At 71.0% G+C, this 53,997-nt stretch carries 59 protein-coding genes and 5 pseudogenes (1 of these 64 only partly in view); 27 read left to right on the top strand and 37 right to left on the bottom strand.

All coding sequences use genetic code 11. From position 1 onward, the window contains the following. Together ACWDAS_RS34940 and ACWDAS_RS34945 are read left to right on the top strand one after the other, a co-directional pair. A pseudogene (locus ACWDAS_RS34940) lies at positions 1 to 171 on the top strand (ketol-acid reductoisomerase); the annotation flags it as partial. Next, positions 164 to 676 (top strand): MEKHLA domain-containing protein, encoded by a 513-nt coding sequence (locus ACWDAS_RS34945; RefSeq protein WP_450398881.1) that lies wholly within the window; start codon positions 164 to 166, stop codon positions 674 to 676. The pseudogene ACWDAS_RS34940 and the gene ACWDAS_RS34945, both read left to right, overlap by 8 nt. A gap of 92 nt (positions 677 to 768) precedes the next feature. On the opposite strand, the gene ACWDAS_RS34950 is transcribed toward ACWDAS_RS34945, so the two are convergent. Beyond that, positions 769 to 2,091: an epoxide hydrolase family protein gene (locus ACWDAS_RS34950; protein ID WP_450398882.1), complete on the bottom strand. Its 1,323-nt coding sequence runs from the start codon at positions 2,089 to 2,091 to the stop codon at positions 769 to 771. Between the two features lie 573 nt (positions 2,092 to 2,664). Between ACWDAS_RS34950 and ACWDAS_RS34955 the strand changes: the two genes are divergently transcribed. Next, positions 2,665 to 3,162 (top strand): SRPBCC family protein, encoded by a 498-nt coding sequence (locus ACWDAS_RS34955; protein WP_450398884.1) that lies wholly within the window; start codon positions 2,665 to 2,667, stop codon positions 3,160 to 3,162. Next, entirely contained in the window at positions 3,159 to 3,668 is a 510-nt protein-coding gene (locus ACWDAS_RS34960; protein WP_450398886.1) for a DinB family protein, read from the top strand. The genes ACWDAS_RS34955 and ACWDAS_RS34960 overlap by 4 nt, the downstream gene beginning before the upstream one ends. Before the next feature lie 31 nt (positions 3,669 to 3,699). Here the strand turns inward: ACWDAS_RS34960 and ACWDAS_RS34965 are convergent. The 4 genes and pseudogenes from ACWDAS_RS34965 to ACWDAS_RS34980 all read right to left on the bottom strand — a co-directional run. Then, positions 3,700 to 3,855, bottom strand: a pseudogene (locus tag ACWDAS_RS34965) (IS630 family transposase); the annotation flags it as partial. A 105-nt stretch (positions 3,856 to 3,960) separates the two neighbouring features. Continuing rightward, a complete protein-coding gene (locus ACWDAS_RS34970) occupies positions 3,961 to 5,835 on the bottom strand; it encodes a TerD family protein (protein ID WP_450398887.1) in 1,875 nt (624 codons plus the stop codon). Between the two features lie 49 nt (positions 5,836 to 5,884). Then, positions 5,885 to 6,328, bottom strand: a complete 444-nt coding sequence (locus ACWDAS_RS34975; protein ID WP_450398889.1) for a DUF3761 domain-containing protein — start codon at positions 6,326 to 6,328, stop codon at positions 5,885 to 5,887. 313 nt (positions 6,329 to 6,641) lie between these two features. Further along, positions 6,642 to 6,785, bottom strand: coding sequence for a hypothetical protein (locus ACWDAS_RS34980; protein ID WP_450398891.1), 144 nt, complete (start codon positions 6,783 to 6,785; stop codon positions 6,642 to 6,644). 385 nt (positions 6,786 to 7,170) lie between these two features. Between ACWDAS_RS34980 and ACWDAS_RS34985 the strand changes: the two genes are divergently transcribed. Continuing rightward, a complete protein-coding gene (locus ACWDAS_RS34985) occupies positions 7,171 to 7,560 on the top strand; it encodes a winged helix-turn-helix transcriptional regulator (protein WP_450398892.1) in 390 nt (129 codons plus the stop codon). Between the two features lie 15 nt (positions 7,561 to 7,575). Here ACWDAS_RS34985 and ACWDAS_RS34990 read toward each other — a convergent pair whose 3' ends face one another. Continuing rightward, on the bottom strand, positions 7,576 to 8,679 hold the full coding sequence (locus ACWDAS_RS34990) for an NAD(P)-dependent alcohol dehydrogenase (protein ID WP_450398893.1): 1,104 nt from the start codon (positions 8,677 to 8,679) through the stop codon (positions 7,576 to 7,578). Between the two features lie 166 nt (positions 8,680 to 8,845). Here ACWDAS_RS34990 and ACWDAS_RS34995 point away from each other — a divergent pair, with 166 nt between their 5' ends. After that, positions 8,846 to 9,715, top strand: a complete 870-nt coding sequence (locus tag ACWDAS_RS34995) for a helix-turn-helix transcriptional regulator (RefSeq protein WP_450398894.1) — start codon at positions 8,846 to 8,848, stop codon at positions 9,713 to 9,715. A 35-nt stretch (positions 9,716 to 9,750) separates the two neighbouring features. On the opposite strand, the gene ACWDAS_RS35000 is transcribed toward ACWDAS_RS34995, so the two are convergent. The 5 genes from ACWDAS_RS35000 to ACWDAS_RS35020 all read right to left on the bottom strand — a co-directional run bounded on the left by ACWDAS_RS35000 (position 9,751) and on the right by ACWDAS_RS35020 (position 13,282). Continuing rightward, entirely contained in the window at positions 9,751 to 10,830 is a 1,080-nt protein-coding gene (locus tag ACWDAS_RS35000; protein ID WP_450398896.1) for a sensor histidine kinase, read from the bottom strand. Beyond that, complete coding sequence (locus ACWDAS_RS35005) at positions 10,823 to 11,518, bottom strand: response regulator transcription factor (RefSeq protein ID WP_450398898.1); 696 nt, start codon at positions 11,516 to 11,518, stop codon at positions 10,823 to 10,825. The genes ACWDAS_RS35000 and ACWDAS_RS35005 overlap by 8 nt, the downstream gene beginning before the upstream one ends. A 45-nt stretch (positions 11,519 to 11,563) precedes the next feature. Further along, positions 11,564 to 12,274 carry a VanZ family protein gene (locus ACWDAS_RS35010; RefSeq protein ID WP_450398899.1) on the bottom strand — a complete coding sequence of 237 codons (711 nt, stop codon included), beginning with the start codon at positions 12,272 to 12,274 and terminating at the stop codon, positions 11,564 to 11,566. A 101-nt stretch (positions 12,275 to 12,375) separates the two neighbouring features. Then, positions 12,376 to 12,615, bottom strand: a complete 240-nt coding sequence (locus ACWDAS_RS35015; RefSeq protein ID WP_450398901.1) for a hypothetical protein — start codon at positions 12,613 to 12,615, stop codon at positions 12,376 to 12,378. A 43-nt stretch (positions 12,616 to 12,658) separates the two neighbouring features. Then, positions 12,659 to 13,282: a TetR/AcrR family transcriptional regulator gene (locus ACWDAS_RS35020; RefSeq protein WP_450398902.1), complete on the bottom strand. Its 624-nt coding sequence runs from the start codon at positions 13,280 to 13,282 to the stop codon at positions 12,659 to 12,661. Between the two features lie 96 nt (positions 13,283 to 13,378). Here ACWDAS_RS35020 and ACWDAS_RS35025 point away from each other — a divergent pair, with 96 nt between their 5' ends. After that, positions 13,379 to 13,999: a hemerythrin domain-containing protein gene (locus tag ACWDAS_RS35025; RefSeq protein ID WP_450398903.1), complete on the top strand. Its 621-nt coding sequence runs from the start codon at positions 13,379 to 13,381 to the stop codon at positions 13,997 to 13,999. A 164-nt stretch (positions 14,000 to 14,163) separates the two neighbouring features. Here ACWDAS_RS35025 and ACWDAS_RS35030 read toward each other — a convergent pair. From ACWDAS_RS35030 to ACWDAS_RS35040, 3 genes and pseudogenes are all read right to left on the bottom strand, one after another. Continuing rightward, a pseudogene (locus ACWDAS_RS35030) lies at positions 14,164 to 15,287 on the bottom strand (enolase C-terminal domain-like protein). After that, positions 15,284 to 17,098, bottom strand: a complete 1,815-nt coding sequence (locus tag ACWDAS_RS35035; protein WP_450398905.1) for a thiamine pyrophosphate-requiring protein — start codon at positions 17,096 to 17,098, stop codon at positions 15,284 to 15,286. The pseudogene ACWDAS_RS35030 and the gene ACWDAS_RS35035 overlap by 4 nt, the downstream one beginning before the upstream one ends. A gap of 270 nt (positions 17,099 to 17,368) precedes the next feature. Continuing rightward, positions 17,369 to 18,193: pseudogene (locus tag ACWDAS_RS35040) on the bottom strand (FAD-binding oxidoreductase); the annotation flags it as partial. Between the two features lie 194 nt (positions 18,194 to 18,387). Here ACWDAS_RS35040 and ACWDAS_RS35045 point away from each other — a divergent pair. Beyond that, on the top strand, positions 18,388 to 19,578 hold the full coding sequence (locus ACWDAS_RS35045) for a zinc-dependent alcohol dehydrogenase (protein ID WP_450398906.1): 1,191 nt from the start codon (positions 18,388 to 18,390) through the stop codon (positions 19,576 to 19,578). A gap of 50 nt (positions 19,579 to 19,628) precedes the next feature. On the opposite strand, the gene ACWDAS_RS35050 is transcribed toward ACWDAS_RS35045, so the two are convergent. The 3 genes from ACWDAS_RS35050 to ACWDAS_RS35060 are packed head-to-tail and all read right to left on the bottom strand — an operon-like array spanning position 19,629 to position 21,241. Beyond that, entirely contained in the window at positions 19,629 to 19,877 is a 249-nt protein-coding gene (locus ACWDAS_RS35050; protein ID WP_450398907.1) for a CDGSH iron-sulfur domain-containing protein, read from the bottom strand. Beyond that, positions 19,861 to 20,514 (bottom strand): HemK2/MTQ2 family protein methyltransferase, encoded by a 654-nt coding sequence (locus ACWDAS_RS35055; RefSeq protein ID WP_450398909.1) that lies wholly within the window; start codon positions 20,512 to 20,514, stop codon positions 19,861 to 19,863. The genes ACWDAS_RS35050 and ACWDAS_RS35055 overlap by 17 nt, the downstream gene beginning before the upstream one ends. Before the next feature lie 55 nt (positions 20,515 to 20,569). After that, positions 20,570 to 21,241 carry an HAD family hydrolase gene (locus tag ACWDAS_RS35060; RefSeq protein ID WP_450398910.1) on the bottom strand — a complete coding sequence of 224 codons (672 nt, stop codon included), beginning with the start codon at positions 21,239 to 21,241 and terminating at the stop codon, positions 20,570 to 20,572. Positions 21,242 to 21,417: 176 nt separating this feature from the next. On the opposite strand from ACWDAS_RS35060, the gene ACWDAS_RS35065 reads away from it, so the two are divergent. From ACWDAS_RS35065 to ACWDAS_RS35085, 5 genes are all read left to right on the top strand, one after another. Then, positions 21,418 to 22,488, top strand: a complete 1,071-nt coding sequence (locus tag ACWDAS_RS35065; protein ID WP_450398912.1) for an iron-containing redox enzyme family protein — start codon at positions 21,418 to 21,420, stop codon at positions 22,486 to 22,488. Next, positions 22,485 to 23,384, top strand: a complete 900-nt coding sequence (locus ACWDAS_RS35070) for a Rieske 2Fe-2S domain-containing protein (protein ID WP_450398914.1) — start codon at positions 22,485 to 22,487, stop codon at positions 23,382 to 23,384. The genes ACWDAS_RS35065 and ACWDAS_RS35070 overlap by 4 nt, the downstream gene beginning before the upstream one ends. Before the next feature lie 19 nt (positions 23,385 to 23,403). After that, entirely contained in the window at positions 23,404 to 23,880 is a 477-nt protein-coding gene (locus ACWDAS_RS35075) for a hypothetical protein (protein WP_450398916.1), read from the top strand. 286 nt (positions 23,881 to 24,166) lie between these two features. After that, complete coding sequence (locus tag ACWDAS_RS35080) at positions 24,167 to 24,493, top strand: plasmid stabilization protein (RefSeq protein WP_450398918.1); 327 nt, start codon at positions 24,167 to 24,169, stop codon at positions 24,491 to 24,493. Positions 24,494 to 24,602: 109 nt separating this feature from the next. Further along, positions 24,603 to 24,758, top strand: coding sequence for a DUF6131 family protein (locus ACWDAS_RS35085; protein ID WP_450398919.1), 156 nt, complete (start codon positions 24,603 to 24,605; stop codon positions 24,756 to 24,758). A 32-nt stretch (positions 24,759 to 24,790) separates the two neighbouring features. Here ACWDAS_RS35085 and ACWDAS_RS35090 read toward each other — a convergent pair whose 3' ends face one another. Then, positions 24,791 to 24,973, bottom strand: a complete 183-nt coding sequence (locus ACWDAS_RS35090) for an SDR family NAD(P)-dependent oxidoreductase (protein ID WP_450398921.1) — start codon at positions 24,971 to 24,973, stop codon at positions 24,791 to 24,793. 58 nt (positions 24,974 to 25,031) lie between these two features. Between ACWDAS_RS35090 and ACWDAS_RS35095 the strand changes: the two genes are divergently transcribed. Continuing rightward, positions 25,032 to 25,664 carry a UdgX family uracil-DNA binding protein gene (locus tag ACWDAS_RS35095; protein WP_450398923.1) on the top strand — a complete coding sequence of 211 codons (633 nt, stop codon included), beginning with the start codon at positions 25,032 to 25,034 and terminating at the stop codon, positions 25,662 to 25,664. A 379-nt stretch (positions 25,665 to 26,043) separates the two neighbouring features. Here the strand turns inward: ACWDAS_RS35095 and ACWDAS_RS35100 are convergent, their stop codons facing one another. After that, positions 26,044 to 26,604: a hemerythrin domain-containing protein gene (locus ACWDAS_RS35100; RefSeq protein WP_450398925.1), complete on the bottom strand. Its 561-nt coding sequence runs from the start codon at positions 26,602 to 26,604 to the stop codon at positions 26,044 to 26,046. A gap of 298 nt (positions 26,605 to 26,902) precedes the next feature. Then, a complete protein-coding gene (locus ACWDAS_RS35105; protein WP_450398926.1) occupies positions 26,903 to 27,808 on the bottom strand; it encodes a short-chain dehydrogenase/reductase in 906 nt (301 codons plus the stop codon). Positions 27,809 to 27,928: 120 nt separating this feature from the next. On the opposite strand from ACWDAS_RS35105, the gene ACWDAS_RS35110 reads away from it, so the two are divergent. Both ACWDAS_RS35110 and ACWDAS_RS35115 read left to right on the top strand, forming a co-directional pair. Then, positions 27,929 to 28,384, top strand: coding sequence for an SRPBCC family protein (locus tag ACWDAS_RS35110; protein ID WP_450398928.1), 456 nt, complete (start codon positions 27,929 to 27,931; stop codon positions 28,382 to 28,384). A 27-nt stretch (positions 28,385 to 28,411) separates the two neighbouring features. Then, positions 28,412 to 30,034 carry a phytoene desaturase family protein gene (locus tag ACWDAS_RS35115; protein ID WP_450398929.1) on the top strand — a complete coding sequence of 541 codons (1,623 nt, stop codon included), beginning with the start codon at positions 28,412 to 28,414 and terminating at the stop codon, positions 30,032 to 30,034. 40 nt (positions 30,035 to 30,074) lie between these two features. Here ACWDAS_RS35115 and ACWDAS_RS35120 read toward each other — a convergent pair whose 3' ends face one another. Both ACWDAS_RS35120 and ACWDAS_RS35125 read right to left on the bottom strand, forming a co-directional pair. After that, positions 30,075 to 30,626: a cysteine hydrolase family protein gene (locus ACWDAS_RS35120; protein WP_450398931.1), complete on the bottom strand. Its 552-nt coding sequence runs from the start codon at positions 30,624 to 30,626 to the stop codon at positions 30,075 to 30,077. A gap of 37 nt (positions 30,627 to 30,663) precedes the next feature. Further along, on the bottom strand, positions 30,664 to 31,158 hold the full coding sequence (locus tag ACWDAS_RS35125) for a DUF6328 family protein (protein ID WP_450398932.1): 495 nt from the start codon (positions 31,156 to 31,158) through the stop codon (positions 30,664 to 30,666). Positions 31,159 to 31,416: 258 nt separating this feature from the next. On the opposite strand from ACWDAS_RS35125, the gene ACWDAS_RS35130 reads away from it, so the two are divergent. Continuing rightward, a complete protein-coding gene (locus ACWDAS_RS35130; protein ID WP_450398934.1) occupies positions 31,417 to 32,382 on the top strand; it encodes an LLM class F420-dependent oxidoreductase in 966 nt (321 codons plus the stop codon). Positions 32,383 to 32,711: 329 nt separating this feature from the next. Here the strand turns inward: ACWDAS_RS35130 and ACWDAS_RS35135 are convergent, their stop codons facing one another. The 7 genes from ACWDAS_RS35135 to ACWDAS_RS35165 all read right to left on the bottom strand — a co-directional run bounded on the left by ACWDAS_RS35135 (position 32,712) and on the right by ACWDAS_RS35165 (position 39,256). Then, positions 32,712 to 33,182 (bottom strand): SPW repeat protein, encoded by a 471-nt coding sequence (locus tag ACWDAS_RS35135; protein ID WP_450398936.1) that lies wholly within the window; start codon positions 33,180 to 33,182, stop codon positions 32,712 to 32,714. A gap of 804 nt (positions 33,183 to 33,986) precedes the next feature. After that, the gene (locus tag ACWDAS_RS35140; RefSeq protein ID WP_450398938.1) at positions 33,987 to 34,700 is read right to left on the bottom strand and encodes a hypothetical protein; all 714 of its coding nucleotides are present in this window, start codon (positions 34,698 to 34,700) and stop codon (positions 33,987 to 33,989) included. A 1,334-nt stretch (positions 34,701 to 36,034) separates the two neighbouring features. Continuing rightward, complete coding sequence (locus ACWDAS_RS35145; RefSeq protein WP_450398939.1) at positions 36,035 to 36,508, bottom strand: hypothetical protein; 474 nt, start codon at positions 36,506 to 36,508, stop codon at positions 36,035 to 36,037. Between the two features lie 42 nt (positions 36,509 to 36,550). Then, positions 36,551 to 37,108, bottom strand: coding sequence for a hypothetical protein (locus tag ACWDAS_RS35150; RefSeq protein WP_450398940.1), 558 nt, complete (start codon positions 37,106 to 37,108; stop codon positions 36,551 to 36,553). A 137-nt stretch (positions 37,109 to 37,245) separates the two neighbouring features. Then, on the bottom strand, positions 37,246 to 37,722 hold the full coding sequence (locus ACWDAS_RS35155; protein ID WP_450398942.1) for a MarR family winged helix-turn-helix transcriptional regulator: 477 nt from the start codon (positions 37,720 to 37,722) through the stop codon (positions 37,246 to 37,248). Between the two features lie 371 nt (positions 37,723 to 38,093). After that, positions 38,094 to 38,294 carry a hypothetical protein gene (locus ACWDAS_RS35160; RefSeq protein ID WP_450398943.1) on the bottom strand — a complete coding sequence of 67 codons (201 nt, stop codon included), beginning with the start codon at positions 38,292 to 38,294 and terminating at the stop codon, positions 38,094 to 38,096. 212 nt (positions 38,295 to 38,506) lie between these two features. Continuing rightward, a complete protein-coding gene (locus ACWDAS_RS35165; protein WP_450398944.1) occupies positions 38,507 to 39,256 on the bottom strand; it encodes a hypothetical protein in 750 nt (249 codons plus the stop codon). Between the two features lie 207 nt (positions 39,257 to 39,463). Here ACWDAS_RS35165 and ACWDAS_RS35170 point away from each other — a divergent pair, with 207 nt between their 5' ends. From ACWDAS_RS35170 to ACWDAS_RS35185, 4 genes are all read left to right on the top strand, one after another. After that, a complete protein-coding gene (locus ACWDAS_RS35170) occupies positions 39,464 to 39,727 on the top strand; it encodes a hypothetical protein (protein ID WP_450398946.1) in 264 nt (87 codons plus the stop codon). A gap of 27 nt (positions 39,728 to 39,754) precedes the next feature. After that, entirely contained in the window at positions 39,755 to 40,642 is an 888-nt protein-coding gene (locus ACWDAS_RS35175) for a DUF3626 domain-containing protein (protein WP_450398948.1), read from the top strand. Between the two features lie 582 nt (positions 40,643 to 41,224). Next, positions 41,225 to 41,446 carry a hypothetical protein gene (locus ACWDAS_RS35180; protein WP_450398949.1) on the top strand — a complete coding sequence of 74 codons (222 nt, stop codon included), beginning with the start codon at positions 41,225 to 41,227 and terminating at the stop codon, positions 41,444 to 41,446. A 120-nt stretch (positions 41,447 to 41,566) separates the two neighbouring features. After that, on the top strand, positions 41,567 to 41,956 hold the full coding sequence (locus ACWDAS_RS35185; RefSeq protein ID WP_450398951.1) for a hypothetical protein: 390 nt from the start codon (positions 41,567 to 41,569) through the stop codon (positions 41,954 to 41,956). 1 nt (position 41,957) lies between these two features. On the opposite strand, the gene ACWDAS_RS35190 is transcribed toward ACWDAS_RS35185, so the two are convergent. The 3 genes and pseudogenes from ACWDAS_RS35190 to ACWDAS_RS35200 all read right to left on the bottom strand — a co-directional run bounded on the left by ACWDAS_RS35190 (position 41,958) and on the right by ACWDAS_RS35200 (position 44,238). Then, positions 41,958 to 42,146 (bottom strand): hypothetical protein, encoded by a 189-nt coding sequence (locus tag ACWDAS_RS35190; protein ID WP_450398953.1) that lies wholly within the window; start codon positions 42,144 to 42,146, stop codon positions 41,958 to 41,960. Positions 42,147 to 42,508: 362 nt separating this feature from the next. Beyond that, positions 42,509 to 43,138: pseudogene (locus ACWDAS_RS35195) on the bottom strand (right-handed parallel beta-helix repeat-containing protein); the annotation flags it as partial. Further along, entirely contained in the window at positions 43,093 to 44,238 is a 1,146-nt protein-coding gene (locus tag ACWDAS_RS35200; protein ID WP_450399006.1) for a discoidin domain-containing protein, read from the bottom strand. The gene ACWDAS_RS35200 and the pseudogene ACWDAS_RS35195, both read right to left, overlap by 46 nt. Between ACWDAS_RS35200 and ACWDAS_RS35205 the strand changes: the two genes are divergently transcribed. Then, positions 44,237 to 45,361, top strand: a complete 1,125-nt coding sequence (locus ACWDAS_RS35205; protein ID WP_450398954.1) for an MFS transporter — start codon at positions 44,237 to 44,239, stop codon at positions 45,359 to 45,361. The genes ACWDAS_RS35200 and ACWDAS_RS35205 overlap by 2 nt on opposite strands. Positions 45,362 to 45,409: 48 nt before the next feature. Here ACWDAS_RS35205 and ACWDAS_RS35210 read toward each other — a convergent pair whose 3' ends face one another. From ACWDAS_RS35210 to ACWDAS_RS35230, 5 genes are all read right to left on the bottom strand, one after another. Further along, entirely contained in the window at positions 45,410 to 45,916 is a 507-nt protein-coding gene (locus ACWDAS_RS35210; protein WP_450398956.1) for a signal peptidase II, read from the bottom strand. 198 nt (positions 45,917 to 46,114) lie between these two features. Beyond that, a complete protein-coding gene (locus tag ACWDAS_RS35215) occupies positions 46,115 to 46,600 on the bottom strand; it encodes a winged helix-turn-helix transcriptional regulator (protein ID WP_450399008.1) in 486 nt (161 codons plus the stop codon). A 60-nt stretch (positions 46,601 to 46,660) separates the two neighbouring features. Beyond that, the gene (locus tag ACWDAS_RS35220; RefSeq protein ID WP_450398958.1) at positions 46,661 to 47,359 is read right to left on the bottom strand and encodes an NADPH-dependent F420 reductase; all 699 of its coding nucleotides are present in this window, start codon (positions 47,357 to 47,359) and stop codon (positions 46,661 to 46,663) included. Positions 47,360 to 47,402: 43 nt separating this feature from the next. Next, positions 47,403 to 48,434 (bottom strand): LLM class flavin-dependent oxidoreductase, encoded by a 1,032-nt coding sequence (locus tag ACWDAS_RS35225; protein WP_450398959.1) that lies wholly within the window; start codon positions 48,432 to 48,434, stop codon positions 47,403 to 47,405. Continuing rightward, the gene (locus ACWDAS_RS35230) at positions 48,427 to 49,476 is read right to left on the bottom strand and encodes an LLM class flavin-dependent oxidoreductase (protein ID WP_450398961.1); all 1,050 of its coding nucleotides are present in this window, start codon (positions 49,474 to 49,476) and stop codon (positions 48,427 to 48,429) included. The genes ACWDAS_RS35225 and ACWDAS_RS35230 overlap by 8 nt, the downstream gene beginning before the upstream one ends. Positions 49,477 to 49,581: 105 nt before the next feature. Here ACWDAS_RS35230 and ACWDAS_RS35235 point away from each other — a divergent pair, with 105 nt between their 5' ends. From ACWDAS_RS35235 to ACWDAS_RS35255, 5 genes are all read left to right on the top strand, one after another. Next, entirely contained in the window at positions 49,582 to 50,055 is a 474-nt protein-coding gene (locus ACWDAS_RS35235; RefSeq protein WP_450398963.1) for a MarR family winged helix-turn-helix transcriptional regulator, read from the top strand. A gap of 328 nt (positions 50,056 to 50,383) precedes the next feature. Continuing rightward, positions 50,384 to 51,070, top strand: a complete 687-nt coding sequence (locus tag ACWDAS_RS35240; protein ID WP_450399010.1) for a response regulator transcription factor — start codon at positions 50,384 to 50,386, stop codon at positions 51,068 to 51,070. A gap of 1 nt (position 51,071) precedes the next feature. Beyond that, on the top strand, positions 51,072 to 52,325 hold the full coding sequence (locus ACWDAS_RS35245; protein ID WP_450398965.1) for an ATP-binding protein: 1,254 nt from the start codon (positions 51,072 to 51,074) through the stop codon (positions 52,323 to 52,325). Between the two features lie 205 nt (positions 52,326 to 52,530). Further along, positions 52,531 to 53,595, top strand: coding sequence for a D-alanyl-D-alanine carboxypeptidase family protein (locus tag ACWDAS_RS35250; RefSeq protein WP_450398967.1), 1,065 nt, complete (start codon positions 52,531 to 52,533; stop codon positions 53,593 to 53,595). Between the two features lie 7 nt (positions 53,596 to 53,602). Continuing rightward, positions 53,603 to 53,997, top strand: partial view of an endonuclease/exonuclease/phosphatase family protein gene (locus tag ACWDAS_RS35255; RefSeq protein WP_450398969.1) — the 5' portion only. 595 nt of this gene lie beyond the right edge of the window; 395 of the gene's 990 nt are visible here — the first part of the coding sequence; its start codon is at positions 53,603 to 53,605; its stop codon lies off the right edge, out of view.

A 53,997-nucleotide genomic window follows, 5' to 3' on the forward strand; every position in this document is an offset into this window, starting at 1 on the left:
AAGGTCCTCGCGGAGATCCAGGACGGCTCCTTCGCCAACAACTGGATCGCCGAGTACAACGCCGGCCTGCCGAAGTACAACGAGTACAAGAAGGCTGACGAGAACCACCTGCTGGAGACCACCGGCAAGAAGCTGCGCAAGCTCATGAGCTGGGTCGAGACCGGTGACTGACGTCCCGTCCGGCCAGCCGCCGTACGCAGCCGCCGGGCAGGCCGATCCCCGCAGGGACCCCTGGTTCTCCGCACTCCTCCTCGACAGCTACCGACGCCTGGTCGGGGTCAGCCTGTGCCCGCCGGTGTGGGCGTCGCCCTCCGAAGCCGCCACATGGCTCTACGAGGACGCGCCGTTCGGACTGCTGGCCCACGACACCTCGGCCGACCCGCTGTTCGTCTACGCCAACCGCACCGCACAACGGTGCTTCGGCTACACGTGGGAGGAGTTCATCGGCCTCCCGTCACGGCTGTCCGCCGGGCCGGACGCCCAGCACGACCGCGAGACGCTGCTGGCGGCGGTGAACGAGCGCGGCTACGCCGACGGGTACCAGGGTCTGCGGCGGCGCAAGGACGGACGGATCTTCCGCATCGAGGACGTCTGCATGTGGAATCTCACGGACACCGGTGGAGCACACCACGGGCAAGCCGCCGTGTTCCGCACGTGTTCATCCGCCGATGCGTGAGAGGTCCGTCGGATCCGGACTGCCCGTCAGATGACCGGGCGCGGCGTACGACTGTGCCCATCGGGGCCGCCCGGTGGGCACAGTCCCGACCGTCACTTACCGGGGGTTCCGGGGTGGCGCAGCATCGAGAACGCGGCCCGGAGTTCCCTGGTGAAGATGTCCGGCACCTCCCAGGCCGCGAAGTGACCGCCGCGAGGAGCCTTGTTGTAGTAGATGAGGTCGTGGTAGGCGCGTTCGGCCCAGCTGAGCGGCGCCTGGTAGATCTCGCCGGGGAACACCGTGATGGCGGCGGGGATGGAAACCGACACGGCGTTGAAGTTGTTGGCGTTGTTCTCCCAGTAGAGGCGGGAGGAGGAGACGGCGGTGTTGGTGAGCCAGTAGAGGCTGATGTCGTTGAGGATCTCGTCCTTGGTGAGCACCCGCTGCGGGTCGCCGTCGCTGTCGGTCCAGGCGGCGATCTTGTCGTACATCCAGGCGGCCAGCCCGGCGGGGGAGTCCGTCAGCCCGTATCCCTCGGTCTGCGGGCGGGTGACCATCATCGCGGAGTAGCCGGAGCCGGTCTTGTAGAAGGCGTTCAGCTTGTCGTAGGCGGCCTTCTCGTCGGGGGACAGGCCGGGCGGGGTCGGGTCGCCGCAGGCGAGCTTCTTCGCGATGTCCGGCGGCACGGTGGCCGGCATGTTGACGTGGATGCCGATCAGCCCGGGGGGCTTCTGCGCCGCCATCTTGTCCGACACGACCGCTCCCCAGTCGCCGCCCTGTGAGACATAGCGCGTGTACCCCAGACGCTGCATCAGCACGGCCCAGGCGCGCGCGATGCGGCTGGGGTTCCAGCCGGTGGTCGTCGGCCTCTCCGAGAAGCCGTAACCGGGCATCGAGGGGATGACGAGGTGGAACGCGTCCTGGGCGCGGCCGCCGTGCGCCGTGGGGTTGGTGAGCGGGTCGATCACCTTGAGGAATTCCAGGACCGAGCCCGGCCAGCCGTGGGTCAGGATCATCGGCAGCGCGTCCGCGTGGCGGGAGCGGACATGGATGAAGTGGATGTCGAGCCCGTCGATCCTGGTCTTGAACTGCGGCAGGGAATTGAGCTTCGTCTCGATCTTCCGCCAGTCGTAGTCGCTCCCCCAGTAGCGGGTGAGCGCCTGCATCGTCGCCAGTTGGACGCCCTGGGACTGGTCGGGGACGGTCTCTCGGTCGGGCCACCGCGTCGCGTTGACGCGTCGGCGGAGTTCGGCGAGATCCCCTTCCGGGATGTCGACACGGAAGGGCCGGATGCCCGTGGCCTCCTGCGCCCCCGTCTTCGGCGACTCCGGCTTCCGGGAGATCATGCTGAAGGCCCCCGTGGTCGCCGCGGTCATCGCGGCGGCGGAGGTGAGGAGGAGCTTTCGCCGAGAAAGCAGACTGGAAATGTCGGGCATGGCAGATCTCCGGTCGTCCCGTGTTTCCCGGTAGGGAAGCCTCGTTCGCGTACGCGCCCCTCATCGGCGACGTCCCGAAATGCAGCACGAGATTTCCGCGGCCCAGGGGTGCGGGGCGACACAGCGGAGCCGATGTCCATTGCGAGGGCTTTGTGACGATACGAGACGCTATGTGCGGTCCTGTCACCCTGCAACCCGGGATCCGGGCCCGGGACTCAGTCCGGGTTCACGAGACCTTCCGAATCACGGACAGGGCGAGGTAGAGGAAGGTCCCGTCACCGAAGAACGACGTGGCGCTGACCGGCTTCGAGGACTCGCGGTTCGTGCGGCCACCACTCCGCCACTGACCGGCCGAGGGCGGCAGACGCTGGAGATGTGCCGCACGCCGGCGTGTGCACCGTTCGAAGGAGATCGCCGCGCACCCGACGGCATGTGGTGCCGGCGGCAGAACTGATTCGGTGGGACTGTGCGCAGGGCGAGCCTCGTACGGGCTCGGCCGGGCGATGTCGTACCCCCGGTGTAGCGTCCGGGCCGTAGTCAGGTTCATGTTCTGCGGTTGACGGAGGCGCGTGGATGGTGATTACCACAGGCGAACCCGTGGTGGCGGTGTCCCGGCGCATCAAGGCCCCGGCGGGGGACATCTTCCGGATCCTGGCCGACCCTGGACGGCACCCGCACCTCGACGGCTCGGGGATGCTGCGAGGCTGCGTCCGCGACGCCGTGATCTCGGGCGTCGGGGACGTCTTCGTGATGCGGATGCACTATGAGCGCTACGGCGACTACGAGATGAACAACCACGTCGTCGAGTACGAGCCGGACCGCCGCATCGGCTGGGAGCCGAGGCCCGGCCGCGGGCACCCGGACGCCACCGCGCCCGGGGCCGCATGGGGCCACCGGTGGATCTTCGACCTGCTCCCGGACGGGGCCGGGGCGACGGTCGTGACCGAGATCTTCGACGGTTCGCGCATGCCGGAGGGCAAACGCGCGGAAGTGGACAGCGGGCGCGCCTGGTGGCAGACGCAGATGGCGAGCACCCTGGAACGCCTCGCCGAATCGTGCGCCGCCCGGTGAGCGCCGAACTCGGCGTCCTCAAGGGCGCTTTGGACCGCCAGCGCGAGCACGTCGTCGGGATCCTCGAAGGGCTCTCGGATGAGGATTTGCGGCAGCCGGTGCTGTCCAGCGGCTGGAGCTGTCTGGCATTGGTGCGCCATCTCACCGTGGATGTCGAACGCTTCTGGTTCCCGGGGGTGATCGCGGGTGAGCCGGATGTGGCGGGACAGCTCGCGGCGGGCGCGGAGGCGCACTGGTACGTACCCGAGGGGATGAGCGCCGAGGAGGTCTTCGCCGACTACCGGGCGGCCATAGCGCGCTCGAACGCTGTACTCGACGCCGCCGCGCCCGAACAGGAGCCCGCCGCCTGGCCCGTGGAGATCTGGCCGACCTGGCGGCTGCCTGACGTGCGGCACATCCTGATCCACGTGCTTACCGAAGTCGCCTGCCACAGCGGCCACTTGGACGCGGCGCGCGAACTGATCGACGGCACCACCTGGCTCGGCGGCAACCCCTACGCCGGCTGATTCTGTGACCGGATGAGTTTCGCCGGGTTCCTCAGGCCCCGGTGGCGAGGGGGCGTCCGCCGCAGCGGATGCCTTTCTCGCTGCGGATGCGGGCGCGTTCGCGGCGCCGGGCGGCGAGGACGCCGGGGTGGCGGCCGTTGGCCTTGCGCCGGCGCAGGTAGGCGTGCAGAGCGCGGGTCTGTGTGGTCACGGACAGGCCCAGCCACCACACCCCCAGCAGTCGGATCGGACGACACGCCATATCCAACAACCGCTCCGACCACCAACTCGGTTGGCCTTCCTGGTCAGAGCACTATTCGACGGCGACTCCATGGGCACGGGCCAGCGCGTCGAGGCCGTCGGCCCAGCCCTGGCCGATGGCGCGCAGCTTCCAGACAGGCCGGCCGCCGCTGGTGTGCCGGTACAGTTCGGCGACGACCATGGCCCGGATGCCGGGGTCGGCGGGTGGCTGGAAGGTCCAGGCTTGGCCGGTCGCGCAGTCCATGTACAGGGCGGCGTGGGTGAGGGCGCCGCAGGTGAGGCCGGTGTCGACGTCCATGTTGACGGCGATGGTGACGCGCTGGATGTGCGGGGGCAGGGCGGCGGGGTGGAGGGCCGCGCGCTCCACCGTGTGGGGGCCTTCGGCCTGCTTGCCCAGGAGGCGGGCCGCGCCCTGCGCGCCGGATGGCTGGTTGTAGAAGACGAAGTCGTCATCGCGGGTGACCCGGCCGTCCGCGTCGGTGAGGAAGAGGGTGAGATCGGCGTCGGCCCCCGCGAAGCTGAACGCGATGAGCATTCCCTGCCAGGCCTCTTCGGGCAGGACCAGGTTCTGTCCCGGGGTGAGCGCGGTCGCCGGGGCGTGGACCGGCGCGGCGGGAGCATGGGCGGGTGTCGGGGGAGCGGTGGCCGGCGCCAGGGGTGTGGTGGTCTGGTTCCTCCACTCGGCGAAGGGCCGGATCCGGTAGGGGTCCGGCGGGGGAGCGGCGTGCCCGCCGGGCACGTTGGCGCGGAGGTCTGTGTCCAGGTCGGCCAGGGTCGCGTCAGCGGAGGCGGCGTCGTCCTGGGCGTGGTCGAGAAGGCTCTGCAGGCCGGGCAGCCGACTGGTGTCCAGCGGCTTGATGCTGCTGGACAGGTTGCCGGAGGCGGTGGTGGTGACCGAGCAGGCGACGTCCTGGCCGATGTCGAGGAACCGCAGAGCGTCGTTCGTCTCCCGCCAGGGGCCGGCTTCGACGGCCTGGCGGGTCCAGCGGCCGTAGGCCACGAACCCGAGCCGCTGGGTGTCCGGCAGGCGGGTGAGGACGGCCAGGTCGACGGCGGTGATCCCGGGTGCGGTGGCGAAGGCTTCCTTGAGTGTGGCGACGATGTTCGACCCCATGGAGGTGAGCCACCACAGGGTGCGTTCCCGCTTGCCGAGCGCCTTGAGGGTGGGGCGCCCGCCGGAGGTGACGCCGGCCGTCTGGTCCGGCAGCGAGTCGATGTCCTGCTGCCGGATCACCACGGACAGGACCGACCCGTCGACGCCCACCGCGCAGCCCGCGGCGGGGTTGTCGGCGAAGGCGTAGTTGACCACCTCGCACACGGTCTCCTCGTCGTTGCCGGTCAGGGCCCGCCACCACTGATCCGCCTCGGCGATCAGCCGGCCGTGGACGGCGTGCAGGCGAGCCTCCTCCGCGGCGAGGTAGCACGGGGCGTCCTCCTCGGCCTTGCGCTTGGCCACCGCCCGTTCGGCGCGGGCGAAGACCCCCAGTCCGGCAAGGTGGTGGGCCTGGGCTTCGGCGAGGGCCCAGGCCAGTCCCAGCTGCGGCGGCCCCGGCACCACCGGCGGCTGCACCGGCGTGAAGGACTGCAGGTGGACACTGGTCGTCTGCCGCCGTAGCTCCCGCAACTGTGCGATCGCCGCGTCACGTTCCGCCTCCTGCTGCGCCCGCTCGGCCTGCCGGCGGGCACGGTCCAGCTGCGCCGGCGAGGGGGCGACAGCCCGCGAGCGGGTCGTGCGGCTCGTACTGGTGCGCCGGCGTCCCCCGCCGAGCGAGCTGGAGGCGTAGAACGGGCCGACCCCGGAGGAGAGCCGCGTGCCCCCGCCGCCCACTGTGATGCGCGCCGCCCGGGGCCCCACGGACGTGCGCACGCCCCGGGTCGAGACCCGTACGCTCATCCCCGGCACGCCCACACGAAAGCCGAAAGCCATGGTTCCATTCCGTCCTTGATGCGACCGGGGTCCGCCGGCTCCGCTCCTGCTACCGGTAGAAGACCGCGACGCCGTGGTGGTGGGAGCACGCGCCCTGATGGTGGGCGGCGTAGCTGTACGTGCCGTCGTTGCACAGAGCGGTGGCCCCGGCAGGGTGGGACGTACCGCCGCCGGAACTCGAGGAGCCGCCTGAAGACGAGCCGCCGCTGCTACCACCCGCGGAGCCGGAACCCGATGTATGGCTCGCCTTCGAGACGGGCTTGGCCTTCTTGGTCACGGTGACCGTCGGATGCGGCGTGGCCGTCCTGGTCACGGTTACGGTGGGAGCCGGAGCGGCCGTCTTCGTCGCGGTCGCCGTCACGGTGACCGCAGGGCGCGGAGGGGAACCGGCGGCGCTGGAACCCCCGCTGCCGAACGCGGCGCCCACCACAAGCAGCGCGACACCGCCGGCCCACACGCGCTTGCGCTGGTACAGCGGGCGGATATCGGGCATGCGGACAGGCTCGGGCGGACGGACCGACCACTGCGGTCCCGGCTGGTACTGGCTCACGTGACGACCCCCACGACGTACACCGGACCCCCTTGTCCGGACAGTTGAGGACTTTACAATTTCTCCCCACCTAGCACGCAACTCCGTTACGAAATCGGGATCGCTCATCGGCTTGGACAGCGGCCTGCCTGACGAGTTCGGCCGGCGCAGCGAGCCGCGTCAGCTCCGCCGTGTTCCTGACGACGGCGCGCCAAGGTGCGCGCGCGATCGAGTGCCGCCGGGTGCACGTCCCGCACCCCGGTCCCGCGCGTCAACGTCACGCCCGACGACGGGAGTCGCGAGCCGTGACCGTCACCGCGACCACGGCGGTCGGCGCCACGAAGACCCCGAAGGCGGTGAACGCCCCTCTCGGGCCGAGCCACGACTGCGCCGCGCCGACCGCCACGATGGGAACGCTCACCGCGACATAGGCGGGGGCATCGCTCCTGGTAGAGGCCGTAGAGCAGGGAGGGTGGGCTGCTCGCCGCCATGGCCGCGAACACGATCGTGGTGATCGTCGCGAACCCCCGTGCGCTCCCCGGAGCCACCGCCTGCCCCGTCTGCGCCGTCTGCGGCGGCTTCAGGTCCTCCGTTGTCCGTGTCGTGTCTCGGGAGGCGTTTGTACACGTGGTCCTCGGTGATCGTGGTGTGCCGTCGGGCGCGCCGTACGGCGTCGGGCCGGGGCGCCGGGTCTGCTCCCAGGCCGCGGCGCCCCGGGGGCTGCTTCCAGGGCAGGCTCTTCCTGGTACCGGCGTTACCAGGTACGACGCACTCCCGGGCGGGCGCCCCGGGCTACGCTCCGAGGGGTGACAACCGGATCCGGTGAGATGAACAGCCCCCAGCGACTGCAGCCACTGCGCCTTGAGCGCGCCTCGGTCCACGACGACGCGTGCCCGAGTTTCCAGGGTGCCCTCGAACTGGTCGGACGCCGATGGACGGGGTCGATCCTCTTCGCGGCGTCCCAGGGCGCGCGCCGCTTCGGTGAGTACCGCGCCGTCATCATCGGCATCTCCGACCGGTTGCTGGCCCAGCGGCTGAAGGAGCTCGAGGCCGAGGGCCTCATGGAGCGCTCCGTCATTCCGAGCACCCCCGTGCAGATCCGCTACGGGCTCGCCCCGGACGGCCAGGCGCTCCTGGCCGCCCTGCAGCCGCTGGTGCACTGGAGCGCCCGGCGCTCAACCCGCCGCGCCGGATAGCGGGCGGGCGGCCGCTCAGGCGGCCGCGGCCCGCTCGTGCCCCTCCCGCTCCGTGGACGGGTCCGGGTCGGAGGGGCCGAGAGTCGAGACGTCGATGACGAACCGGTAGCGCACGTCGCCCCGGTCCAGGCGCTCGAGAGCGTTGTTGACCTGATCCGCGGGCACGGTCTCGATGTCCGCGACGATGCCGTGCCGAGCGCAGAAGTCGAGCATCTCCTGGCTCTCGCGGATGCTGCCGTTCTTCGTGGAGGTGATGATCCGCCGCGGGTTTCCGAGCAGTATGCCCTGGAAGCCGGCGGGCTCCGCGGTGACGCCCGCGTTGACCAGCACGCCGTCCAGGCCCAGGAGCGTCAGGAAGGCGTTGGTGTCGATGCCGCCCGACACCGTGTTGACGATCAGGTCGAAGCTCTGCTCGTGAGCCCGGATGTAGGAACCGTCCTTGGTGGAGACGTAGTTGTCGGCTCCGAACCGCAGTCCGTCCTCACGCTTGGACAGGCTCCGGCTGAGCACGGTGACCTCCGCGCCCATCGCGTGTGCCATCTTGACGCCTATGTGCCCCAGACCGCCCATGCCGACGACGGCGACCTTCCTGCCCGGTCCCGCGCCCCACCGGCGCAGTGGCGCGTACATGGTCACCCCCGCGCAGAGCAGCGGCGCGGCGACGTCCAGTGCGAGCCCGTCGGGAATGCGCAGGACGTAGTTCTCGTCCACGACGATCCTGCGGCTGTAGCCGCCGAAGGTGGGCTGCTTGTCGTAGTCGAGCCCGCCGAACGTGAGGACCTCGCCCTTCAGGCAGTGCTGCTCCTCGCCCGCGAGGCAGTTCACGCACTCGCGGCAGGAGTCGACGTAGCAGCCGACACCCACCCGGTCGCCGACCGTGTGCCGGGTGACCTCGGGGCCGGTCGCGCTGACCGTCCCGGTGATCTCGTGGCCCGGCACCATGGGGAAGACACCCTCCATCCAGTGGTTGCGCAGGAGGGCGATGTCGGTGTGGCAGATGCCGGTGTAGGCGATGTCGATGACGACGTCGTGAGGTCCCGGCTCACGGCGCTCGATGGTGGCGGGCGCCAGGGGCGCGTCGGGTCCGGCCGCGGCGAGGGCGGGAACGAGGAAGGGCATGGGGGTCTCCTGGTGGGGGGAAATCGCGGATCGACGGGAACTTCCGTCTCCGACTCCACCAGGCGCGGGGCCGCCGGCGAAGAGGCATCGTGGCCGCGCTGAGGGTGCTACTCGCAGAGCCACCTTCGGCGCCCCGGGGCGGCGGGTCTGGGCTATACCTGGGGGTATGGACGCTGAGAGGGCCTTGCGGGACTTCCTCGTCTCCCGCCGGGCGGCCGTCGACCCCGGGCAGACGGGGCTGCCCGTCGGCTACGGCAGCCGCAGGGTGCCGGGGCTCAGGCGTGAGGAGGTCGCGGCACTCGCGGGCGTGAGCGTGGCCTACTACACGAAGCTGGAACAGGGGCGGATCGGCCGTATATCCGAGGAGGTCCTCGCCGCGGTGGAGAGGGCCCTGCAGCTCGACCAACTCGAGTCCGCACATCTTCGAACGCTGGTTCGAAACGCCGGGAGCCGGCCCACCCCCTCGACACCGCCCCCGGTGAAGGCCAGGCCGGGCGTCGTCGCCATGGTGCACGCCCTCGATCTGCCGGCGATGGTCTACGGGCCGCGTCTGGAAGTGCTGGCGGTGAACCACACGGCCAAGCTCCTCGTCGACGACTTCGACGCCATGCCGGTCCAGGAGCGCAACCTCGCCCGGTGGACGTTCCTCAATCCCCGGGCCAGGACCGTCTACCCCGAGTGGTCCAAGATCGCGCCGCAGGTCGCCGCGGCGCTGCGCCAGGTCGCCGCCGACCGGGCGGCGGACCCCGTCCTGGAGCAGCTCGTGGGGGAAATCGCGGTGGCGTCACCGGACTTCGCGCGGTTCTGGGCGGAGTACCGGCTGTACGAGCACTCGTACGGGGTGAAGCGGTTCTTCAACGAGACCGTCGGTGAGATGACCTTGCACTACGAGACGATGGCCTTGCCCGGGGGAAAAGGTCAGAGCGTCGTCGTCTTCAGAGCCGACCGCGGCTCCCCGTCGGAGGAGAAGCTGCGCATCCTGGCCAGCTGGAACGTGCCCTCGGACGAGGACGCCGATCGTCACGTCCGCCCGTAGCCGACGATCCGGTGGCCCCCGCTCGGGGAGGACGCCTACGGCGTGCCGGGAAGCCTGACCGTGACGAGTAGACCGCCGGCGGGGCGGGGGACGAGGTCGAGGGTCCCGCCGTGGGCGCGGACCACGCTGTGCACGATGGCCAGGCCGAGACCGACGCCGGCGTGCTCGTCGGTGCGTACGCGTTCCGTTCCGCGCCGGAAGGGTTCGGTGAGGGTCGGTACCAGTTCCGGTGGGAGCCGACGACCCGTGTTCTCGACCCGCAGCACGCCCGTGTCGCCGTGCGCCTCGGTGTGGACCGTCACAGTGCCGCCGGCGGGGAGGTTGTGGACGACGGCGTTCTGGACGAGGTTCGTCACCATCCGCAGCAGGAGCTCCGTCGAGCCGCTGGTCCGGGCCGCCCCGCCGGTGACGTCGAGCGTGATCCGGCGCTGTTCGGCGAGGGGCAGCAGCGTTTCGGCGGCTTCTTCGGCGATGAGGGAGAGGTCGACGCTCTCGCGGGTGAAGGTACCGCTGTCGCCGCGGCTGAGCAGCAGGAGGGCCTCGGTGAGGTCGATCGCCCGGGTGTTGACAGCGTGCAGGCGCTCGACGAGTTCACCCCGGTCCCGCGTGGGGTCCTTGCGGGCGACGTCGAGGAGCGTCCGCGAGATCGCCAGCGGGGTGCGCAGTTCGTGGGAGGCGTTCGCGGCGAACCGCTGCTGCTCGGCGACGTGGGACTCGAGTTGTTCCAGCATCGAGTCGAACGCGTCGGAGAGTTCGCGGAATTCGTCCCGGCGGCCCTTCATGCGGATCCGGTGGGACAGCGACCCGTTCCCGGCCGTCCGTGCCGCATCCGTGATCTGTGTGAGTGGTGCGAGCATCCGGCCGGCGAGGATCCATCCCCCCAGGAGGCCGAACACGAGCAGGAAGACCATCGCCACGGCCGCGGCGGGGGCGAAGGTGTGCACCAGGAGGTAGCGGTTGGGCGAGATCCCGAGAAGGCCCCGCGAGTTGTCGGGCACGTAGCGCAGCAGGAAGCCCCACACCACGGCCAGCAGGAGAGCGCCGGCGACGGCGAGGAATCCGGCATAGCTGAGGGTGAGTTTCAGCCGGGCGCTGAGCCCGGGGCGTCTACGCATGCGTACCGCCGGGGGTGCTGGTGCCCGTACCGGTGTCGATCCGGTAGCCGACGCCGGGCACCGTGGCGATGACCCATGGTTCGCCGAGCCGTTTGCGCAGTGCGGAGACGGTGATCCGCACGGCGTTGGTGAGGGGGTCGGCGTTCTCGTCCCAGGCCCGTTGCAGCAGCTCTTCGGCGCTGACGACCCCGCCCTCGGCGGCGACGAGGACTTCCAGCACGGCGAACTGTTTGCGGGTGAGCGCGACGTGGCGTCCGTCGCGGAAGACCTCCCGTCGGAACGGGTCGAGCCGCAGGCCCGCGATCTCGCGGACCGGGGGCCGGGCGTACGCGCGTCTGCGGTCGAGCGCCCTCAGCCGCAGGACGAGCTCCCGCAGCTCGAACGGTTTGGTGAGGTAGTCGTCGGCGCCGAGCCCGAACCCGGAAGCCTTGTCGTCGATCCGGTCGGCAGCGGTGAGCATGAGGATCGGGATGCCGCTGCCGGAGGCGACGATGCGCCGGGCGACCTCGTCGCCGGAAGGGCCGGGGATGTCGCGGTCGAGGACCGCGAGGTCGTAGGAGTTGACGCTGAGCAGTTCCAGGGCGGAGTCACCGTCGCCGGCGATGTCGGCGGCGATCGCCTCCAGCCGCAGACCGTCACGGACGGCTTCGGCCAGGTAGGGCTCGTCCTCCACGATCAGTACGCGCATGCCGGAAGCCTAGGCAGCGCAACATATCGTCCGCGTATGCGCGGCTCAGCCTACCGGTGCCGGCGCGGGGTGAGGCCGGTCCGACGGCGCTTCCGCCGTAGTGCGCCACCAGCGGCGGGACGCCAGCCCGGCCAGCACGGCGCCTGCGGCGTTGACCAGTACGTCGTCCACGGACGACACCCGGTCCAGCCGCAGGACGTACTGCGCGGTTTCGACCAGGACCGAGCAGCCCGCCCCGAGCGCCAGGATCCGCGGCACGGACGCCAGCGCCGGGAACCGCACCGGGGCGAAGAACCCCAGCGCCGCGAAAACCAGCAGGTTGCCGACGATCCCGAGCGGCCCCATCGTGACCAGGTCCCGCAGCGGTACCAGGCTCACCCGGGCTGGGACGGTGCCGGCCCCGCCGCCCGGCATCATGGTCATCCACAGGAACGGCAGCGTCCCGTGGACCATGCCCACCTCGGCCAGCGACTTGCGCCACGCCCACGCCGATGTGACGCCGGCGGCACGCCGACGGCGCGCCAGAGCCCACACCACCAGCGCGGCCAACGGCAGCGCGACCAGCGTCATGAGCACCACACCGTTGAACGTGTCGAAGCAGCCGTGCCACCGCCCCGCCATGCACATCGGAGCGGACATCATCAGCGGCCCCCGCGCGACGAACGCGGCGCTCGCCACGCCGAGGATCACCAGACCGAGGAGCACGATCCTGCGCGTGCGGCGGGGCGGTGCCGCCAGGGATGCGTCGTGGTTCATGCCCCCATTGGAGACGCAGGGCCGTTGCCGTGGCGTATGCGATTTTCGATACGCCCGCGATACGCGGATCCCCGGAATCGAGGAACCGGCTCAGCCGGCAGTCAGATGGTCCCGCCGCCGGTGATCGCGCCGGCCCGGTCACCGCAGGTGCTGGACGACTCGTCCGTGAACATCGCGCTGCCCAGCATCCGGGACGAGCTCGCCGTCACGCCCGCACCTCTGCCCTGGACCGTGAACGCCTCAAGGCTGACAGGCTGTACGCCCACGTCGAAGCGGAAGCGGCGGGACGGCAGTATCGAGGCCGGTGCGGCGCTGAGCACCTGCGCCGCGGAGTCGCGCACCCCACATCGCGGACGCGCTGCTGGAGCGCCTGCCGAAACCGTCTCAGGACTCCTTCAACAGCGCCTGGCTGGCGGAGCGGGTGATCCAGGTCTGGGTGCGGTCGAACGGCCAGCCGCGCTCGCCGACGAGCGTCATCCAGGCGTGCGGGCCGAGGTGGAACCAGAGCAGGTCGACGGCCTCGGCGCGACTCACATCGGCGCGGAGCGCGTCCAGCGCCACGAGGCGGTCGGCCACCCGGGTCAGCGCCTGGACGTAGTCGTCCGCCCCCTTGTCCAGCACGGCCTTGACGGCCGGTTCCCCGGGCGGGTTGCGGTAGAAGAGCCCGTACACGAGCTCCCAGTGGCGTTCGTGCGTGAGCCGTGTGCCCTCGGCGGTCAGCTCGATCACGGCCCGTGGGTCGTCCCGGGACTCGACCGCGGCAAGGGACTCGGCGATGGCGGGGTCCGTCAGGGCCGGCTCCAGCAGGGCCGTCAGGATCTTCGGCTTGTTCCCCACGCTGCTGTACACCGTGGGCACGGCGACCTTCGCCGCGTCCGCGATCTCCCCGATGGTCACCCCGGCGTACCCGTGGGCCAGGAAGAGCGCGTGGGCGCTGCTCAGGATGGAGTCGCGAGTGGCGGCCGCCGAGGTGGCGCGGAGGGGTGAGTGGTATTTCCGGCTGGTCACGGGCGCAGTGTACCCCTTCACGGTAAGTCATTATATTGACAATAAGTGCTTCTAATGAATATGTTGCGATGCATGAACCATTTCGACCATGAGCCAGTGGCAGTCATCGAGACCCGTCTTGCCCATGAGGTCCACCGCGTGGCCACCGCCCTGCTGGCAGAGGCGGCCGTCAGCCCCTCCGCGCCCCTGAGCGCGCTGGCGCAGCTGCGTGACTTCCTCGTGGTGAACCTGCGCCACCACCACGAGACCGAGGACGAGGACCTGTGGCCGCAGATCGTCGCGGCGGCGCCGGCCACCGCGGACGCGCTCAAGGAGCTGAGCAAGGAGCACGAGCGACTGGACGAGGCACTCGACCGGCTCGCCGCCGTCGAGCTGGGAGACGGCGGGACCGACGGAGTCCGGGGCACGCTCCACGATGCGGCGGTCGCGGTACGCGACACGGTCCACAGCCATCTGGCCCACGAAGAGCCCGTCCTTTTCCCCGCACTGCGCGAGCACATCAGCCCCGAGTACTGGGCGGCCTTCTCGCAGCGCGTGATCACCACCACGCCGCCCGTGGCCGGACACCTCATGATCGGTTTCCTGGACGAGGTGGGCACGGCCGAGGAGGTCCAGCTCATGCTCGCTGTCCTGCCCGAGCCCGTGCAGGCGGTCCTGCCCGCCATGCGCCGGCAGGCCGCGGACGATCTCTGGAGCCTGCGCGGCGTCGGGGCGTGACCTCGCTCCCGCCGGATCGGGCCGGGTGGCCGTACGCCGCGTGAGCCTTCGCGCAGGCGGGCGGCCTGGCCGCCGGGCTTCTCCAGGAGGGGTGCGCCGGGTGTCCCGGTGGCGCTCGGCGACCGCGCGCCCGGGACGTGAGCCGCGGCCGCCCGGCCGCGGTCTCAGCCCACCCGGTACGGCTCCGCCCGCTCGTCTCGGAACACCAACCCCAGGCCGGGTGCCCCGTCGGTGCCGGGAGCGATGGTGCCGCCGCCGGGGTCCAGGGTGCCGTCGAAGAACATCTCCTCGATCCGCACGTGGTCGTGGAACCATTCCAGGTGCCGCAGATTCGGTGCCGCCGCGGCCGCGTGCGCGTGGACGTGCGGGGCGCAGTGCCCGGAGAGGTCCACGCCGAAGGCGTGCGCCAGGGCGGACACACGCAGCCAGGCAGTCAGGCCGCCGCAGCGGGTGGCGTCGGCCTGCAGGCAGTCCACCGCCGCGGCCCGGAGCATGTGCCCGAAGTACGGCAACGTGTAGCCGTACTCGCCCGCGGCCACCTCCGGCACGATCTGAGACCGCACCTGCGCGAGGGCCGTGAGGTGGTCGGAGGAGACGGGCTCCTCGAACCAGGTGACTCCCAGATCGTGCAGAAAACGCGCCACCTCGACGGCCTGTTTGACGCCGTAGGCGCCGTTGGCGTCGACGAACAGCGCCGCCGCGTCGCCGATGCTGCGCCGCGCCCGGACCAGGCGGTCGCGGTCACGGTCCTCTGCCGTGCCCCAGGACTGGCCGATCTTGATCTTGACGCGGGGGATGCCCTGTTCCTCGACCCAGCCGCGCAGCTGCCGGTCCTGCCGTGCGTCGGCGTACGTGGTGAACCCGCCGCTGCCGTAGACCGGGACCTCGCTCCTCACCTGCCCGAAGAGCCGCGCGAGGGGCAGGTCCAGGAGCCGGGCCTTGAGGTCCCACAAGCGACGTCCACCGCAGAGACGGCGCCGGCGACCAGGCCGGGCAGGCCCACGTTGCGCACCGCCCGGCACATGGCCTCGTTGGCCGCGGGCACGTCCCAGGCGCTGGTACCGGTCACCAGCGGTGCGAGCTGCCCGGTGACGACCTGGGCGGTGGAGGGAGCGCCGTACGTCCAGCCGATCCCGGTGGCGCCGCCGGAGCGTACCCGGACGAGGACGAGGGTGGTGGCAGCCCAGGTCAGGGTGCCGTCGCCCTCGGGCGCGTCGGTGGGCACCGTGTACGCCGCCGCCTCCACGGCGTCCACCGGCGGCGCGCCGCCCGAAGCGGTTGGGTTCACTGCTCGCCAGGGCCGTGGCCGTGGCGACCCCGGCCGGGCAGCATTTCCTGCACCTTGGCCTTGAAGCCCTGCCGGACCATGGCGGCGCGGTCGGTGTCCCCCTTGAGGACGGACGCGGCCGCGGCCTCGATCTGGTCCAGCGTGGCGTGCGGCGGGATCGGCGGAACGGCGGGGTCGGTGCGGAAGTCCAGAACGAAGGGCCGGTCCGCGGCCAGTGCGCGCTGCCAGGCGTCCTCGACCTCGCCGGGCTTCTCGACCCGGAGGCCGTCCAGGCCGATCGAGCGGGCGAAGTCCGCGTAGGCGACGTCCGGCAGGGACTGCGAGGGCAGGAACTGCGGGGCTCCGGACATGGCGCGCATCTCCCAGGTGACCTGGTTGAGGTCGCCGTTGTTGAGGACGGCGACGACCATCCGCGGATCGGACCAGTCCCGGTAGTACTTGGCGGCGGTGATGAGTTCGGCCATGCCGTTCATCTGCATCGCGCCGTCGCCGACCAGGGCGATCGCGGGCCGGTCCGGGTGGGCGAACTTGGCGCCGATCGCGTACGGCACGCCGGGTCCCATGGTGGCGAGCGTCCCCGACAGGGAACCGCGCATGCCGCCGCGCATCCGCAGGTGCCGGGCATACCAGTTGGCCGCGGAGCCGGAGTCGGCGGCCAGGATGACGTCGTCGGGCAGCAGCGCGTCCAGGGCGTGCACGACGTGCTCGGGGTTGATGGGGTCGGCCTCGACTCCGGCGCGGCGCTCCATCACCTCCCACCAGCGGGCGGTGTCCTTCTCGATCTTCTTGCGCCAGCTGCCGTGCTTCTTGCGTTCCAGCTTCGGCAGCAGCCGCGCCAGTGTGGTCCTGGCGTCGCCGACGAGGTTCACCTCGAAGGGGTAGCGCAGGCCGACCATGAACGGGTCGATGTCGATCTGGACCGCGCGGGCCTTGCCGAACTCCGGCAGGAACTGGGTGTAGGGGAAGCTGGAGCCGATGACCAGCAGGGTGTCGCAGTCCTGCATCAGCTCGTAGCTGGGGCGCGTGCCCAGCAACCCGATCGCCCCGGTGACGTACGGCAGTTCGTCCGACAGCGCGTCCTTGCCGAGCAGCGCCTTGGCGACGCCGGCGCCGAGGGTGTCGGCCAGCTGCTCCACCTCCGGCCGTGCGCCGCGCGCCCCTTGGCCGATGAGTACGGCCACCTTCTCGCCCGCGTTGAGCACCTCGGCCGCCCTGGCGAGGTCGGCGTCGTCGGGGACGGGGGCGAAGGAGGGCATGCCCAGACTTGAGGGCACCATCTTGAACGCGTGCTGCGGCGGGGAGTACTCGAGCTCCTGGACGTCCGCCGGGATGATCACCGCGGTGACGGTGCGCTTCGCCGCCGCCACCCGCACGGCCCGGTCGATGACGTTGGGCAGCTGCTCGGGGACGGTCACCATCTCCACGTACTCCGAGGCGACGTCCTTGAACAGGCTCAGCAGATCCACTTCCTGCTGGTAAGAGCCGCCCATGGCGCTGCGGTTGGTCTGCCCGACGATCGCCACCACCGGTACGTGGTCGAGCTTGGCGTCGTACAGGCCGTTGAGCAGATGGATGGCGCCGGGGCCCGAGGTGGCCGCGCAGACGCCGACCCGGCCGGAGAACTTGGCGTAGCCCACCGCCTGGAAGGCGGCCATCTCCTCGTGCCGGGCCTGGACGAACTTCGGCTTGTTGCCCGCCCGGCCCCAGGCGGCCAGCAGCCCGTTGATGCCGTCACCGGGATAGGCGAAGACGTGGTCGACGTCCCAGTCCCGCAGCCGCTGCAGAACGTGGTCGGACACCTTGATCGACACGGGGGAGTCCCCTTCCTGTTCTCGGCTTCAACGTTGTCGGTTGCTCCGCACCGCGACGGCGGCCGCGGCCGCGAGTACGACGGTGCACACGGCGGTGGCCAGCAGCCGGCCGTCCCGGGGCGAGGCGGCGGGACGGTCGAGGAGCCCCTCCGGCCGCCTGTCGGGGAGCGTCCCGTCCAGGCCGAGCGCCGGCGCTTCTGCCAGGTGCATGGCACGCCGGCCCGTGCCGCCCTGCTCGATCTGGGTGCGGCAGCTGAACCCGTCGGCGAGGACCAGTTCCAGCTCGGCGCGCAGCACCGTGACCAGGGTGCCCTCACTGCCGACCAGGGCACGGGCCACGTCGAAGCCGTTCTCCGGCAGGAGTGAGTCGAGGTTGTAGCCGGACATCCGGCGCTGGAGCTTCGGGAAGCCCGTGCGGATGTCTGCCAGGTGGCGGTCCGTCAGCTCGCGCAGGTCCCGGTGGAGCTCAGCCTTGCGGCCTCCGGCGGCCATGACGGCCTCGTACTCCTCCGGCGATGTGGGCCCCACCCGGCAGCGCAGCCCGCCGTAGGTGAGGATCTCCAGACGGCGTACGTTGTCCACGGTCTTGCCGTACGCCTGGGCCGACGCGCCGCAGGAGTTGTTGCCGATCATCCCGCCCAGCGAGCAGTGGCTGTGCGTCGAGGGCTTCGGCCCGAACGTGAGCCCGTAGCCGGACAGCTGCCGGTTCAGCTCGTCCGGCACGATGCCCGGCTCCACCACGCACGTCCTGCTCTCGGCGTCGACCGATACCAGGCGGTGGCAGTACTTGGTCCAGTCGATGACCACCGCGGTGTTCGTGCACTGGCCTCCCAGGCTCGTACCGCCGCCGCGGGAGAGCACCGGCGCGCCGAACCGCGCGCACACCTCCACCGCCGTGGCTCCGGCATCCAGGTTCCGGGGCACCACCACGCCCAGCGGCACCTGGCGGTAGTTCGATCCGTCAGTGGCGTAGGCGCCCCGGCTGCCCGCGTCGAAGCGCACCTCGCCGTCCACCCGCTCGCGCAGGGCGCGCTCCAGTCCGGCCAGGTCCAGTCCGGCCGCTTCGTCCTCGGCGATGTCCGCGTCGCGAGCCATCTGCGTCGTCCGCCTCCTGGTGGTCGGTGAACCGCCTCGGCGCCCCAGTCACGCGTTCCCGAACCGGACGTTCCCTAACGCCCCCCGAGCACGGATCGGCCGGATGACGCACCTCCGGGGCGGGCGGTTCACCGGCGTGTCCACGGGTACCCGATGGTCCTGCCGTGAAGACAACCGCGAGGAAGTGATCGATCATGCGGGCCACCGTGTGGCACGGCAAGCACGACGTACGGGTCGACACCGTGCCCGACCCCCGGATCGAAGAGCCCACCGACGCGGTGGTGCGCATGACGTCCACCGGACTGTGCGGCTCGGACCTGCACCTGTACGAGGTGCTGGCCCCGTTCATGACTCCGGGCGACATCCTCGGTCACGAACCGATGGGCATCGTCGAGGAGACCGGCTCCGAGGTGGACAACCTCTCTCCCGGCGACCGCGTGGTGGTGCCCTTCCAGATCGCCTGCGGAACCTGCTACATGTGCCGGGAAGGGCTTCCGACGCAGTGCGAGACGACCCAGGTCACGGAGTACGGGTGCGGGGCGGAGCTTTTCGGTTACACCAAGCTGTACGGGCGCGTGCCCGGCGCGCAGGCCGAGTACCTGCGCGTTCCGCAGGCCCAGTTCGGGCCGATCAAGGTTCCGGACGGGCCGCCCGACGACCGGTACGTGTACCTGTCCGACGTACTTCCCACGGCCTGGCAGGCGGTGAAGTACGCCGACGTTCCCCAGGGCGGCGCCCTGGCCGTACTGGGCCTGGGCCCGATCGGCGACATGTGCTGCCGGGTCGCCCGCCACCTGGGCGCCGGACGGGTCATCGGCATCGATCACGTACCCGAGCGGCTGACCCGGGCACGTCATGACGGAGCCCAGGTCTTCAGCCTGGACGAGTACGACCACCAGGACGACCTGGTGAGAGCGGTCCAGGACGCCACCGATGGCCGCGGCCCGGACTCCGTGATCGACGCCGTGGGCACCGAGGCGCACGGCAGTACGCTGGGCAAGCTGGCCCAGCAGTCCGCGGGCCTGCTCCCGCGCGCCTGGGCGGCCAAGCTGATGCAGACCGCCGGCGTCGACCGTCTCGGAGCCCTGCACCTGGCGATCGCCCTGGTCCGGCGGGGCGGCACTATCTCGGTGAGCGGCGTGTACGGCGGCATGACCGACCCCATGCCGATGATGACGATGTTCGACAAGCAGATCCAGCTGCGCATGGGCCAGGCCAACGTCCGGCGCTGGAGCGACGAGATCCTCCCCCTCCTGACCGACGAGGACCCGCTGGGCGTGGACGACTTCGCCACGCACCACGTACCGCTGGAGCAGGCGCCGCAGGCGTACGAGATGTTCCAGAAGAAGACCGACGGCGCCATCAAGGTCCTCATGCACCCCTGAGAGCGCGCAGCGTGACGGCGTCCGCCCGATTACCGTGTGCCCCGGGCTGATCACTCGGTGCCCCGCCCCGTCGGACCGTCGGCCGAACCCGCTGAAGTCCTGGTGCGACGGCGATGACTGGTGTCGCACCAGGGGTAGCTGCGGCTGCGGCGGCACGCGCAGATTGCCACGACGAAGCGATCGGAGCGCACGACTCGGCCGTCGTCCAGGACGACCTCGACCGGGCCCTCTATCAGGATCGGCCCCTCGGCGGTGAGCGTCACGCGCGTCGGGGCGGACTCGTCATTCGCGTTGGGCACGGATCACCACCAGCTCTTCTTTTTCCTCTCCCGGTGCTATCAGCCCCTGCGACTCCAGCCAGGTGGCGCGGCGGCGCAGCACAGGGCCGAACGGGACGTACCGGCGTTCGGTGACGTTGGCTCGCAGTCCCGCGCGGTGCAAGCGCATCAGGGTGCGCTCGACGCCGCACAGCGCCGAGTGGACCAGCAGCAGGACTCCTCCCGGCGCCAGCATCGGCGGTGCGTCGGCGCAGACCCGGTCGAGCAGCGCACGCCCGTCGGGTCCCGCATCCCAGGCGACAGCGGGGCCCCGGCTCGGCAGGCGAGGCCGCGGTGAGGGCACGTACGGCGGATTGGCCATGATCAGGTCGAACCGGCGACCGGTGACCGGCGCGGTGAGATCGCCTCGCAGGACCCGGATGCGCAGGCCGTTGAGGCGTGCGTTCAGCCATGCCGTGCACACCGCACCCATCGAAGCGTCGACGGCGGTCACCTGAGCGGCGCCGAGCCTGGCAGCAGCCAGGGCGAGTGCCCCGGAACCGGTGCCCAGGTCGAGCACATCGCCACCGGCCGGGAGGGACTCCTGCTGCAAGGCGTCCTCCAGCAGAAGGGTGTCGTCCTGCGGTCGGTAGACGCCCGGAGGGCGCAAAAGCCACATAGGGCGTGGCTACCCATGAGCCGGTGGCCAAACGTGCGGCCCGCCGATGCGAGGGTCACCGCCACACAGGGCTGCTGTCGAGGGAGGCCAGCATGTCCCGGGGGTCCCGGTGCACGGCGACGGCACCCGCCTCTTCCAGCGCCGAACGGCTGATGCCGCCGGAGAGCAGCGCCACACAGGGCACCCCGACCTTTCCGGCGGCCTCGACGTCCCACACCGTGTCGCCCACGAAGACCGCCCGGTCGGCGGGTACCGCGGCACGCTCCAAGGCCTGCGCCACGAGGTCGGGAGCCGGTTTGCTGGCCGAGACGTCGTCCTTGCTCGTGGCGTCCGCGATCACGTCGTCCGCAGCGAGAGCGGCGCGCATGACCGTGAGCTCCCTGGCATCGGCCGACGTCGCCAGCACGATCCGGAAACCCCGGGCGGCCACCGCGCGCAGCAGGTCCGCGGCACCGTCCAGCGGGGTCAGCGCGGGGGCGTACGTGCCGTACAGGGCCTTGTGGGCCGCGCTGATCCCGTCGTCGCCGCTCCGGTCGCGAGCGTCGCCCAGCAGACGCTCCACGAGGTGGTCGGAGCCCATGCCGATGCAGCGGTGGACATCGGCCATCGGCACGCTGTACCCGGCCTGCCGGAAGGCCTCCCACCACGCGACGACATGGAGGTAATTCGTGTCGACGAGGGTGCCGTCCATGTCGAACAGGGCGGCACGGTCATGCTCGTCGTTCATGATGCCCGCTCCTTCCGCTCGGGTACCGGAGTGGTTCACCCCGGGCGGCTACCCGCCGCGAAGCCGGATAGGCGCCGCCTGATCCGGGCGAGGCCTCCGGCATGGAGCGAGCGGCCTCGGGCAGGCGCTCCGTGATGCGCCCCGACCCGACCCCTCGGAGGGAGGGGGAGCACGTCATGACCATCGTTCCCGACCTGGGCCTTGAGCCCGCGGCCCCCGCGGCACGCGGGCCGCTGTCCGCGGCCATTCTGGACGCGCTGGCGGGCGGGTCACCCGTCACCCCGCTGCCCGGGGCCGGCTCCGCGTGGGAGAAGGCGTCGGAGCGGGCGGATCCGTACGGGGAGGATCTGCAGCTGGCCCTGCACGTCTGCTACGAACTGCACTATCGCGGGTTCGCCGGCGTCGACCCCGCCTGGGAGTGGGATCCCGGACTTCTGCGGCTCCGCGCCGGACTGGAGGCCGCCTTCGAAGCGGCGTTGCGGGCGGACACCGGCGGAGGTGGCAGCCGCTCCGAGCTGGACAGGGAACTGGCAGCGCTCCTGACCGAGCCCACGGACGCCCGCGGTGTCTCGCACCACCTGTGTGACGACGGTACGTGGGAGCAGATGCGCGAATACTTCGTCCACCGGTCGGTGTACCAGCTCAAGGAGGCGGATCCGCAGGCCTGGGTCATCCCGCGACTGACCGGCCGGGCCAAGGCCGCGCTGGTCGCCGTCGAGTACGACGAGTTCGGCGCGGGCCGCGCCGAGCGCGTACACGCCCGGCTGTTCGCCGACCTCATGCAGGACGCGGACCTGGACCCGTCGTACGGCTACTACGTCGACGTCGTGCCGGCGGTCACCTTGGCCACCGTGAACCTCATGTCCCACCTGGGCCTGCACCGCCGCCTGCGCGGCGCACTCGTCGGGCACTTCGCCGCGGGGGAGATCGCCACCGCCCCGGCTGCGCGCCGCATGGTGCAGGCGGTGGACCGCCTCGGCGGCGGCCCGGCGTGCCGGTACTTCTACAGTGAGCACATCGAGGCCGACGCCGTGCACGAGCAGGTCATGCGCCGCGAGGTCGTAGGCGGCCTGCTGGAGCGCGAACCCGCGCTCACCCCCGACGTCGTGTTCGGGGTGCGCGCGACCTGCCTGCTGGAACAGCGCCTGGAGGAGCACCTGCTGGGCGCATGGCGCAGCGGTCGCTCCTCGCTGCGCGATCCGCTGTCAGGCCCGTCACGAACCACACAGAAAGGTGGCTCCCCATGAGGCTGACCCCATTGGCCACCACAACGAAACACGCCCCGAGCGGCGCGTTCACGGACGCACTGGACGTCCTCGAAAGGCAGGAATGGCTGGACGGCCCGGCCGGGACCGTCCGCAACGCCGTGCGGGCCCTGCCGCTGGGCCGGGGCCGGGATGCGCTGCGCGGCCTGTGGCTCGGCCACCCCCTCCACCCGGTGCTGGTACAGCTGCCCATCGGCGCCTGGACCAGCGCCGGCATACTCGACCTGCTTCCCGGCCAGGGCAAGGCCGCCCGCCAGTTGGTGGCGGTGGGCCTCGTCTCGGCCGTACCGGCGGCCCTCGCCGGATGGGTGGACTGGGCGGAGCAGCGCCCCCGGCAGGCCCGGGTGGGCGTGGTTCACGCGGCGGCCAACATCGCCGCCGTCACCGCGTACGCGGGTTCACTGGCGGCCCGGATGAAGGGCCGCCCCGTACTGGGCCGGGCCCTGGGCTACGGGGGCATGGCCATCGCGACCGTGGGCGGGGTACTCGGCGGCCACCTCGCCTACCGGCAGGGCGCGGGCGTCAACCACGCGGAGTCGGTGCCCGTACTGGTGGAGCCGGGCTGGCATCGCATCGGGGTGCCGGCGGACTTCCCGGTCGGTGAGCCGATGCGGCGGATGGCCGACGAGGTGGCGGTGGTGGTGGTCCGAGAGGACGACGGGCGGCTGTACGCCCTGGCCGATCGCTGCAGCCACATGGACGGCCCCCTCCACGAGGGCAAAGTCCTCGAGGGGTGCCTCGAATGCCCCTGGCACGGCAGTCAGTTCCGGCTCTCGGACGGCGTGAACGTCCAAGGACCGGCGACCGCGCCGCAACCCCGTTTCGACTGCCGGATTTCCGCGGACGGGCAGGTCGAAATCCGCCTCGCACAGAGCTGAGCCACGAGAAGGAGCCGCCATGAGTCAGGAAGCTCTCGGGATCTACATGAACGATCATCTGGCGGGTTCCACCACCGGGCAGTTGATCTCACGCCACCTTGCCGATCACCACCGCTCCTCGCCCCACGGTGGCGAACTGGCCCGTGTGGCGGACGAGATCGCGGAGGACCGTCAGACCCTCCTCGACCTGATGGCCGCACTCGACGTACCCGCACGGCGCCACAAGGTGTACGCAGGATGGCTCGCCGAGAAGGCGCGCCTGGTCAAGCTCAACGGACGGGTCACGCGTCGCTCCGGACTGAGCACGGTCATCGAACTCGAAATGCTGCGACTGGGTATCGAGGGCAAGAGCCTGCTGTGGCAGACGCTCCTGTCACTCCCCCCGTCGAAGGAACTCGACGAGGCGCGGCTGCAGAACCTCCTGGCCCGCGCGCGGGAGCAGATCGACACGGTGGAGACCGTACGCCGGGAAGCGGCCAGCGCCGGCCTGCGCTGACCGCGGCGGCACCGCGATGGACGGCGCGCCCGGGGCCCGCGGAGAGGTTCGCGACGAGCTCACGCGGGACGCGGTGTTCTTGCCCGCCGTATGCGCGTCCACGGTGTGCCGCACGAGGGGCGTCCGGTCGGCCGGGGTGGGCTGCCGCCGACGGTGGATCGCGAGCTCCACGGCCATGACTGTGACAGCTCCCGCCGCGAGGCCGCTGGAGTGAAACCGGTGATGATTCGACGGTTCGGGGTAGCCGTTCCTCCAGAGACCAACAGGAGCAAATGGGGTGAATCGCATGCCCGCAGGATCGAACCGCAAGCGTGAGCGGCAGTACGAGCACATCAAGGAGAGCGTGCAGGACCGGGGCGAGAGCGAGAAGAGGGCCGAGGAGATCGCGGCCCGCACGGTCAACAAGGAGCGAGCCCGTGCGGGTGAGTCCAAGACCGCAAGCCGGAGCTCGACCGAGGACATCTCCTCCGGGAAGCGCGGCGGTCAGCGTTCGCACAAGGGATCTCAGGGCCCGACCCGTGACCAGCTGTACGCGGAGGCCAAGCGCCGCAACATCGACGGCCGTTCCCACATGAACAAGGAAGAGCTGCAACGTGCTCTGGGGGACGGCTGATCGGGGCTCACCGGGCGCAGCAGGCCCTGAAACGGCCGCGTCCGCCGTCGCGTGTCAGCGCACGCGTGCACAGCATGCGGGGGTTCAAGGCCGACCAACGGAGGGCATCATGGTCATCCTCGGCATCATCCTGCTGATCATCGGCTTCCTTGCCGGGTTCTCGATTCTGTGGACCATCGGGATCATCCTGGTGGTCATCGGCCTCGTGCTCTGGGTGCTGGGCGCCGTGGGGCACGGTGTGGGCGGTCGACGGCACTACTGGTAGACAACCGCGCCCCCCGGCGTCGGGGTGTACGGTCAGCTGCCACGCCGGAGGCCGCGCGCGACGGCCGCCGCGGCCGCGGCAGCCAGTCCCGTGCGTTCCCGGGCCGGCAACGCGACCCGGTCACCCCGGGCCGCGAAGGCGCGGGCCGCGGCCCTGCCGACACCGCCACTCGCCCCGGTCACCACGACCGTCCCGTTGTGCCCCTGCTTCGTCATGGACCTCGGGTGCCCCGTCGGGCGCTTTGTATCGGCGAGCCCGGGTAGGCGCGACGACATGGCGGAATACGACGCCACGCCCTATGTCCCGGACCGTGCCGACCTCGAGGCCCTGAGCCGGGCGGCGGCCGACTGCCGGGGGTGCCCGCTGTACGCGGATGCCACGCAGACCGTCTTCGGCCGGGGGGAGCCGTCGGCGCGCCTCGTGCTGGTGGGGGAGCAGCCCGGTGACCAGGAGGACCGGCAGGGGCGGCCTTTCGTCGGGCCGGCCGGAAAGGTGCTGCACAGAGCGCTGGAGGAGGCCGGGCTCGATCCGGACGAGGTCTATGTGACCAACGCCGTCAAGCACTTCAAGTTCACCGTCCCCGAGCGAGGGAAGCGGCGCATCCACAAGCAGCCCACGCTTCGTGAGGTCGCGGCCTGCAAACCGTGGCTGGAGGCGGAGCTGGAACGGGTGGCCCCGCGGATCGTGGTCGCGCTCGGCGCGACCGCGGCCAAGGCCCTGATGGGGCCGGAGTTCCGGGTGACCCGGCAGCGGGGGAAACTCCAGATGCCGGGCGTGCCGATCGACGGAGCGCACGTCCTCGCCACCGTTCACCCCTCCGCCGTGCTGCGCGCCGGAGAGAACCGTGAGGCGATGTACGCGGGGCTGGTCGCGGATCTGCGCGTGGTCGCGGACGCACTCGCATGACGCCGTCCGGAGCGTTGCACCAGTTTTGGGGACGGACCTCGGGAAGGCGAACCGATGTCAGAATTCGCGTCCCTCGCGTGCAGGAAACGCGGTCGCAACCGTCGTGATCCTGGCGTTCCGTGCGGCGGCCCGGCTGTTCGGGCGGCGCGGGAAGCACGGCCCACAGCCGGAACCGATGTCTCGCGCAGCGGGGGGCACCCCACCGAAGGGGGGCACGACCGAGGGCGCCGGGCTGATCGCGATGACGGCGGAGCCATCCCCGTCACGAGGCCGCGAGGCTCGTCGCGGGAGAGAAGACGTCCGGCGCGTGCTGCCACCCTCGGGCACCACGCGCCGGACGCTGTGGTTCCCCGAACGGGGAGAGGCGGAGAACAGGTCTTCAGGACCGGCCGCGGCCGGTGACGAAGTCGCGGACACGATCCACGAGCCCCGCCCCGGGGGCCAGCAGCTTGTTGCCGGGAGGGGTGTCCGGCGCGGAGGGGTGGGGGCGCGTCGGCGCGACCTTCTTGGCGCGGCGGACACTGTCGCCGAGGCCGTTGAGTTGTTCGGGAGTGCAGACCTGCGCAAGCGCCGGGAACAGCTCGAGTTCTTCCTCCCGCACGTGTTCCGTGACGTCCGTGATCAGCTTCTGGACCCGGACGTCGAACTCGGGATCGTCCACCTCCAGGTTCTCCAGGTCCTTGAGGACGCGCTCGACCTCGGCGTGGTCCTCGATCTCCTTGTTGGTCAGCGCGGCTCCACCTGCGATGTGCTCGCGCACGGCGGGGTAGAGGTACATCTCCTCGGCCACCGAATGCCGGACCAGTTCGATGGTGACCTCGTCCACCACGTTCCTGCGCTCCTTGTCGCCCGCCGGGAGTCCCCTCAGGCGGGCGAAGAACTCCTCCACCTCCCGGTGGTCCGCTGTCAGCTCCGAGATGATGTTGCCACCGTGTCCCATCACGCACCTCTTTCCAGAGTGTGGGGTTGCGTCGGTGTACTTCCTCGCGGCTTCCCGGTCCTGCCCGGGTCACGCGCCCGAATCGGCAGAACGTGAATGCCCACGGTGAGCGGCATGGTGCCGACGAGGTACTCATGGGGGACGGCCCATTGCATCCGTTCCATTCGCATGGAACGCGGTCATCCCTCACCTGCGGGTCAACGCGCCGCTCCAGGAGGCCGGTTGCATGGGCATCCCAGGCGGCGCCCGGCCCGGGCCCGGGCCGAACCTCCGGCAGAGCCTGGCCTCGGGTGCCGCTTCACCCCCGCGACCGGGGACCGCCACTGACACCGCACCCGCCGATCGCGTCGGCGCGGCCGCCGGCGCCGAGGAGGCCGGTGTCGGTGATGTCGGGGCGCTGTTCCAGAGCCCCCAGCGCGCGCCGGGCCCGCCAGGTGACGAGGCCGGGCAGGAGGACTCTGACCGCTTGGACGCCGCGAAGCCAGGGCTGCGCGTAGACCGCCGGCGCGCGGCGTTCGATGCCCCGGGCCAGGCGTTCCGCGGTGGCTTCGACGGAATAGGTGCGGCTCGCCGGCCAGGGCATGAGGGCCCGCAGTTCGCGCAGAGTCGCGTGGCGCTGTGCGTCGCGGATCATCTCGGTGTCCGTCCAGCTCAGGTAGGCGACACCCACGTCGACACCTCGGTGTGCCACCTCAGCGCGCAACGAGTGGGCGAAGGACTCGACACCGGCCTTGGAGGCGCAATAGCCCGACATCAAGGGAGCGGCGCCCATCGCCGCGAGTGAGGAGATCTGCAGGTAGTAGCCGCAGGTGGTGATCAGTGCCGGAAGGAAGGCGTGGGCGGTCAGGGCGCTGCCGACGAGGTTGACCTCCACGATCCTGCGCCAGGTCCCCATGTCGGAGTCGACGAAAGGCGCTCCTCCGGCGACGCCCGCGTTGGACACCACCACGGACGCCGGGCCCAGGCCACGCGTCACGCGGTCCGCGGCGTCGCGCAGGGCGGCCTCGTCCGTGACGTCGACGCACCACGCCAGGGCGGCACCGGGTAGGTCCGCCGCCGCGGCCTCGAGCTCCTCCTGCTCCAGTCCGAGCAGGGCGACGCGTGCTCCTCGGGCCGCCAGCGCCCGTGCCACGCCCCGCCCGATCCCGCGGGCGGCCCCGGTCACCACGGCGGTGTGGTCCTTCAGCGGGGAAGTACCGGCCATGAGCACCACCCGACATTCGCGACAAGATGGCCAAAGCTGTCATAACGACCGTAACCGAGGGCAGGAGACCAGGCGTCCGGAGCGACCAGCGACGGCAACCGGGTGGGTCTGGAGGAGCGCATGGCGGTGCGGCACCGGCTGGTCGGAGGTACTCCCGAGGAGGTGTGGGCCGTTCTCGCGGACGGCAGCGGCTATGGCGACTGGGTCGTCGGGCCCTCCACATCCAGGCATGGTGACGGCGACTGGCCGCAGGTCGGCTCCAGCATCGTGTACACCGTGAGCATCGGCCCGATGAACCTGACCGGGGAAACCGTGGTGCGGATCTGCCGACCGCCGCAGCAACTGGAACTCGAGGCGTTCAGCGGATGGCTCGGATCCGCGCGGATCGCCATCGAGCTGCGGCCCTGGGGCGAGGACACCCTGGTGATCGTCGACGAACACCCATTGCGCGGTCCCGGCGGATCGCTGCACAACGCGGCACTGGACGCCCTGCTGCAGCTGCGCCACCGCAGCATGCTCGGACGGCTGGCGAGAACCGTGGAACAGCTTGGACGACACCGCGGGCGGGACGGCTGAGCGAAGCCGAGGACGGGAGGCGACCACATGCCGGACGCGGTGGTGATCGGTGCAGGTCCCAACGGACTTGTCGCCGCGAATCTGCTGGCCGACGCCGGATGGAGCGTCGAGGTACTGGAGGCCCAGGGCGAGCCCGGCGGCGGAGTCCGTTCGGATCGCGGTGTTCACGCGGACTTCGTCCACGACCTGTTCAGCTCCTTCTATCCCCTGGCCGCTGCCTCCCCGGTCATACGCGGCCTCGATCTGTACCGCGAGGGCCTGCGATGGAGCCACGCGCCGGCCGTGGTCGCCCACCCGCTGCTCGACGGACGCTGCGCGGTGCTGCATCGGCGCGCCGGGGACACCGCCGCGGTCCTGGAGGGGGAGGCAGCCGGGGACGGCGCCGCCTGGCTACGGCTGTGCGCGGCCTGGGACCGCGTCGGCGACGGCATCCTGGATGCGCTGTTCACCCCCTTCCCACCCGTACGGGCAGGGCTGCGGCTTGCCTCACGGCTTCGTACATCGGGAGGGCTGCGTCTGGCACGCACCCTGGTGCTTCCCGTTCGTCGCCTGGGAGAGGAGGAGTTCCGCGGCGAACTGGGCGCGCTGTTGCTGGCCGGAAACGCCCTCCACGCGGATCTCGCCCCCGAGGCCGCCGGCAGCGGGGGCTTCGGCTGGCTGATGGCCATGCTGGGGCAGACCTACGGCTTCCCCGTGCCCGTCGGCGGTGCCCGCTCCCTCACCACCGCCCTGGTCAGCCGATTGCGGCGGAACGGCGGGATCCTGACGTGCGGTGCCAGGGTCACGTCGATTCGCGTGCGCTCCGGCCGGGCCGTCGGCGTGCGCACGGCGGACGGCCGCACGGTGCCCGCCGACCGCGCCGTGCTGGCCGATGTCTCCGTGCCTGCCCTGTACGGAGAACTCATCGACGCCAGGGACCTTCCCCACCGCGTTCTGGACGACCTCCGTCGCTTCCAGTGGGACTTCGCCACCTTCAAGGTCGACTGGGCCCTGAGCGGTCCGGCGCCGTGGGCCACGCCCGCGGCCGCCCAAGCGGGCACCGTACACCTCGCCGAGGGCATCGACGGACTGACCCGGTTCGCGGCACAGATCTCCATGGGGCAGGTGCCCGACCGGCCGTTCCTGCTGTTCGGCCAGATGACCACCGCCGACGGCTCCCGTTCGCCGTCCGGGTCGGAGTCGGCATGGGCGTACACCCACGTTCCGCATCGCATCCGGGGGGACGCCGGGGACGCGGGCATCACCGAGGCGTGGCATCGCACCGATCAGGAGCGAATGGCCGACCGTGTGGAGGCACAGGTCGAGCGGTACGCACCCGGCTTCCGCTCACTGGTCCAGGCCCGCCGCATCCTGGCTCCGCCGGCCCTGGAGGCGAACGACGCCAACCTCCGAGGCGGCGCGATCAACGGCGGCACCGCCGCGATGCACCAGCAACTGGTCTTCCGCCCGCTCCCCGGCACCGGCCGTCCCGAGACACCCATCGCCGGGCTCTTCCTGGCGTCCGCCGGTGCCCACCCCGGAGGCGGTGTCCATGGCGCACCCGGCGCCAACGCCGCTCGCGCCGCCCTGCGTTTCCGCTCCCCGAGCAGGCTGCTCAGCGGTGCACAACGGGCCCTCACCCGCCGCGATCGGAAGGGCGACCGCGACTGATGCGCGCCCCCACATCCATCACGGTGCGATGTGGTCCTCTCTAGTCCCGCTCCATCACCTCGTCGGCGAGGCAGAGGCGGGTGCCCATGTTGCGCTCCATCATGCGCAGCCCGGCATCGGCCAGGTCGCGATGGATGTGGGCGACGGCGTCGCTCGCGACGGTCGTCGGCACGTGGCGGATGTGCGCGTCGAGAGCCGAGTACAGCACGCATTGCTCGGTGACCTGGCCGCACAGTACGAGATGGCCGATGTTCTGCTCGTCCAGCAGGTATTCCAGCGGGGTCTGGAAGAAGATCGAGTGCCGGGCTTTGACGACGAACAGCGAGTCGGCGTCCGGTTTGACCGGTTCCACCAGATCGGCGTGCGGGCCGGCGAGGGCGATGTCCAGGATCTCGTCGTGGTGAGAGCGCCAGCGGCCGAAGTTGTCGTTGACGTAGATGACGTCCATACCGGTGTCGCGTGCCCGCGCGATCAACCGCCGCACGCCGGGCAGCGCCTCACGAACCGAGGGGAGCAGCAGCTCGGCGTCCTGGTGTTCATAGGTGTTGATCATGTCGATCACCACGAGAGCGGTGGCCTTGCTGTCACGCATGCGTGGACGTCCTTGGTGGTGCCGTTGGAGAGGGGGGTCACCTGCGCCGGTGGCCCGCAAAGCGAAGCCGTGCCCAGTAGGGCACGGCGAACCAGCACAGCAGGTACCAGGCCAGGATTCCGCCGACCAGGTACGGAACGCAGGGGTTGTTTGTGGCCACACGCAGCACCAGGAGAAGTGCCGCCACCATGGTGGCCAGCAGCAACAGCAGACCGACGAAGGTCAGGCGGGATGCCCAGCGTACGGTCTGGGGCTTGATCCGCAGCCCCGACACCAGACGGTGGAAGGACACCGGCCCGATGAGGGCGCCGGTGGCCGCGGCCCCCAGCACCACGGTGACGATGTAGATCACCTTGTCGGTGTGCTGCAGTTGCGCGTAGCGCGGGGTGAACACCACCGTCAGCAGGAAGCCGAACAGGATCTGTACCCCGGTCTGGGCGACACGCACCTCCTGGATGAGGTCGGCCCACTTGCGGTCCGCGCGTTCCTCCTCGGTCTCACGGCGTCCGGAGGCACTGCCGTCAGCGGGCATCGCGTCTCTCCCACAGGTGGTCGGCGGGGCTGTCCGCCTTGTTCTGTACCGCCCGGCAAGGCACTGTTGCGGAGGTAGGACCCGCGTCGGTCCGATCGGGGGAGGCTGATGACCCGTACGGACGATGCCGCTGTGGACCGCGGTCACGAGTGAGATGAGGCCGGCCGACCGTCTGACCGTGTTGTTCGGGTGCCGCGATCGCCATGCGCTCCGACGGCGGCGCCGTTTCCCTCGGAGACGACCGGGCAGCTGCCCGATATGACGCAATTCGGGTACACGATGATGACCGAGCAGGCCGGCCCCCAGGACTTGGTGACCCATGTCGTCCGGGCCGAGAAGGCCGGCTTTGACTTCTCCGTGACGTCCGACCACTACTTCCCGTGGCTCGAGGAACAGGGGCACGCGCCGTACGCGTGGAGCGTGCTGGGCGCGGCCGCGCAGGCCACCTCGCGCATCCCGCTGATGACGTACGTGACCTGCCCGACTGTCCGCTACCACCCGGCTGTCGTCGCGCAGAAGGCGGCGACGGTGCAACTGCTGTCCGAGGGCCGTTTCCGGCTGGGGCTGGGCTCCGGCGAAAACCTGAACGAGCACGTGGTCGGTGGCGGATGGCCTTCGGCTGACATCCGTCAGGACATGCTCGCCGAGGCCGTGGAGATCATCCGGGCACTGTTCGGCGGGGGTTACGTCAACCGCCGTGGCGAGCACTTCGACGTCGAGTCGGCGAAGCTGTGGGACCTGCCGGACCGTCCGCCGCCCATCGGGGTGGCGGTGTCCGGGGAGCAGTCCTGCGAACTGGCGGGCCGGCTCGGCGACCTGATGATCGCGGTCGAGCCGGACGCGGAGCTGGTGGCCGCCTTCGACGAGCACGGGGGCGCGGGCAAGCCGAGGGTCGGCCAGGTACCGGTGTGTTACGACCAGGATCGCGAGGCCGCGATACACCGGGCGTACGAGCAGTTCCGTTGGTTCGGGGGCGGTTGGAAGGTCAACGCGGAGCTACCGGGCCCGCCGTCTCTCGCCTCTGCCAGTACCTACGTCCGCCCGGAGGACGTCGCGGGCTCCATTCCCTGCGGGGATGATCCGGCGGCCTTCGTGGAGGCGGTCCTCCCGTATGTGACGGCGGGATTCACCGAGGTCGCCCTCGTCCAGGTCGGCGGCGACACCCAGATGGACTACCTGGACTGGGCCGAGACGACACTGCTTCCGGCGCTGAGGAAACTTTGACGAGACGTCCCGGTGGACGGCGTTGTGTCAGGGGCTCATCGGGAGCGGCTTCACGGCGCGAGGTGGCGTCCGGCCAGGGCCACAGGGCGATGCTGTCTCACAGCAGACCGCCCGGCACCAACGCCTCCGCGGCGCGGTGTTCGACGACGCCGGCGCCCACCCCCGTGCGTACTGACCCGGTCCTGTTGCCGGTCCGCAACGGGACCGGGACTGTGGCGTGTTCGACGCCCCTCGATTCGGCCGCGATGGCCCGCGCCGACCGTTCTGCGCAATGGACTGGGCGCACTGAGAGCGGTGTCACCTTGCCGAGAGTTCCAGTAGGGCGTCGGTCAGATGCGTGGGCCCCCGGTGGAGCGCGCCACGTCCGGGGGTGTCCCACCGCTCGTGCCCGGTCGCATCGATGCCGCCGCCAGTGCGAGCAGGAGCGCGACGACGCCGACCACCACGTTGTTGGCGATGGTGCGCGTCGTGCTGACGTCTCCTGCGATGCACCAGGGTGAAATGATCGTCCACAGGCCGAGGACGGCCGCCGCCCACGCCATGGAATGCGTTCGCTCGAAGGCCCGCCCCACGCCGCCCATCAGCATGGCGTACGCGACACCTGCTATCAGGTTGCCGACCGCTATCGTCGAGAGACCGTTGAAGCCCACGATCCATGGGGAGGCGGCCAGGTAGGTGCCCGTCACCAGGCCCATGGCCTCGATCGCCTGCCCCCGGTTGGTTGCAGTCGTCCGCTCGTATTCGGCGCGCAGCGCCAGGAGGTCCGGGTGCTGTTCGATGCTCGGTCGAGTATAGGACACGGAAATCCATCTCCACTCATTTCGGACTTTTGCAACGTATCTACCCCGGATTGGCTGGCTGAGTCGTGCGGATCGCTGCGGTGGTCCACGCCCGTGCCGGGCACGGGGAGCGGCCCCCCGGACAGGGGCCGTGCCTGTAGCGACGGTTTCAGCGACAAGGGCGTCGTTCCGTCCCCACGCAACCCCTGGCCGGTGACGATCAGGGTCGGCGGGTGAGCAGGCCGGCGACTGCCGAGTCCGCCGGCAGGGGCGTCAGCGCGGCCGGCCGCCGCAGCGCCTCGTTCACACGAGGCCGAGGTGCGCTGGGTGGTCGTGCCCGCGAGCAAGGTCAGGCGATGCCGTTCCGTGAGCCGCGGTGTGACGGCGGCGGCCTCACCACTGTGCACGGTCTTCGGGTGCCGGCACCGCTGGAGCACGACCAGGGCCCCGGCGCTCCCGGGCGCGTGTCGTAGGGCGTGATCAGGGACGACAGCCCGAGCAGTGTGCCGTCTGCGCGGTCGGACCACCCGAGCGTGTCGTGGCTCGTGCCGCCCGTGAGCAGGGCCTGCAGCATCCGGCAGCGATCGCGGGGAAGCGGGTGACCGTGGCTGTTCCGGTGCAGCAGGTCGTGGGGGTTCCGGTCGATGAGGTCGTCGGCGGCCCGAGGGACACAGAGGGCAGTCGCGGGTGTGCGGCCCCTCCCCGGCGAGGAACGCAGGCGAGGATTTGCCGACCGGCTCGCCGATGTCCGTCCGGCTGCTCTGCCGGACCGAGGAGCCGACCGCGATCGGGGAGTGGGATCCCGTCCTCACCGGGGACCGCGGCCTACACCTTCTCGGTCATTCGCGTCACGGGCGGCACTCCGCGCGCTGTGTCGGCAGCGGAGTGGGCCGTGTGTCGTCCGCCGGCCGAGGCGGCGTGGCGCACCCGGTCGACGACGCTGCGCATGGCGCGGGCGGCATGGGTGAGGCCACCGTAGGCGAGGGACTCCTCGTCGGCGGCCGCGCCGGCGGCGAACGCCAGCGCCTGCTCTTCGACGCAGGACTCCAATGCGTGGAGCAGTTGCTCGTCCTGGCGGCGCAGCACGGACAGCATCGCGGTGGCCCGATCGTCCTGGGCGAGGCTGGCGACGCTCTCCCCGGCCCTGCAGAGCGCCAGTGCCCGCGCGGCGGCGGTGTACTCCTCCGCGGTGTTCTTCAGCAACTGGTGCTCGCTGACCTGAGGTTGTCCGGGCAGGATGCCCCGCACCACCCGAGCCCCGATGCTCACGTGAAGCATGGCGGCGCGAACAACGTCCGTTGAGGCTGACTGGACCATGTCTCCGGCGTCCCGCAGCAGGCGGGACGGGCGAATGCCACGGATGTGGTCGTTGATGCGGGTGACGTGGCCCTGCGTCTCCGCGGCATGACGTTCCAGCGTTTGCCGGTGAGGGCCGGCGGGCGTGACGGCCATGTCGGCCCTGAACCGGTCGACTATCGCGGTGTGTGCGTTCCGCACATCCTCCAGTGCCGGAATGAGCGCATCCGTCGTCACTGTCATGCCGTACTCCCTCGTGGGGTGCCGTCGGCGGCCGATGAGGTCGCCCTTCCTGCGGTGGGTACGCCCGGTGGGGCGGGTATCGGCACAAGCCTGAGTGAGGCGCATGAAGATCGCCCGGCGAGTCGGCGTCGGCGATCGCGCGCGGAGAGACGGCATGCGTACGTCTGCCCGGCGGGAAGCTGGATTCGGGCCGTCTGCCCTTCACCGTCTGCATTGGGCCGCTCAGGTGACGCCGCCGGCAGCGGCAGGCGTGTACCGGGGCACCCGCGGGCGGAGGGCGATAGCGTTCGCCAACCGGAGTTCCGGCGTGGAAACCGCAGATGCGGGCCCGTCAAGGCAAAGGCTCAGGGCTGCGAGAGACGGCTTCATGGCATCGGGCCGTCAGGGGTTCACGAGCCGGCGACTGCAGCCATTTCATGAAACCGGCCGGGTGCGGCAGAGCGCCGCGGAGGAGCATGACACGTGGTATTTGCACGATTTGCGCCCGAAGAAGCACACCCGCGCGCGACCGGAATTCCAGCCGCTTCGCCCGACCCATGCGACGTCGGCGCAACAACGGGCCCAACGACGAACGGGTTTGACGGAACGACCTCCTGGGATCTGTTTCGTGCCATCTTCGCGTCAGCCGTGCCGGCAGCGGCCTCTTGCAGGACGGTTCCTCCTGCGAGAGGCCGGTGACCGTTGATGAGGAAGGCGCGCGGAGCCTGACGGCGCCTGGACCGGGGTCCGGGGCGGAATCGCGTCGCCCCTATGGGCCGGGCTGCTCCGGCCTCCCGATGCCCCGCGTGTACCTCCGGGTGGTGTCGGGGTGACCGTTCACTCTGGGTCCCATGTGTCCCATGAATCACACACGCGCGGCAATTCACGTCCCATTCTCCGGGCCGGCCTGGGGGCCTTTGTGGCGCGTTCGCGAACCGTCCATTGGTCATTGCCTCGCGGCGTACGGAGATATCGCGGAGGTACTCACGCCCGAAAATTTCACGCCTATCATCAGATGCGTAGGAGGCGTGCCTATTGTTCGAGTCCGGATATTGAGCAGCCGACGCCACTGGCTTGGGAACGAGGAGGCGGCCATGGGACAGCCGGAGAAGGAGCACCGCGGGCAGCCGGATCGCGACCCTGAGGAAAGGGACACCCCGGGAACGGATGCGGCCTCGGAGGACGAGGATTCGGGAAGTCCCGAGCAGTTGAAGATGCCACCGCACGAAAAGCGCCGGGGAACAGGACTGGAGGACTTCTAGGTCCGATTCCGCGCGGTTGGGGTGCCCGGAGTGGAGCGATGCCGAGATGCGAGCCGTAGCCGGCCGCGGCGGGCAGCGCCCCACTGCTGGGACTCAGGTGGTGAGCAGGCGGTTGAAGAAGGACCGGTAGCGCCGGAGCGCGGTGCGCAGCTCCTCGGTGTTCACCTGTTCGCCACGGGTCCACTGGCCCTCCAGATCCTGTTTGTGGTCGGCGAACGTCGCTGCCAGCTTTTGCATGACGTCGGCCACCAGTTCGTCGGCGGCGTGCACGGCATCGCGCGGGTCGTCGACGAACTCGCTCTGGATCTTCTGCCAACGGGCGCGGAAGTTCTCCTCGTCCTGCGAGCGCAGGAGTTGCGGGGCCTCATCCGCGGCGGTGTCCTGTGCAGGGGCGCCGGCCGCTTCATCCGGGGGCGGTTCGCCGGTCCGTGTGGTGCTTTCACCGGGGTAGGCGGGTGCCCTGGACGCTGTGTCCGGTTGGTCCTGCGGGGGGCCGGAGGGTGCGCGGGTCTCGGCGAGGTCTTCGGTGGCCAGGCCGCTCGTACGGGAGGCACGCTCGCGTTCCATGTCTGTTCCGCCTTTCGATGTGCTGTGCCGGTGCGGACCCTGTCAGGCCCGGGCGTGGTGTCGCCCGCCGCCGTCGGTGAGCAGTTCGTCGAACAGGGCGCGGTAGTGGACCATCGCGCCGCGCAGCTGCTCGGTCGTTGCCTGGTGCCGGGTGCTGAGGTCGTTGACCTCGTGGGCGGCGCGGTAGTGCTCCAACGTGCGGCCGTGCTCCACCGACAGGTCCTTGACCTGCTGGTCGAAATCCTCGGTCGGGTAGCCGCGTTCACGCATCAGGGAGGCCACCAGGCTGTCGGCGTCGTGGACGGCGTCCTCCGGTCGGTCGACGAACTCCTCCTGGACACTGGTCCAGTCCCGCGCGTAGCGGTCGCGGACGCCGCTCTGCAGCGGCTTGATGTCCAGGGAGTCGTGACGCTTGGCACGCGCGGTGAGATCCCGCTCGGCTTCCCTGCGGCTGCCGGTGCCTTCCACGGTTCGGTCGTATTCCGGGCCGAACTGCTCCTTCAGCCGCCGGTGACGTGTGAAGAGGGTGGCGGCTACCGCGATCAGGGCGAGAACCACCACCACGGGAATGATGATCGCCAGAAGTGTCCCTGTTGACATTGGGGTCGACTCCCTTGCGCTACCGGGAACCCCCCTCATTCGAACGCCTGCCCTCGGGTTTCCGTCCAAAACGCCACCCGCGTGAGCGACCGCCACACCCCGAGCCGAGCACCGGGGATTCCGCGGGAGCAATGAATTCAGGCCGGTCCGCGCACCGCGCGCAGGTGCTCGACGACCGGGGTGAGGGCCTTGCGGAGAGCCGCGAGTTCCTCGGCGGGGAGCAGGTCGATGAAGTGTTCCCGGACGGCCGCGACGTGGTGCGGGGCGACGTTGCGCATGGTCTGCCAGCCCTCCTCGGTGAGGACGGCGTACAGCCCGCGCCGGTCGGACTCGCAGTTCTCGCGGCGGACCAGGCCCGCCGTCTCCATGCGGCTGATCTGGTGCGACAGCCGGCTCTTGGACTGCAGGGTGGCGCGGGCCAGGTCGCTCATCCGCATGCGGTGCTCGGGCGACTCCGAGAGATTGACCAGGATCTCGTAGTCGTTGATGGTCAGACCGAACGGCTCGAGATCCCGCCCGAGTTGGTAGATCAGCCGAGTGCCGACCTCCAGGTAGGTGCGCCAGGCGCGCTGCTCGTCACCGGTCAGCCAAGGGTCGCTCTTGCCCTTCTCCATTTTGCCATCATATCCAGATCGTCCATTCTGCTTGAAAGCTCCATATCTTTGTTTCCTTGTGTCCCGGCTCGACGTGGCCCAATAACGGTGACGGGCTCGTCATCGGCTTGAGTTCGTCACGTAAAGGCCAAGGGTCCTCACTGCGAGTACGCCTTCTCGGTGCGATGGCCCCATTCCGGCGGCGCCAATTCAGCCGGCGGTATCGGGGCTGTTCCGGCCGGTGTGCCGGTCGCGACGGAGAGTGAGGCCGCTGCCGGCGATGGCTCTCACGGTGAAGGCGAGCCGGTGCGGGTCCGTGGGTGGGCTCGAAGCGCGATGCGGCGGTCACGGATACCGACCTGCCGTCCCGGGGGCCGGCGTGCGGTGGCCGGTCAGCCGGCGTCGCCACGCGTCGCGCGAAGGCGGCGGAATCGGCGTGCGACCTGCCAGACGGTGGCGACCTGCAGCATGGCCGCCCAGGCGGTCCACCAGATGGAGGCGCCGGACAGGTAGGCCCCGACGCCGCCGGTGAGCAGCAGGACGCAGACCACGGCGGCCGAAGCCGACAGCAGGAAGCCGAGACGATCAGTCACCGGCGCATTGTCGTGCTCCGAAGGCTCCCGCGTCCAGGCCGACCGCCCGCGGGACGGGGGCATCGCCGGCACGGTCCTCGGGTCCGCCGACCGGATCCGGGTCAGGCTCCGGCACGGGAGGGCGCACGGCTTCCGGCCTTCGGCTTCGGCGAAGGCCTGCCAGTGCCTCCTTGCGGCACTGCCGACGCGGGTGCGAGGGCCGGCGACCGGTCCTAGCACGGAGGGCGCCGTCCGGTGAGGGCCTGCCATCGGTCCCGGGCGGCCTCGAGCCTGGCGAGTGCTTCGTCGAGTGCCCGGTTGCGGCTCTGGCGAGCGGTCACCACACCCAGACGCAGCCGGGCTTCCCGTGCTGGGCGGGTGTCGGCTTGCGCCGCCGTCAGCTCGTCCTCGGCCTTCTTGATCGACGCGGTGAGCTCTGTGAGATACCGGTTCTCTTTGGCGACCGCGTTCTCGATCCGGACACTGAAGCGGCGCACGCTGTCCTCGCTGTGCTTTCCGACCGCGTAGGACTCCAGATGCACCGCGTTCGGCAGCCTGAGGTAGATGAGGTTGCCCACCGAGCTGTGCTCGAACTTCACCTCCATGCCGCCCAGCGGCAGAACCTTCCGCTGCGGCCTGGATATCACTATCGCGTGCTGATGCAGGGATACATTTCCCAGTGCCGAGGCGAAGGCGCCGTTGCCGGACCGGCGCAACCGCCTGAGCCGCCGCTTCGCTTCGCTCACACGCCTCCGGTGGGAACGATCGGCGCGGGCCACCTGTCCCTGTGCCGCTGCCAGTTCCCGTCTGGCCCCGTCCTGCAGCTCGCGGGCGGTGCGCCGCGCGCGGTTCAGGTCTTCCCTGTCGTTGTCGTGGCTGCCGGAGAACGCGAAGCGCCAGCCGCCGGGATACCGGTGGAGTCGCCACCCCGTCCCCGCAAGCGAGAGGACCGCGGCGAACAAGATCACTTCAACTATGCCCACGCGCCCACTCCACCCAGTGACAGCCGCCGCAGTGGCGATGCGCACTGGGCGGCAAAACCAGTCGAAGTCCTTGATTCACGTGCATATGTGGAGATATGCCCGGCTGGGACGGCGTGGAACCGCGAAGCCCGCGAGACTGTGGGCTTTGAGTCGGCGACCCAGTCGTGACGGGGCGTCGGGCGAGAACGGCGGTGGATACGATCTCGGATGAGTGATCACGACGTGACGCTGGTGGAGGTCTCCCTGCCGGCGGCCGATGCGCCGAACCGCGCTGTGGCGGTGCGGGACTGGCTGCTCGCCACAGGCGCGGTCGTGGCGCCCCGCTGCGGGAAGAAGCGTTCGTACGAGAGCTCGGACAGCGCCTGGGGCCACGCCGGCGTGTGGTCCACGCACACCGCTGACGGCGCGTCCGAGGGCCGTTCCCCGGCCCCGGACAACGGGGCGGCCCGGCGCCGAATTCGGGTGTCATGACCGATGACGCTCGCGCATACTGCGTGGATGGTTCCCCGCACGTCCGAGTCGCCCCAGCTCGCCGCACTCCAGCACGTGGCCGCTCTGTCGTCCGGTGGTCCACTCACCCCCGGGCTGCGGCTCACGATGAACTTCCACCCCGACCGCCTGGCGGGGGATCGGCTCCTGCTTCTCCGGATGGCGGAAGACGGCGTATACGTCTCGCAGTTCGTCACGGGAACCAGCAACGGCGGTCTGACCGCTCACCCGGGTGGAGACCGGTGGCGTTGGGAGAGCCGCATCTTCGGCGGCGCATACGACCCCGCCGCCGCTCACGAGCGCCCGGTCTACGGCGCGCTGGACTTCCGCAATGCGCTCGTCGGCGGGGCGCCGAGGTTCGGCTCCTCGTACTTCAGGCTCACCGCCGACACCCTGGAGCGCACCACCTTCTGCTACCCGGACAGCTCGGCGGACCCCTCGGCGTTCGGTGTGGCGTCCTGCTTCGACCTCATCGGCCTGGCCGAGGCCGACGGCCTCGACGCTCTGGACGGACACATCGAGGCCCAGGTGCACGGGCCCGTCAGATTCGACCGGGACGTCGAAGCACTGGTCCTGGACCCCAGCTACCGAGCCACGTGCGTGGAGGAGGCGGCGCGGCGGCTGCCCTGCCCGGTCGAGTGGCATCCGGGCTTCCGCCTGACGGTCGACGATCTGCTGCGGCGCCCCGACTACCGCGGTCAGGAGTACGTCGACCTGGGCGCCGAGATCGCGGTCGGCGGATGGCTCGACCCTCGGATCATCGGCGAGGCCGCCCGTACGGGTCGTCACGACGCGCAGGCGCTCAAGAAGGTCTGGCACTGCCTGGCGCGCTTCGGTGCCCCGTTCCCGGCCGTGGCCGAGTCGGCCGGGAACGGGCTCGGCGGGCCGTCGCCGTAGCGGTGCCGACGGTGGTGTCCGCGGCGGTGGCGGCCGGTCGGCGGGTGTGTGCGTGGTGATGCGGGCGAGGCGGCGCCACTGGGGGAGCGGCGGGCTGATCCGCGGGACGCTGCCCCCCGCAGCGGGGGCGCTCCGCACGTTGGCACCCGACGTAAAGCTGCCCAGGACCGTGCGCCGGGCGGTGCGGAACGCCGCTCCGGTGCTGATCGCGGTGTGGGCATTGGCGGGCTTCCACGCCTCCCTGGGCCCGGCCCTTGTGCGGACCCTGACCCACTCCGCTTCGGCGGTCTACGGCGGGCCGGCCCTGTTCGTGCTCGCGGCCCGGCCGCCGCGGCCACCCTCGTGCTGCGCTCGGCGCCGCCCCGCGGCGTCATGCTCACCGGGATCGGCACCCTGGTCGCAGGCGTCGCCCTGACATTGGGCGACAACCGCGACCGGCGGGCGGCCGAGGACGGAGGGCGACGCGGGAGTGGATGGGGCGCGGTTTGCACCGAATGCGTACACACGGAAGAAGATGATCTTTCGTACGGTTAAGCTGCTCGGACAGCAGGGACCCTCGACCGGCGAACAGGAGCGCTGACCATGCCGAAGACCCGCCTGAAGTGCCGCACCCCGGCCGCGGCAGCGGCAGTCGTGGCCGCCGGTACCGAGCCGGGCGATCCCCAGCACACCGTGCGACGGGACGGCCGGCACGTCGTCATCGCGTACAAGGACAAGCGGTGGCCCCTGGACGTCGCCGAATGGGCCGCGCTCGAAGGCCACGCCAGCGACAAGGCCGCGGCCCGTGTCATGGCCGCGATCTGAACCGACGCTCAGGCCCCCCGGATCGCTCCGGCCGGCGCCCCGCGCCATGCCGGGATCGAGGCCGGCCCACGTCACATCCCGGAAACGCACGGCTCGGCGCGGAGACAGTAAGGTTCCGGCATGCTGCTTTTCCACTTCACGCGGCCGGAACTGTGGCCGCTGATCCTGGCAGACGCAGAGATCAAAGCCACCTGGCCGACCGGTCCTGACGACATGCCGGAACTGGCGCGGACGGTGCACCTCACTTCCGATCCCAGCCCCGTATCGCTCCCCGGGCACTTCCGCGACTGCACGGTGCGGATCACCGTGGAGGTCCCCGCCCCGGAGGCGCAGCGGTGGCACGCATGGGCCGGCACACGACTGCCGGCACAGACCGTCCATGTGCTGACCGCGACCCATTTCGGCGAGCGTCCGGACGAGTGGTTCGTCGTCGAGCGGGCGATCCCGTCAGCGGAGTGGGTGTCGGTAGTCGACCTCGGCATGCAGACGCCGCTGTGGCCGCAGCCGTAGGTCACCACGCGTCCGGCCCCGCGCTGCGCCACTCGAACAGCCAGGGGTCGGTGATGTCGGCCGCGTCCGGATCGAGACCCGCCCGGCGTATGAACTCCAGCAGGTCCGCCACGCTGTAGGCCAGGCCGAGATCCTCGCCGTCCACACGGACGCGTCGACTGCCGCTCTCGGAGGGCGGATACACGATCACTCGGCATTCCTCCACGCTGCCAGCGTGCCCCGTTCCTCGTGAAGGTGCACTCCGGTCCCGCCGTCCCGCCTTCGCCCGTGGAGCCCAAGGCTGGGTGGCGGGCCGTCCCGTCACCCGTATGCGCCGCCCGGCTGGTGGCCGCGCCCCTCAGCGGTCAGGCTGGGTGCAGTGCTTGAGGGTTCGTCCATCCCCCCCCAGACGCCCCTCGGCCGAGAGCCGGGCCCCCGCCGCTGTGAAGCGCCGGGGGCCTGTCTCGTACGGTGCCCAACCATCAGCGGGCCCGGGTATCGCCCCTGGCAGGCGGCTCCCACCCGGGGTCCCCGGACCGGCGGTGGAGCCGGGGACCGGGGACCCCTCCGGGATCAGCTGCCCTTGCGCTCGGCGGCCAGGCCGCTGGGCGCACCGGTGACGGTGAACTGCGAGCCCGGCTCGATCAGCACGTCACCCCGGGCCGAGTTGGTGATCGTGACGTCGGTCAGGGTGGCGCTGCCACGGGCGCCGCTCATCGCGAGGATGCCCGAGCCGTTGTTGGACTTGTCGACGCGGACGCCGGTGACCTTCACGCCGGGCATCGCGCCGCCGCCGGTCTTGAACTGGATTCCGTCGTAGGTGGAGTCGTGGATCTCGGTGTCCCGGATGGTCACGCCAGGGATGTCCGTGCCCTGGGCGAAGAGCGTGATGGCGCCGAATTCCTGCGCCTCGCCCCAGAACGCGCCGCCCGTCCGGTACAGGGCGTTGCCCGCGACGAGGGTCTGACCGGAGAAGGGGATCGGGTCGTGGTCGGTGGCGAGCATGATGCCCGGGTAGTTCATCGTGTCGGAGACGATGTTGTTCTCGATGGTGTTGCCGTAGCCGCCGTACACCGCGATGCCGTTGGCCCGCCAGGGCAGCTGGATCGTGTTGTTGCGGAAGTGGTTGTCGTGGCCGACGTCGACGGAGGCGTCCTTCACGTACTTGCTGGCCCACACCGCCAGCGCGTCGTCGCCGGTGTGAGGTCGGGCGCGGGCGCCGCGGTGCCGACGACCTGGAACTCGGCGACCTGGCCGCCGGGCGCGCCGGTGTTGGAGAAGAACCGCAGGCGCACGTCGGCCCACCGGCCGCTGACCGGGATGGTCACCGAGTTGCCCGTACCGGGGCTGAAGGAGTAGTCGGCGCGGTCGCGCAGCGAGGTGAAACCGGTATCGGACGGCGCGCGGCCCAGCACCTGGACGCCCTGCGTCCTGGCGCCCCACACCGGGTCCGGGTTGAGCTTGACCACGACGGCGGTGACGTCCGCCGCGGCGCCCAGCTCGACGGTGAGGTCGGCCGGGTGGCCGGCCGCCTCCCAATAGGTGGAGGTGGAGTCGTCGGTGGCGTTGGCGGCGAAGTACGTCTGTGTCGACGAGGTGGCCTCGACAGGTTTGTTGCGGGCCAGGTTGGTGCCGGTGGGCGGCGGGTCGGTGACGCCGCCGTCCTCGCCGTACACCTCCAGCTCGGAGAGCTGCGCGGCGTTCCAGCCGGTGTTGCCGGTGACGTTGACGCGGACGTACCGGGCGTCGGCGGGGGAGGCCAGGTCCACGGCGACGGTGTTGGCCTGGGCCGGATCGAACACCCGCCCGGCAGAGGCGGAGAGCGTGGTGAACGAGGAGCCGTCGGTGCTGCTCTGGAGGGAGAGCGTCTGGGTCCGGGTCTCCCATCCGGAGGGCAGCTTGAGCACCATCCGGTCGACGGCACGGGTGGTGCCGAGGTCGACCTGCACCCACTGGGGGAAGGAGCCGGCCGGACCCTCCCAGGAGGAGGCCTGGGCGCCGTCGGTGGTGTTCCCGGCCGGGTACGCGCCGAGGGAGCCGCCCGCCGCGGCGCTTCGGCCTGTGCCGATGACGACACGCCCGGTATGAGGGGGTGGCGCGGCATCTTCGGCGGGAGGTGATCGCCGGACACGCTTCACGGCCTCGCCGTGCCGTCCGCCGTCGTGGTCCGCCCGGCGGGCGCTCCGTACACGATCGGCCGACGGGCCGTCAGCTAGATTTGGGGGCGTGATCGAGCAAGCCGCTGGGGAACGCCGTGCCGGGGGCTCGTACGTCGCAGCCGCCGGGGTGTTCGCGGCCGGCATGGCGGGGACCACGCTGCCGACTCCGCTGTACGGGCTCTACCGGGAAGAGATCGGGTTCTCCGAACTGATCGTCACGGTGGTCTTCGCGGTCTACGCGATCGGCGTCATCGCCGCGCTGCTGGTCGCCGGCGACTTCTCCGATGTCCTCGGCCGAAGGCCGGTGCTGCTGTCCGCGCTGGGGCTGTCGCTGCTGAGCGCGGTGTGCTTCCTGTTCCAGAACGGGCTGCCGCTGCTGTTCGCCGGACGGCTGCTCTCGGGATTCTCCGCCGGCCTGTTCAGCGGGGCCGCGACAGCCGCCGTACTCGAACTGGCGCCCCCCGACCGGCGCGCACGGGCGGGCTTCGCGGCCACCGCCGCCAACATGGGCGGCCTGGGGTGCGGACCGCTGCTGTCGGGAATCCTGGCCCAGTACGCGCCGTGGCCCCTTCGGCTGCCCTTCCTGGTGCACATCGTCCTGCTCCTGGCGGCCTTCGCCGTCATGCGCGTGCTGCCCGAGACGGTGGCGCGGCGCACTCCGCGCCCCCCGCTGCGCCCGCAGGGCATGGTCGTGCCGCCGCAGACGCGCGCGGCGTTCGTCCCTGCCGGGCTGGCGGCCTTCGCAGGCTTCTCCCTGCTCGGACTGTTCACCGCGGTGGCGCCGAGTTTCCTCGCCGAGACCCTGGGGGAGCGCAACCTGGCCGTCACCGGCCTGGTCGCCTTCTCCGTGTTCTGCTCCTCCACCGCCGGTCAGCTGCTGATGGGCCGCCTGGGTGCGCGGCGCGCGCTGCCGGCCGGTTGCCTGGTGCTCACGACCGGTATGGCCGTCGTGGCCGCCTCACTCCTGGTGGAGTCCCTGCCGGTGCTGGTCGTGGGCGCCCTGGTGGGCGGTCTCGGCCAGGGCATGTCGTTCCGCGCGGGCCTCACCAGCGTGGGCGCGGTGGCCCCGGAGGAGCACCGGGGCGCGACGATCTCGGCCTTCTTCGTCGTCGCCTACGTGGGCATCTCGGTACCGGTGGTCGGAGTCGGCGCCCTCTCCCTCGCTCTGGGACTGCGGGACGCGGGAATGGCCTTCGCGCTGTACGTGATCCTGGTGTCGGCCGCGGTGGGCGTGTTCCTCCTGCGCCGGCCCCCGCGCGCGGACTGACCGTGCGGGGTGATCGGCGGGGCCGGGGCGGCGGTCCGCGTTGTGTCGTCAGCGCTCCAGCGCACGACTCGTGAGGCCGTGCGCGGCGATGGTGCGCACGGGCACGCCGCGGAAGGTCTGGATGAGGACGATCGCTGCACCGGCGGTCACGCACTGGTCGGCGAGATTGAAGATCCCTGAGTCGCCGAACTGGATGAAGTCGAGCACGGCGCCACGACCGAATCCGGGGGTGCGGAAGATGCGGTCGGCGAGGTTCCCGGCGGCGCCCGCGAAGATCAGTCCGAGACCGATTGCCCAGCCGGTGGACCGGACGGAGCGGGCGACCCGGGCGATGGCGATGAGCGCCACGGTCGCCACGAGTGTGAAGACCAGGGTCGCGCGGGGCGCGAAGGAGCCGGCGGCTCCGGAGTTCCGGAATGCGGTGAAGGTCACCGCCCCGCCCAGGGCGTGCCGGGCTTCATGGCCCTCGATCACGACCGCGGCGATCGCCTTGGTGATCTGGTCCACGGCGAATCCCGCCGCCGCAATCGTCCACAGCAGATACACCCGCCGCACCGTCCACCTCCTGATCGCCGACCGTCTTCACCGAGCGTACGAGCAGCCCCGGGCGGCGAAGGAAGGAGGCGCCTGGATTGCAGAACCGGCGCCGTCCGCGAGGTATTCCGCGTTGGGGTACGTCACCTCATACCGGGCGCGACGGCTGGTGGTGCGGATTGTGCGGCCGGGGTGCCGACGTCGGGGAGGCAGGGGCGCTCAGGCCTCCGGCCCTGCCATCGACCAGCCGGGTGCATCGGGTGTCCAGTGGAGCCCTTGGCCGTCGATCGCTTCCCCGCAGACGTTGCACGCGGTGCTCGGCTGAACCCGGTGGCCGTGGTGTTCCACGATCATGGGGGGCTCGCCCACGGCCCCGCGGTCACCCCAGGCCAGGAGGCTGATGAGCAAGGGGAAGAGTTCCTTGCCCGCCTCGTTGAGGTGGTATTCGAATCGGGTGGCCTGATACTCGCGCTTTTCGAGGATGGCGTTGGTCACGAGGGATTTGAGCCGGGCGGCGAGCCGGTCCCGAGGCGCACTGGTGTTGCGGGCGATCTGGCTGAAGCGCCGGTTCCCGAACATGATCTCGCGGGCGATCAGCAACGACCAACGGTCGCCGACCAGTTTCAGCGTGGCTGCGGCCGCGCAAGGCCTTCCGGGGACTACTGGAAATTCGTGTAACGAACAAAGTTCTTCACGAACACACAGGACTCGTCAACCCTTCTCCCAGGCGGAGTTGACAGACCGGGCACACCCGGCGGTGGGGGGTTACCGCACGGGGTCCGCGGGGGCGCCGGCCGCCCGTGCCTCGGCGACGGCCCGCCCGCGCTCGGTCTCCGGGAAGCGGGCGAGCATGGCCTCGAGTTCCCGGCGGTCGACGTTGGCGCCGAAGGGCTCGGTGCCCGGTTCGAGGCGGACGCCCTGGGCGAGCGGGCCGGCGACGACGGGGTCGAAGCCGAGCGCGTCCACGAGGCCGGCCACCTCGGCAAGGTCGTCGGGGTCGTCGCCGGCGACGGCGATCGCCTTGCGCCCGGGAGCACCGGCCGGCCGGGCCTCGTCCTCGAGGTCGTGGTACCCCATGTGGTTGAACGCCTTCACCACGCGGGAGCCGGCCAGGAACGCCTGGACGGTCTCGCTCGACGAGGTGCGCGGATCGGTCAGGTCGTCGCGAATGCCGTCGACCTCCCACCAGTAGTTCATCGCGTCGATCACGAGCTTGCCCCGCAGCGCCTCGGCCGGGACGCTGCGGTACTTGCCCAGTGGGAGCGCCAGGATCGCGATGTCGGCCCGGGCCGCGGCCTCGGCGGCGGTGACCGCCACCGCGCCCGGGGTGAGGACCTCCACAGTGAGCGCGATCGCGGAGGGGTCGCCGGAGCCCGCGATCAGTACCCGGTGCCCCGCTGCCAGGGCCAGGCGGGCCAGGACCGTCCCGACCTTCCCCGCGCCCAGGATGCCGATCGTTCGCATGCCCTCGGGATCCATGTCGTCTCCGTTCCGTTCCGTTCGTGCGTCAGCCCGCGAGGATGTCGCGGACCATGGGGATCACCTTCGTGCCGTAGAGCTCGACGGCACGCATGCGGGCGCCGACCGGCTGCGGGCCCACGGTGTAGATGAGGTCGAACCGGCCGACGCCGAGGTCGCCGACGGCGCGGGCGATCTTGCGGGCGACCGTCTCGGGCGACCCGACGTAGAGGGAGCCGTGCTCGATCTCGGCGTCGAACTCCTCCCGGCGGACCGGGGGCCAGCCGCGCAGCGCGCCGATGCGGTCGCGCATCACCTTGTACCCCGGCCAGAAGCCCTCGCGGGCCTCCTCGTCGGTGTCGGCGATGAACCCGGGGGAGTGCATCCCCACAGGATGGGCGGTCGTGCCGAACTGCTCCGCCGCGCGCCGGTACAGGTCGATGTAGGGCTCGAAGCGCGTCGGGGAGCCGCCGATGATCGCGAGCATGAGCGGGAAGCCGTAACGCGCGGTGCGGACGACCGACTGCGGCGAGCCGCCGACGCCGACCCAGGTGGTGAGCCTGCCGGACTCGGTCTTGGGGAAGACGTCGGCGTCCTTCAGCGGCGCCCGCACGGTGCCGTTCCAGGTGACGGGCTTCTCGTCCAGCAGCTTCGCGAAGAGCTCGATCTTCTCCTCGAAGAGCACGTCGTAGTCGCTGAGGTCGTACCCGAACAGGGGGAAGGACTCGGTGAAGGAGCCGCGGCCGAGGATCACCTCGGCCCGGCCGTGCGAGAGGGCGTCGACGGTCGCGAAGCGCTGGAAGACGCGGACCGGGTCGTCGGAGCTGAGGACGGTCACGCCGGAGGCGAGCCGGATCCGCTCGGTGCGGGTGGCGATGCCGGCGAGCACGGTCTCCGGGGTCGACACCGAGTACTCGGGGCGGTGGTGCTCGCCGAGCGCGATGGCGTCGACGCCGATCTGGTCCGCCAGGACGGCCTCGTCGAGGACCTGCCGGATCGAGGCCGCGTGGGAGACGGGGGCACCGGTGTCGTCCACGGGCACGTCGCCGAACGTGTCGAGGCCGAAAAGGAGATCAGACATCAGCGGGTTCCTTCGTGAGCAGTTCGCGCACCATCGGCGCCACTTCCCGGCCCAGGAGCTCGATCGTCCGGGCGCGGGCCTGGCGGGGCAGGTGCATGATGTCGTACTTGAGGTCGAATCGGGTCAGGTGGAGGTCACGGGCGACCCGGGCGATCTTGCGGGCCACGGTCTCGGGGGAGCCGACGAACAGCGCGCCGTCGGAGATCTCCGCCAGGTAGCGCTTGTACGTGGGCCGGTAGAAACCGCGCTCCTCGGAGACCGCGGCGACGACCGGCTCCCAGTACCGCCACCAGGTCTCGACCGCCTCTTCGTCGGTGTCGGCGACGAGGCCCAGGGAGTGCTGGCCGATGGGCTGGGCGGGGTGTCCGACCTGCTTCAGTGCCCGCCGGTAGAGGTCCACGTGGCCGGCGAAGCGCTGCGGGCGGCCGCCGATGATGGCCAGCATCAGCGGCAGGCCGTACCGGGCTGCGCGGATCGTGGAGTTGGGGCTGCCGCCCACGCCGATCCAGGTGGGGATGCCCCCCTCGCGCATACGGGGGCGCAGGTGCTGGTCGACCAGCGGCGTCCGGACGGTGCCGGACCACGTGACCGTCTCCTCCCGCTGCAGGCGCATGAACAGGTCGAGCTTCTCGTCGAAGAGCCGGTCGTATTCGGCGACGTCGTGGCCGAACAGGGCGAAGGACTCGGTGACGGACGCCCGCCCCAGGACGAGCTGGGCCCGGCCGTTCGACACGGCGTCCAGGGTGGAGAACGCGTGGTACAGCCGTACCGGGTCGTTGGTGCTGAGGACGGTCACCGAGGTGCCGAGCTTGATGCGCTCCGTGGCGGTGGCCATCGCGGAGAGCAGGACGGGGGTGGCGGTGTCCATGTGCCCCGGCCGATAGTGCTCGCCGACGCTGAAGACGTCGAGTCCCGCGGCTTCGGCGAGCGAGGCCTCACCGACGAGCAGCCGGACGGTCTCGGCGTCGCTGAGCACCCGATCGCCGTCCGTCGCGATCTCCCCGAACGAATTCAGGCCCAGTTCGAAGTCAGTGGCTTCCACAGTCCCCTCCTCCCGCCCCCGGAACGGCTGGGCGTCCGGCGGTCATGTGATTGACGTGTCAACAATGCATCGATATGATTGACGTGTCAAACAGAAGGGGCGGTCATGGAACGGAGACACGGGCCACTGCCCACTCCTGCGGAACTGCAGATCTGGCGCGACTTCATCGAGACGACGGAACGGCTCCGCTCGGAGCTGGCCTCGCGACTTCAGAGTGATTCCGCGCTGTCCCCCGGGGACTACGCCGTGCTCCTCGCGCTGCGGGAGGCGGAGGGACACCGGCTGCGCTCCTCCGAACTGGCGGCAGCCGTCGGCTGGGAACGCAGCCGCCTGTCGCACCACCTCGGACGCATGGAGCGGCGCGGGCTGATCCGGCGTGTGGAGTGCGTCACCGACAACCGGGGCGCCGAGGTACTGCTCACCGCCGAAGGCGCCCAGGCCTTCCGGCGGGCCACGCTTCCCCATCTCAGCGCCGTCAGGGAACTGTTCATCGATCCCCTCACGGCGGAACAGATGATCGCCGCCGCCGAGATCTCCGGGGCCCTGCGTGCCCGGCTGGACGCCTCCGGAACTTCCTGAGGCGGCCACCCGGCCGCCGAGGAGGAGTTGATCAACGCCTCCCGGGTCGATGTGCGGCCCGGCCGGTACACGGCCGATACACGGTTGAGCCGCCGCGGACGTGCGGTTGCGGCCGGGCGGCGGCACGACCCGTGCAGGGTGGCCCGGGAACCCGTGCGGTGCCCGGGACGCCCAGGCGGCTGCCGGGTGACGGCACGCGTTCCCGCATGATGGAGCTTCGACGACCACACGTCCGACGGAGAGGGCCTTTCACGTGACTCAGGCAGACGCCGCGCCTGTGGGGATCCTGCTCGTCGAGGACGACGAGGTGATCCGCAGATCGGTCACGATGGCGCTGGAGCGCTACGGCTACCGCGTCGTGTCCGCCGGTGACGGCCTGACCGGGCTCGAACTGTTCCGCGAGGGCGACCACGACCTGCTCCTGCTGGACGTGATGCTGCCCGGCCTGGACGGCATCGGGCTGTGCCGCCGGATCAGGGAGACGAGCACCGATCCGATTCTGATGATGTCCGCGCGCGGCGACGCGCTGGACGTGGTCTCCGGCCTGGAGGCGGGCGCCGACGACTACGTGGTCAAGCCCGTCGACACCGCGGTGCTGGTCGCCCGGATCCGCTCGCTGCTGCGGCGGGCGACCTTCGGCCCCGTCGCCGCCTCCGCGCCCGCCGCTGCCGCCGCCGACCCGGGGGGCCGGCAGCCACCGGCGGAGGAGTCCGGCAGCGCCCCCGACCGCGCCACGTTGGTCTTCGGAGACCTGGCCGTCGACACCGCCGGACTGGAGGTGTTCCTGGCGGGTGAACCGGTCGCGCTGGCCCCGACCGAGCTGCGGCTGCTGCTGGAGTTCGCGGCGAACCCCGGCATCGTGCTCGACCGGCAGACGCTTCTGCGCAATGTGTGGGACTACGGCTGGGACGGCGACAGCCGGGTGGTCGACCTGTGCGTGCAACGGCTGCGCAAGAAGATCGGCTCCGAGCGGATCGAGACCGTCCGGGGCTTCGGCTACAAGCTGCGGCGCTGACGTGAAGACCGTACGTTCCCTGCTCAACTGGCGTTCGCTGCGCTGGAAGACCGCTCTGCTGGTGGCCGTGGCCTGCTGCGCCGTCGCGCTGACCGTCGGGGTACTGGTCCACAGCAGCACCCTGGACCGCTCGCTGAACGACGGCGCGGCCGACGCCGCGACGGAGCTGACCCGGACCCTGGACGACTACGGGCGGAACGGCGTTCCGCCCGAGGGGCTGGAGACGGAGCCCGGTGCCCTCCCCGACGAGCTGCTGCACCGGCTCCAGCAACGGCAGGTGCTGTACGACGGAATCGCCACCTGGTACGACAGCGACAGCACCGGGAACCGTCCCGAGATGTGGGCGGCCCGCATGTACCACGGCCACCCCGTGGCGGTGCGCCTCGACATGACCTCCGACCAGCTCACCCGGCAGGCCCTGGACCGGCACATGTGGAAGTACTCGCTGGTCGCGCTGGCCGTCGTCGTACCGCTGACGGCGCTCGCCGCGGAACCGCCCCACCGCAGGCTGCGCCGGGTGGCGCGGACCGCGCGCCGGATCACCTCCGGCGACCTGGACGCGCGGACGGGTGCCGGCCGGGGCGGGGACGAGATCACCGACATCTCGGCCGCGGTCGATTCGATGGCCGACACCCTCGGCGAACGGCTGGTGGCCGAGCAGCGTTTCACCGCCGACGTCGCCCACGAGCTGCGCACCCCGCTGATGGGCCTGGTCACCGCGAGCACCCTGCTGCCCGAGGGGGAGGCCACCGATCTGGTCCGGGACCGGGTGGGCGTGCTGCGGACCCTGGTCGAGGACCTGCTGGAGATCTCCCGGCTGGACGCGGGCGCCGAGCGGGCAGAAACACGGCCCGTGCCGCTGGCCGAGGTGGTCGCGGAGTCGCTGGCGCGCACCGGACTGGCGGCACGCCTGGCCGCCGGCGGCGCCCCGACCGCCGAGACCGATCCGCGTCGGCTCGACCGGATCGTCGCCAACCTGGTCGTCAACGCGCACCGGCACGGTCGCGCGCCCGTCGAGGTCGAGGTGGCGGGCACCACCGTGACGGTACGGGACCACGGGCCGGGTTTCCCGGACGAACTGCTGACGGACGGGCCCCAGCGCTTCCGTACCGGGGCGGCGGAGCGCGGCCGGGGTCACGGCCTGGGGCTGACGATCGCCCTGGGCCAGGCGAAGGTCATCGGGGCGACCCTGTCCTTCGCCAACGCACCCGGCGGCGGAGCCGTGGCCACGCTGCGGCTGCCGACGACCCGCTGACGGGACACCGCACCGCGGGACACGACCCGCGGTACCGAGGCCGGCTCCGCGCGGAGCGTCGATACACGGCTGAGGCGTCGATACACAACGGATGACCAACCGAGCGGCGGCGGAGCCGCGGGCACGGCCGCGCGGAGATGTGACCCGCCCAGTGTGGTCGCCGTGCGTGAACGCCACGCACGGTGTCCCCTGGAGGTGCCCTCCCATGTGTCCAGCCGTCGTACCCGGCGCGCGTGACGCGCACCCGGTCGAGCCGCGGACCCCGTGGCCGCCCGCGCCAGGCCGGTCGTCCGTCCTCCGGCGCCCTGCCGTGCTCCTGACGGCAGGCGCCGTGGCCCTGGTCACCCTGGTCGTCCTCGGCGCTCTCGTTCTCACCTCGGGCGCGGGCGGCGGCCCGGGGCTGACCGGCCCCACGGGCGGGCGGACCGGCGAGCCCGTGGCGTCGTTGCCCTGGCCCTCGGAGGGGCAGGCGAGCGTGCTGGTCGAAGGATTCGGCGACCGAGGCGATCTGGGCACCAAGGGCGCTCAGACGCCAGTGCCGATCGCCAGCGTCACCAAGGTGATGACCGCGTACGTGATCCTGCGTGACCATCCGCTGCGCAAGGACGAACCCGGTCCCGGGATCACCGTCGACCGGACGGCCGCGTACGAGTCCGTCTCGGGCATCGAGTCGACCGTGCAGGTCGGGGAGGGACAGCGGCTGAGCGAACGGCGGCTGCTGGAACTCATGCTGATCCCCTCGGGGAACAACATCGCCCGGCTGCTCGCCCGTTGGGACGCCGGTTCCCAGGAGGCGTTCGTCACCAGGATGAACCGGGCCGCCGACGACCTGGGCATGGACCGGACCACGTACACCGGGGCCAGCGGCATCGAGCCCACCACCGTCAGCACCTCCGCCGACCAGCTCGAACTGGCCCGGCGGGTCATGCGCGACGAGGTGTTCCGGTCCATCGTGGCCATGCCCGGGACCACCGTCCCCGGCGTTCCCGGCACGATCCCCAACACCAACACCCTGCTCGGCACGTCCGGTGTGATCGGCCTCAAGTCCGGTTCCAGCACGCCCGCGGGAGGGGCCCTGATGTGGGGGGCCATCGCGCCCGACCGCCGGGGACACGACCACCTCGTGCTCGGCGTCGTCCTGCACCAGCGCGCCGGGACCGGCCCCCGCGAAGGCCTGCAGGCCGCGCTCGACACCAGCGGTGCGCTCGTCGAGGGCGTACGCCGGTGGCTGTCGGCGACCGTGCCCCCGGCCGGCGTCCGGGAACGGTGAGGCGGCTGTGACCGCACTCCTCCCGCCCCCGCCCGCCGCGCCCGTCCCCGCCCTGGTGCCGCCGCCCGTCACCCGCCCCGGCAGCTGGCGGCGCGGCCGCGGCGCCGCCTGTCTTCTGGCCCTGCCACCCACCGTGCTGATGGCGGGCCACGCATGGATACCCGACGGGTTCGGCCACCCGGGCAGCCTCGTCGAGACCTTCCTGCCCTGGACGGGACTCGGTGTGCCGCTCCTGCTGCTGTACGCGGCGATCAGGCGGTCCGCGAGCACCGCGGTGGCCCTGCTGGTGCCCGCCGTCGTTTGGTGCTCGCTCTTCGGCGGGGCACTCGCCGACAAGCGGGCGGACGGCGGGGACCTGACCGTCGTGACGCACAACGTCAACGAGCACAATCCCGACCCGCG

This window comes from Streptomyces sp. NPDC001070 (assembly GCF_053598835.1).

Coding starts and splice junctions, on each gene's coding strand:
- ACWDAS_RS34950 (WP_450398882.1), bottom strand. CDS start 2,091: ATGCCCGACATTTCCAGTCTGCTTTCTCGGCGAAAGCTCCTCCTCACC.
- ACWDAS_RS34955 (WP_450398884.1), top strand. CDS start 2,665: ATGGTGATTACCACAGGCGAACCCGTGGTGGCGGTGTCCCGGCGCATC.
- ACWDAS_RS34970 (WP_450398887.1), bottom strand. CDS start 5,835: ATGGCTTTCGGCTTTCGTGTGGGCGTGCCGGGGATGAGCGTACGGGTC.
- ACWDAS_RS34975 (WP_450398889.1), bottom strand. CDS start 6,328: ATGCCCGATATCCGCCCGCTGTACCAGCGCAAGCGCGTGTGGGCCGGC.
- ACWDAS_RS34990 (WP_450398893.1), bottom strand. CDS start 8,679: ATGCCCTTCCTCGTTCCCGCCCTCGCCGCGGCCGGACCCGACGCGCCC.
- ACWDAS_RS34995 (WP_450398894.1), top strand. CDS start 8,846: ATGGACGCTGAGAGGGCCTTGCGGGACTTCCTCGTCTCCCGCCGGGCG.
- ACWDAS_RS35000 (WP_450398896.1), bottom strand. CDS start 10,830: ATGCGTAGACGCCCCGGGCTCAGCGCCCGGCTGAAACTCACCCTCAGC.
- ACWDAS_RS35005 (WP_450398898.1), bottom strand. CDS start 11,518: ATGCGCGTACTGATCGTGGAGGACGAGCCCTACCTGGCCGAAGCCGTC.
- ACWDAS_RS35010 (WP_450398899.1), bottom strand. CDS start 12,274: ATGAACCACGACGCATCCCTGGCGGCACCGCCCCGCCGCACGCGCAGG.
- ACWDAS_RS35045 (WP_450398906.1), top strand. CDS start 18,388: ATGCGGGCCACCGTGTGGCACGGCAAGCACGACGTACGGGTCGACACC.
- ACWDAS_RS35055 (WP_450398909.1), bottom strand. CDS start 20,514: ATGTGGCTTTTGCGCCCTCCGGGCGTCTACCGACCGCAGGACGACACC.
- ACWDAS_RS35060 (WP_450398910.1), bottom strand. CDS start 21,241: ATGAACGACGAGCATGACCGTGCCGCCCTGTTCGACATGGACGGCACC.
- ACWDAS_RS35065 (WP_450398912.1), top strand. CDS start 21,418: ATGACCATCGTTCCCGACCTGGGCCTTGAGCCCGCGGCCCCCGCGGCA.
- ACWDAS_RS35070 (WP_450398914.1), top strand. CDS start 22,485: ATGAGGCTGACCCCATTGGCCACCACAACGAAACACGCCCCGAGCGGC.
- ACWDAS_RS35075 (WP_450398916.1), top strand. CDS start 23,404: ATGAGTCAGGAAGCTCTCGGGATCTACATGAACGATCATCTGGCGGGT.
- ACWDAS_RS35080 (WP_450398918.1), top strand. CDS start 24,167: ATGCCCGCAGGATCGAACCGCAAGCGTGAGCGGCAGTACGAGCACATC.
- ACWDAS_RS35085 (WP_450398919.1), top strand. CDS start 24,603: ATGGTCATCCTCGGCATCATCCTGCTGATCATCGGCTTCCTTGCCGGG.
- ACWDAS_RS35090 (WP_450398921.1), bottom strand. CDS start 24,973: ATGACGAAGCAGGGGCACAACGGGACGGTCGTGGTGACCGGGGCGAGT.
- ACWDAS_RS35095 (WP_450398923.1), top strand. CDS start 25,032: ATGGCGGAATACGACGCCACGCCCTATGTCCCGGACCGTGCCGACCTC.
- ACWDAS_RS35100 (WP_450398925.1), bottom strand. CDS start 26,604: ATGGGACACGGTGGCAACATCATCTCGGAGCTGACAGCGGACCACCGG.
- ACWDAS_RS35105 (WP_450398926.1), bottom strand. CDS start 27,808: ATGGCCGGTACTTCCCCGCTGAAGGACCACACCGCCGTGGTGACCGGG.
- ACWDAS_RS35110 (WP_450398928.1), top strand. CDS start 27,929: ATGGCGGTGCGGCACCGGCTGGTCGGAGGTACTCCCGAGGAGGTGTGG.
- ACWDAS_RS35115 (WP_450398929.1), top strand. CDS start 28,412: ATGCCGGACGCGGTGGTGATCGGTGCAGGTCCCAACGGACTTGTCGCC.
- ACWDAS_RS35120 (WP_450398931.1), bottom strand. CDS start 30,626: ATGCGTGACAGCAAGGCCACCGCTCTCGTGGTGATCGACATGATCAAC.
- ACWDAS_RS35125 (WP_450398932.1), bottom strand. CDS start 31,158: ATGCCCGCTGACGGCAGTGCCTCCGGACGCCGTGAGACCGAGGAGGAA.
- ACWDAS_RS35130 (WP_450398934.1), top strand. CDS start 31,417: ATGACGCAATTCGGGTACACGATGATGACCGAGCAGGCCGGCCCCCAG.
- ACWDAS_RS35140 (WP_450398938.1), bottom strand. CDS start 34,700: ATGACAGTGACGACGGATGCGCTCATTCCGGCACTGGAGGATGTGCGG.
- ACWDAS_RS35145 (WP_450398939.1), bottom strand. CDS start 36,508: ATGGAACGCGAGCGTGCCTCCCGTACGAGCGGCCTGGCCACCGAAGAC.
- ACWDAS_RS35150 (WP_450398940.1), bottom strand. CDS start 37,108: ATGTCAACAGGGACACTTCTGGCGATCATCATTCCCGTGGTGGTGGTT.
- ACWDAS_RS35155 (WP_450398942.1), bottom strand. CDS start 37,722: ATGGAGAAGGGCAAGAGCGACCCTTGGCTGACCGGTGACGAGCAGCGC.
- ACWDAS_RS35170 (WP_450398946.1), top strand. CDS start 39,464: ATGAGTGATCACGACGTGACGCTGGTGGAGGTCTCCCTGCCGGCGGCC.
- ACWDAS_RS35175 (WP_450398948.1), top strand. CDS start 39,755: ATGGTTCCCCGCACGTCCGAGTCGCCCCAGCTCGCCGCACTCCAGCAC.
- ACWDAS_RS35180 (WP_450398949.1), top strand. CDS start 41,225: ATGCCGAAGACCCGCCTGAAGTGCCGCACCCCGGCCGCGGCAGCGGCA.
- ACWDAS_RS35185 (WP_450398951.1), top strand. CDS start 41,567: ATGCTGCTTTTCCACTTCACGCGGCCGGAACTGTGGCCGCTGATCCTG.
- ACWDAS_RS35205 (WP_450398954.1), top strand. CDS start 44,237: ATGGCGGGGACCACGCTGCCGACTCCGCTGTACGGGCTCTACCGGGAA.
- ACWDAS_RS35200 (WP_450399006.1), bottom strand. CDS start 44,238: ATGCCGGCCGCGAACACCCCGGCGGCTGCGACGTACGAGCCCCCGGCA.
- ACWDAS_RS35220 (WP_450398958.1), bottom strand. CDS start 47,359: ATGCGAACGATCGGCATCCTGGGCGCGGGGAAGGTCGGGACGGTCCTG.
- ACWDAS_RS35225 (WP_450398959.1), bottom strand. CDS start 48,434: ATGTCTGATCTCCTTTTCGGCCTCGACACGTTCGGCGACGTGCCCGTG.
- ACWDAS_RS35235 (WP_450398963.1), top strand. CDS start 49,582: ATGGAACGGAGACACGGGCCACTGCCCACTCCTGCGGAACTGCAGATC.
- ACWDAS_RS35240 (WP_450399010.1), top strand. CDS start 50,384: ATGGCGCTGGAGCGCTACGGCTACCGCGTCGTGTCCGCCGGTGACGGC.
- ACWDAS_RS35250 (WP_450398967.1), top strand. CDS start 52,531: ATGTGTCCAGCCGTCGTACCCGGCGCGCGTGACGCGCACCCGGTCGAG.